The 45,982-nt window shown below is 49.4% G+C and carries 47 protein-coding genes and 2 tRNA genes (1 of these 49 cut by a window edge); 11 read left to right on the top strand and 38 right to left on the bottom strand.

What is annotated here, in order from left to right:
- Nucleotides 1–489: 489 nt before the first annotated feature.
- Genes ACQY33_RS05835 through gatC form a run of 3 tightly spaced genes read right to left on the bottom strand, consistent with a single transcriptional unit; the run spans nt 490 to nt 2,637 of the window.
- Complete coding sequence (locus ACQY33_RS05835; protein ID WP_428074846.1) at nt 490–942, bottom strand: NUDIX hydrolase; 453 nt, start codon at nt 940–942, stop codon at nt 490–492.
- On the bottom strand, nt 939–2,354 hold the full coding sequence (gatA, locus tag ACQY33_RS05830; protein ID WP_428074844.1) for an Asp-tRNA(Asn)/Glu-tRNA(Gln) amidotransferase subunit GatA: 1,416 nt from the start codon (nt 2,352–2,354) through the stop codon (nt 939–941). The genes ACQY33_RS05835 and gatA overlap by 4 nt, the downstream gene beginning before the upstream one ends.
- Before the next feature lies 1 nt (nt 2,355).
- Nucleotides 2,356–2,637 carry an Asp-tRNA(Asn)/Glu-tRNA(Gln) amidotransferase subunit GatC gene (gene gatC / locus ACQY33_RS05825; RefSeq protein WP_428074842.1) on the bottom strand — a complete coding sequence of 94 codons (282 nt, stop codon included), beginning with the start codon at nt 2,635–2,637 and terminating at the stop codon, nt 2,356–2,358.
- A gap of 96 nt (nt 2,638–2,733) precedes the next feature.
- Between gatC and ACQY33_RS05820 the strand changes: the two genes are divergently transcribed.
- A complete protein-coding gene (locus ACQY33_RS05820; RefSeq protein ID WP_428074840.1) occupies nt 2,734–3,099 on the top strand; it encodes a hypothetical protein in 366 nt (121 codons plus the stop codon).
- A 44-nt stretch (nt 3,100–3,143) separates the two neighbouring features.
- On the opposite strand, the gene ACQY33_RS05815 is transcribed toward ACQY33_RS05820, so the two are convergent.
- The 5 genes from ACQY33_RS05815 to ychF form a co-directional block, all read right to left on the bottom strand.
- On the bottom strand, nt 3,144–3,644 hold the full coding sequence (locus ACQY33_RS05815; RefSeq protein ID WP_428074838.1) for a type IV pilin protein: 501 nt from the start codon (nt 3,642–3,644) through the stop codon (nt 3,144–3,146).
- Between the two features lie 151 nt (nt 3,645–3,795).
- On the bottom strand, nt 3,796–6,261 hold the full coding sequence (locus ACQY33_RS05810; RefSeq protein WP_428074836.1) for an ATP-dependent helicase: 2,466 nt from the start codon (nt 6,259–6,261) through the stop codon (nt 3,796–3,798).
- A gap of 4 nt (nt 6,262–6,265) precedes the next feature.
- Entirely contained in the window at nt 6,266–6,769 is a 504-nt protein-coding gene (locus ACQY33_RS05805; protein ID WP_428074834.1) for a GNAT family N-acetyltransferase, read from the bottom strand.
- A gap of 4 nt (nt 6,770–6,773) precedes the next feature.
- Nucleotides 6,774–7,997 (bottom strand): 23S rRNA (uracil(1939)-C(5))-methyltransferase RlmD, encoded by a 1,224-nt coding sequence (gene rlmD, locus ACQY33_RS05800; RefSeq protein WP_428074832.1) that lies wholly within the window; start codon nt 7,995–7,997, stop codon nt 6,774–6,776.
- The gene (gene ychF, locus ACQY33_RS05795; protein WP_428074830.1) at nt 7,990–9,063 is read right to left on the bottom strand and encodes a redox-regulated ATPase YchF; all 1,074 of its coding nucleotides are present in this window, start codon (nt 9,061–9,063) and stop codon (nt 7,990–7,992) included. The genes rlmD and ychF overlap by 8 nt, the downstream gene beginning before the upstream one ends.
- A gap of 123 nt (nt 9,064–9,186) precedes the next feature.
- On the opposite strand from ychF, the gene ACQY33_RS05790 reads away from it, so the two are divergent.
- Nucleotides 9,187–9,831, top strand: a complete 645-nt coding sequence (locus ACQY33_RS05790; protein ID WP_428074828.1) for an ankyrin repeat domain-containing protein — start codon at nt 9,187–9,189, stop codon at nt 9,829–9,831.
- 112 nt (nt 9,832–9,943) lie between these two features.
- Here ACQY33_RS05790 and ACQY33_RS05785 read toward each other — a convergent pair.
- Nucleotides 9,944–10,017, bottom strand: a tRNA-Glu gene (locus tag ACQY33_RS05785).
- Between the two features lie 163 nt (nt 10,018–10,180).
- Here ACQY33_RS05785 and ACQY33_RS05780 point away from each other — a divergent pair.
- The 3 genes from ACQY33_RS05780 to ACQY33_RS05770 all read left to right on the top strand — a co-directional run bounded on the left by ACQY33_RS05780 (nt 10,181) and on the right by ACQY33_RS05770 (nt 14,464).
- A complete protein-coding gene (locus ACQY33_RS05780; protein ID WP_428074826.1) occupies nt 10,181–11,245 on the top strand; it encodes a DUF1646 family protein in 1,065 nt (354 codons plus the stop codon).
- Nucleotides 11,246–11,381: 136 nt separating this feature from the next.
- On the top strand, nt 11,382–13,937 hold the full coding sequence (glgP, locus tag ACQY33_RS05775) for an alpha-glucan family phosphorylase (RefSeq protein WP_428074824.1): 2,556 nt from the start codon (nt 11,382–11,384) through the stop codon (nt 13,935–13,937).
- 65 nt (nt 13,938–14,002) lie between these two features.
- Nucleotides 14,003–14,464, top strand: coding sequence for a tRNA (cytidine(34)-2'-O)-methyltransferase (locus tag ACQY33_RS05770; RefSeq protein ID WP_428074822.1), 462 nt, complete (start codon nt 14,003–14,005; stop codon nt 14,462–14,464).
- 71 nt (nt 14,465–14,535) lie between these two features.
- On the opposite strand, the gene ACQY33_RS05765 is transcribed toward ACQY33_RS05770, so the two are convergent.
- The gene (locus ACQY33_RS05765; RefSeq protein ID WP_428074820.1) at nt 14,536–14,937 is read right to left on the bottom strand and encodes a type IV pilin protein; all 402 of its coding nucleotides are present in this window, start codon (nt 14,935–14,937) and stop codon (nt 14,536–14,538) included.
- Nucleotides 14,938–15,038: 101 nt separating this feature from the next.
- Here ACQY33_RS05765 and ACQY33_RS05760 point away from each other — a divergent pair, with 101 nt between their 5' ends.
- Both ACQY33_RS05760 and ACQY33_RS05755 read left to right on the top strand, forming a co-directional pair.
- The gene (locus ACQY33_RS05760) at nt 15,039–16,295 is read left to right on the top strand and encodes a spinster family MFS transporter (protein WP_428074819.1); all 1,257 of its coding nucleotides are present in this window, start codon (nt 15,039–15,041) and stop codon (nt 16,293–16,295) included.
- A 187-nt stretch (nt 16,296–16,482) separates the two neighbouring features.
- A complete protein-coding gene (locus tag ACQY33_RS05755; protein WP_428074818.1) occupies nt 16,483–16,785 on the top strand; it encodes a TRL-like family protein in 303 nt (100 codons plus the stop codon).
- Nucleotides 16,786–16,863: 78 nt separating this feature from the next.
- On the opposite strand, the gene ACQY33_RS05750 is transcribed toward ACQY33_RS05755, so the two are convergent.
- The 4 genes from ACQY33_RS05750 to ACQY33_RS05735 are packed head-to-tail and all read right to left on the bottom strand — an operon-like array spanning nt 16,864 to nt 19,540.
- A complete protein-coding gene (locus tag ACQY33_RS05750) occupies nt 16,864–17,400 on the bottom strand; it encodes a 2-oxoacid:acceptor oxidoreductase family protein (protein WP_428074816.1) in 537 nt (178 codons plus the stop codon).
- Entirely contained in the window at nt 17,400–18,143 is a 744-nt protein-coding gene (locus tag ACQY33_RS05745) for a thiamine pyrophosphate-dependent enzyme (protein WP_428074814.1), read from the bottom strand. The genes ACQY33_RS05750 and ACQY33_RS05745 overlap by 1 nt, the downstream gene beginning before the upstream one ends.
- 3 nt (nt 18,144–18,146) lie before the next feature.
- Nucleotides 18,147–19,310 (bottom strand): 3-methyl-2-oxobutanoate dehydrogenase subunit VorB, encoded by a 1,164-nt coding sequence (gene vorB, locus ACQY33_RS05740; RefSeq protein ID WP_428074812.1) that lies wholly within the window; start codon nt 19,308–19,310, stop codon nt 18,147–18,149.
- A gap of 26 nt (nt 19,311–19,336) precedes the next feature.
- Nucleotides 19,337–19,540 carry a 4Fe-4S dicluster domain-containing protein gene (locus tag ACQY33_RS05735; RefSeq protein ID WP_428074810.1) on the bottom strand — a complete coding sequence of 68 codons (204 nt, stop codon included), beginning with the start codon at nt 19,538–19,540 and terminating at the stop codon, nt 19,337–19,339.
- 113 nt (nt 19,541–19,653) lie between these two features.
- On the opposite strand from ACQY33_RS05735, the gene ACQY33_RS05730 reads away from it, so the two are divergent.
- Both ACQY33_RS05730 and ACQY33_RS05725 read left to right on the top strand, forming a co-directional pair.
- Nucleotides 19,654–20,115 (top strand): GAF domain-containing protein, encoded by a 462-nt coding sequence (locus ACQY33_RS05730; RefSeq protein ID WP_428074808.1) that lies wholly within the window; start codon nt 19,654–19,656, stop codon nt 20,113–20,115.
- Nucleotides 20,116–20,185: 70 nt separating this feature from the next.
- Nucleotides 20,186–20,257: transfer RNA gene (locus ACQY33_RS05725), tRNA-Phe, on the top strand.
- Nucleotides 20,258–20,359: 102 nt separating this feature from the next.
- On the opposite strand, the gene ACQY33_RS05720 is transcribed toward ACQY33_RS05725, so the two are convergent.
- The 9 genes from ACQY33_RS05720 to gcvT all read right to left on the bottom strand — a co-directional run bounded on the left by ACQY33_RS05720 (nt 20,360) and on the right by gcvT (nt 30,203).
- Entirely contained in the window at nt 20,360–21,532 is a 1,173-nt protein-coding gene (locus tag ACQY33_RS05720) for a class I SAM-dependent rRNA methyltransferase (RefSeq protein WP_428074806.1), read from the bottom strand.
- Nucleotides 21,533–21,563: 31 nt separating this feature from the next.
- On the bottom strand, nt 21,564–22,142 hold the full coding sequence (locus tag ACQY33_RS05715) for a phosphoribosyltransferase family protein (protein ID WP_428074804.1): 579 nt from the start codon (nt 22,140–22,142) through the stop codon (nt 21,564–21,566).
- Nucleotides 22,129–24,420 (bottom strand): AsmA family protein, encoded by a 2,292-nt coding sequence (locus tag ACQY33_RS05710; RefSeq protein WP_428074802.1) that lies wholly within the window; start codon nt 24,418–24,420, stop codon nt 22,129–22,131. The genes ACQY33_RS05715 and ACQY33_RS05710 overlap by 14 nt, the downstream gene beginning before the upstream one ends.
- Before the next feature lie 14 nt (nt 24,421–24,434).
- Nucleotides 24,435–25,121 carry a hypothetical protein gene (locus ACQY33_RS05705; protein ID WP_428074800.1) on the bottom strand — a complete coding sequence of 229 codons (687 nt, stop codon included), beginning with the start codon at nt 25,119–25,121 and terminating at the stop codon, nt 24,435–24,437.
- Nucleotides 25,121–25,810 carry a lipoyl protein ligase domain-containing protein gene (locus ACQY33_RS05700; protein ID WP_428074798.1) on the bottom strand — a complete coding sequence of 230 codons (690 nt, stop codon included), beginning with the start codon at nt 25,808–25,810 and terminating at the stop codon, nt 25,121–25,123. Before ACQY33_RS05700 ends, ACQY33_RS05705 begins: the two co-directional genes overlap by 1 nt.
- A gap of 89 nt (nt 25,811–25,899) precedes the next feature.
- On the bottom strand, nt 25,900–27,351 hold the full coding sequence (gene gcvPB / locus ACQY33_RS05695) for an aminomethyl-transferring glycine dehydrogenase subunit GcvPB (protein WP_428074796.1): 1,452 nt from the start codon (nt 27,349–27,351) through the stop codon (nt 25,900–25,902).
- Between the two features lies 1 nt (nt 27,352).
- Nucleotides 27,353–28,666 (bottom strand): aminomethyl-transferring glycine dehydrogenase subunit GcvPA, encoded by a 1,314-nt coding sequence (gene gcvPA, locus ACQY33_RS05690; protein WP_428074795.1) that lies wholly within the window; start codon nt 28,664–28,666, stop codon nt 27,353–27,355.
- A 59-nt stretch (nt 28,667–28,725) separates the two neighbouring features.
- Complete coding sequence (gene gcvH, locus ACQY33_RS05685; RefSeq protein WP_428074793.1) at nt 28,726–29,106, bottom strand: glycine cleavage system protein GcvH; 381 nt, start codon at nt 29,104–29,106, stop codon at nt 28,726–28,728.
- 20 nt (nt 29,107–29,126) lie between these two features.
- Nucleotides 29,127–30,203, bottom strand: coding sequence for a glycine cleavage system aminomethyltransferase GcvT (gcvT, locus tag ACQY33_RS05680; RefSeq protein ID WP_428074791.1), 1,077 nt, complete (start codon nt 30,201–30,203; stop codon nt 29,127–29,129).
- Nucleotides 30,204–30,266: 63 nt separating this feature from the next.
- On the opposite strand from gcvT, the gene ACQY33_RS05675 reads away from it, so the two are divergent.
- Nucleotides 30,267–31,037, top strand: a complete 771-nt coding sequence (locus ACQY33_RS05675) for a M48 family metallopeptidase (protein WP_428074789.1) — start codon at nt 30,267–30,269, stop codon at nt 31,035–31,037.
- A gap of 198 nt (nt 31,038–31,235) precedes the next feature.
- Here the strand turns inward: ACQY33_RS05675 and ACQY33_RS05670 are convergent, their stop codons facing one another.
- The 3 genes from ACQY33_RS05670 to ACQY33_RS05660 form a co-directional block, all read right to left on the bottom strand.
- On the bottom strand, nt 31,236–32,039 hold the full coding sequence (locus ACQY33_RS05670; RefSeq protein ID WP_428074787.1) for a hypothetical protein: 804 nt from the start codon (nt 32,037–32,039) through the stop codon (nt 31,236–31,238).
- A 120-nt stretch (nt 32,040–32,159) separates the two neighbouring features.
- On the bottom strand, nt 32,160–32,684 hold the full coding sequence (locus ACQY33_RS05665) for a chromate transporter (protein ID WP_428074785.1): 525 nt from the start codon (nt 32,682–32,684) through the stop codon (nt 32,160–32,162).
- Nucleotides 32,681–33,289 (bottom strand): chromate transporter, encoded by a 609-nt coding sequence (locus ACQY33_RS05660; RefSeq protein WP_428074783.1) that lies wholly within the window; start codon nt 33,287–33,289, stop codon nt 32,681–32,683. The genes ACQY33_RS05665 and ACQY33_RS05660 overlap by 4 nt, the downstream gene beginning before the upstream one ends.
- Before the next feature lie 118 nt (nt 33,290–33,407).
- Between ACQY33_RS05660 and ACQY33_RS05655 the strand changes: the two genes are divergently transcribed.
- Nucleotides 33,408–33,890 carry a hypothetical protein gene (locus ACQY33_RS05655; protein ID WP_428074781.1) on the top strand — a complete coding sequence of 161 codons (483 nt, stop codon included), beginning with the start codon at nt 33,408–33,410 and terminating at the stop codon, nt 33,888–33,890.
- A gap of 172 nt (nt 33,891–34,062) precedes the next feature.
- On the opposite strand, the gene ACQY33_RS05650 is transcribed toward ACQY33_RS05655, so the two are convergent.
- The 12 genes from ACQY33_RS05650 to rpsK all read right to left on the bottom strand — a co-directional run.
- A complete protein-coding gene (locus tag ACQY33_RS05650) occupies nt 34,063–35,709 on the bottom strand; it encodes an N-acetylmuramoyl-L-alanine amidase (RefSeq protein WP_428074779.1) in 1,647 nt (548 codons plus the stop codon).
- Nucleotides 35,710–35,753: 44 nt separating this feature from the next.
- Nucleotides 35,754–37,208 (bottom strand): Rne/Rng family ribonuclease, encoded by a 1,455-nt coding sequence (locus ACQY33_RS05645; RefSeq protein ID WP_428074777.1) that lies wholly within the window; start codon nt 37,206–37,208, stop codon nt 35,754–35,756.
- A 28-nt stretch (nt 37,209–37,236) separates the two neighbouring features.
- The gene (locus tag ACQY33_RS05640; protein WP_428074775.1) at nt 37,237–37,929 is read right to left on the bottom strand and encodes a DUF2344 domain-containing protein; all 693 of its coding nucleotides are present in this window, start codon (nt 37,927–37,929) and stop codon (nt 37,237–37,239) included.
- A 7-nt stretch (nt 37,930–37,936) separates the two neighbouring features.
- A complete protein-coding gene (locus ACQY33_RS05635) occupies nt 37,937–39,265 on the bottom strand; it encodes an FtsW/RodA/SpoVE family cell cycle protein (RefSeq protein ID WP_428074773.1) in 1,329 nt (442 codons plus the stop codon).
- A gap of 3 nt (nt 39,266–39,268) precedes the next feature.
- Entirely contained in the window at nt 39,269–41,119 is a 1,851-nt protein-coding gene (gene mrdA / locus ACQY33_RS05630) for a penicillin-binding protein 2 (RefSeq protein ID WP_428074771.1), read from the bottom strand.
- A 23-nt stretch (nt 41,120–41,142) separates the two neighbouring features.
- The gene (gene mreD / locus ACQY33_RS05625; RefSeq protein WP_428074769.1) at nt 41,143–41,637 is read right to left on the bottom strand and encodes a rod shape-determining protein MreD; all 495 of its coding nucleotides are present in this window, start codon (nt 41,635–41,637) and stop codon (nt 41,143–41,145) included.
- Entirely contained in the window at nt 41,637–42,497 is an 861-nt protein-coding gene (gene mreC, locus ACQY33_RS05620) for a rod shape-determining protein MreC (RefSeq protein WP_428074767.1), read from the bottom strand. Before mreC ends, mreD begins: the two co-directional genes overlap by 1 nt.
- Before the next feature lie 192 nt (nt 42,498–42,689).
- Nucleotides 42,690–43,736 carry a rod shape-determining protein gene (locus tag ACQY33_RS05615; protein ID WP_428074765.1) on the bottom strand — a complete coding sequence of 349 codons (1,047 nt, stop codon included), beginning with the start codon at nt 43,734–43,736 and terminating at the stop codon, nt 42,690–42,692.
- Nucleotides 43,737–44,081 (bottom strand): 50S ribosomal protein L17, encoded by a 345-nt coding sequence (gene rplQ / locus ACQY33_RS05610; RefSeq protein WP_428074763.1) that lies wholly within the window; start codon nt 44,079–44,081, stop codon nt 43,737–43,739. It abuts the gene before it with no gap.
- Nucleotides 44,082–44,099: 18 nt separating this feature from the next.
- The gene (locus ACQY33_RS05605; RefSeq protein WP_428074761.1) at nt 44,100–45,098 is read right to left on the bottom strand and encodes a DNA-directed RNA polymerase subunit alpha; all 999 of its coding nucleotides are present in this window, start codon (nt 45,096–45,098) and stop codon (nt 44,100–44,102) included.
- A 14-nt stretch (nt 45,099–45,112) separates the two neighbouring features.
- Nucleotides 45,113–45,742, bottom strand: coding sequence for a 30S ribosomal protein S4 (gene rpsD / locus ACQY33_RS05600; protein WP_428074759.1), 630 nt, complete (start codon nt 45,740–45,742; stop codon nt 45,113–45,115).
- A 5-nt stretch (nt 45,743–45,747) separates the two neighbouring features.
- Nucleotides 45,748–45,982, bottom strand: partial view of a 30S ribosomal protein S11 gene (gene rpsK / locus ACQY33_RS05595; RefSeq protein ID WP_428074757.1) — the 3' portion only. 194 nt of this gene lie beyond the right edge of the window; only the last 235 of its 429 coding nucleotides appear in the window; the start codon falls outside the window, past its right edge; the stop codon is at nt 45,748–45,750.

Raw genomic sequence — 45,982 nt, 5'->3', positions numbered from 1 at the left:
TTGGTCATAGCAATGACCTCCTTTTGTTAAATTGCCTGCGGACACAGGCAATTTATTATACAAAAGGAGTTTTTTTATCTTCCTTACCGGTGAAACCTTTACCGAACCCCCAGCCTAGCTGGGGGTTTTCACAACATACAAGACCCCGCTTATACAAGCGGGGTTTTTTATTATCCTGTCTAGTATACTCCCTTGCTTTGGCCAAGGTCATGGTATATTCCCTGCATAGGAAAAGGCCTATAAAAGCCCAAACAAGCTGTTTTTATTTCAACCCGTACAAAGAATCCCGCGCATATAAAATATAAAAATAAATAAAGGACAAATTTTCATCTACAAACATTTATCTAATTATTTCCCGCCGTTTATTTGACATCCATTGGGCAAAAACGAACACAAACGTTTCTTTGCGGAAAAGGCCCGGTCATAACAAGAGTTTTACAAAAACAAAACCCGCCTTTTGGGCGGGTATAAAAACAAACGAAGCGGGAATTATTCTTCCGCCGGTTCGGTTTCCAAATCCTCCGCCGGCTCTATATGAAAGGAAGCCAATAGCATATCCACCAAGCGTATATCACTGGGGTATTGAACCAGTTCCCTGGCTTTAGCTAAAGATACCCAGCGGATAGAAATAATTTCAGAAGCGTCATGCTTGCCAATGCGGCCCAGCTTTTTCATTAAATACCACTGGACCATCTTTTTGACGTAGTTTCCCTGAAACGTAAACGCATATTTTACCCGAATCATCGGCCGGACGATGACCGCCTTATAACCGGTTTCTTCCAGCACTTCGCGCAGGGCGGCCTGCCGGGGGGTTTCACCCGGCTCAATATGGCCTTTGGGAAAAGTCCAAATCTTTTTCCCTTTCATATTCTTGACTTGGACCAGCAACACTTTCCGCCCGTCCAAAATCACGCCGCCGCACGAAAATTCGGATACGATCATAACCCCTTCTCAAAATTATACGCTACGTTTAAGGCCGCCTCTTCTTTTAAGATGGGAGCATAAAACTGCACGCCTATGGGCAGGCCTTGTTCGTCCTTGCCGCACGGCACGCTGATGCCGCCCAAACCGCCGATATTGCCTTGGCAGGTATATAAGTCCGCTAGATACAGGGCAAGCGGGTTTTCTTCATGCGCGCCCAGTTTAAAAGCCGTGGTGGGAGAAGTAGGCGTTAAAATAACGTCCACTTTCTCAAACGCTTTTTTGAAATCTTCCCGTATCAGTTCCCGCACTTTCATGGCTTTTAAAAAGCATTCTTCGTACCTTTCTGAAGTTAACGCATAGGTACCGATAATGATGCGTTTTTTAACTTCCAGCCCAAACGGCGCGCGGGAAAGCTCGTAATAATCATTTAATCCTTTGGCGTTTTTAGCCGCGTAACCGTAGCGAATGCCGTCATAACGACCCAGGTTGGAGGAAGCCTCCGCGCTGGTGATAATGTAGTAACACGGGGCGGAATATTTGGCGTACGGCACGTCCACCTCCACCAGTTCCGCGCCCTTGGCTTGCAGGATCTTGGCGGCCGCTTCAATTTTTTCTTTGATAACCGGGTTTAAGCCGTCCAAAAAGCCTTTGGGCATACCCACGCGTACGCCTTTTAAACCGTCAGTAAACAATTTTTCATATTCCGGGACGGGCGCGTCTAACGAAGTGGAATCATTAGGGTCTTTGCCGCTAAGCACTTCCAGCACTTTGGCGCAGTCCTCCACGGTGTGGGTAAGCACGCCCACCTGGTCCGCGCTGGAGGCAAAAGCAATTATCCCGTAGCGGGAAATACGCCCGTAGCCGGGCTTCATGCCCACTACGCCGCAAAAACCGGCCGGCTGGCGGACCGAACCGCCCGTATCCGTACCCAAAGCAACCGGCACCATGCCGCTGGCTACCGCCGCCGCACTGCCGCCGGAGCTTCCGCCCGGGACGCGCTCCAAATCCATCGGGTTGCGCACCGGGCCGTAAACGGAAGTTTGGTTGCTGCTGCCCATGGCAAATTCATCCATATTCGCGCGGCCTATAATCACCGCGTCCGCCGCCAACAGTTTTTCCACCACGATAGAGTTATACGGGGCGACGTAATTTTCCAGCATTTTGGAACAGCAGGTGGCTTTATGGCCTTTGTATAAAATGTTGTCTTTAATCGCTACCGGTACACCGGCCAGCGGGCCCAGTTTTTCCCCACGGGCTTTTTTGGCGTCCACCGCTTGGGCTTGCTTTAGGGCGTCATCTTCCCATACTTCCACAAAGGCGTTGATTTGGGGGTTTAACTCTTTAATTTTATCCAAGCAGGCGCGGGTTACGTCTTCAGCCGTGCGCTTGCCGGAAAGAATATCATTTAAAATTTCAGAAACTGTCATCATATTAAAGCACCTTTTTTACTTTGGCACAGTCGTCTTGTTCTTCATTAAAAGCGGAAATAAGCGTGCGGGCCAGGGCCGGGTCCTGCTTAGGCTCATCATGGCGCATATGCGCGCTGTGGGCGGTTTGCGTAAGTTCCACCCCGTCCGTATTTACGGCTTTTAATTCGTCCACCCATTTAAACAGGGCTTCCAGCTGTTCTTTATAAATATCGGCTTCTTGGCCGGTTACCTGCATTTTGGCCAATTTGCCGGAAAGTTCTACGTCTTTTTTGGTTATTTCCATAGTTTTGTGCACTCCTAGAAAGTATATTTTATATAATAATGGGGCCGCTTGGCTAGGTACGCGCGCTGCGCGCGCACACGGCGGCAAGGGGGTATTATGACACAAGAAGAAAATATTTGCCACACCTGCAAGAATGATCCGGCCCAACGGGACGATTGCCGCTGCACGCGCGACGGCAAAAACTGCATCAACACGCATTTTACACTGGCCCTGGTGGCGGTGATTTTTTCCTGCGCCGGGGGATTTTTTTCCATCGCTATTGCGCTGGCGGCTTTAATACTGTCTTTACGCGCGCAGGACTTGATTAAAAACGACTTGTTAGAAGAAGCCAAAAGCATGGCTTTTTGGTCCGCCCTGTTCAGTTGGCTGACCATACTTATCGCCATACTGCCCATTATTGCGGTGTTCTTTTTTGGCGGGGCCATATTAGCCGCTTTAGGAGCCATTTTAGCTGCCGCATAAATTTCAATTAAAAGCCCCGTTTTTAACGGGGCTTAAATTACTCTCTACAAATCCATAGATTTACACAAATAACTGCCCAAATCGCTAAAACTTTCGCATTCCTCTACATTGGGATAGCTTGAGTTTGTAAACCACAAACTGATTTCAGCATCACGTCCGGCAGTAAGATTTCCTCTGGTTCCTCTAGCGTGAAAATAAATTTTTACCCGGTTTGCCCCTGCCACGGCGTTCGGACCTGTAATATTTCTAATATAAGCATAGGGGCACTCGAATTGGTGGGAACTGATATTCAGATCACATACCTGGGTATAATCTATATCCAAATCTTCTACTTGCGTTGTATATTTTCCATTCGCCAAATAGTATAGTTCTTGGGCACGCACCAACCCCTTGCTTAGCTGGTAGTAGTCCATCAACCTCGTCTTTTGTACAGCCCGCTGATACTGAGGCAAAGCCACAGCCACTAAAATGCCTATAATCAACACCACTACCAAAAGCTCAATCAATGTAAAGCCGCTTAATTCCTTTATACTCTTGTTTTTCATTTGTCCCCTCTTTTTTTACTAAATTTTGTTTTCAACAAAATTTATCAAAAAAAAAAAACAAATCAAGCCCATTATAATATAACCCGGCAAACGGGGAACAAGCAAAAAACCGCCCCTGTTAATAGGAGCGGTTTTTTGTTTTAGCAACAAATTACAGTATTTCCAGCGGGGCGAATTTAAGCATAAAAGTGCGCCGCACGCCGTTGCCAAACAAAACGGTAATTTTGGCGCTCTCGCCGGAGCCGGCAATCTGCACGATTTTGCCCTGCCCAAACACCCCGTGTTTCACCAGTCCCCCCACGGCCACGCCGTCCGCATTTTTTTGGGGCGGTTTCTGCTCTGCTGGCGGCTCAAACGCCGGGCGGGAAGAAGCCTGCGGGCGGGAATATAAAGACCCCAGCCCGGAAGACCCGCGGTAAGAGGACGTATAATCCAAATCATCATTATCTTCTATTTCATAGCCGTGGCTGTCATACTTTTTTTGGAAACGGCTGGCGGACGCATACCCTTCAAACCCGTCTGAACGGCCCCCGCCAAAATTATTTTTGCCTTTCCAATAGCCATTGCCATAGTGTCCGCCATTATATCCGCCGGAAGCCGTGCCGCCGTACAAACCGTATTTGCTTTTAAAATCCGTAAAACGGGCTTGGCGGGCTTCGTGCTCTTCGCGCGCGCTTTCGTCCAGCAGGCCGCATTCGTATAAAAAGCGGGAAGGAACGTTTGTATACGTCTGCCCGAATTTGCGGCGGCTTTGCGCGTAAGACATAAACAGCTTTTCCCTCGCGCGCGTCATGGCTACGTAGCAAAGGCGGCGTTCTTCTTCCAGTTCGTCTTCGTCATCTTTGGCTATGGGGAAAAGGCCCTCCTCCAGCCCGGTAACAAACACATTGTTAAATTCCAGCCCTTTGGCCAGGTGCACCGTCATGAGCGTAACGGCGCCGCCTTCCGCGGCGGCGGAGTCGTCCTCACCGGACAAGAGGGAAATCTCCTGCAAAAAGTCAGAAACGGACGGTTCCTTCTCCCCTTTTTCACAGCGTTCTTCGTACTCTTTAACGGCGTTGACCAAAGCGTCCAAGTTCTGCAGGCGGCTTTCGGCTTCGGGGTCTTTTTCCATTTCCGCCCGAACGGCGGCCAAATAGCCGGATTCCTGCATAATTTTATTAAAAATATCGGCCGGGTCCGTCAGCAGCATATCCTGCCGCCAGCCGTTAAACAGTTTGGCTAAATTTAACGCCGCTTTGCACGCGGCGGAGCTAAGCCCTTCCACATACGGGGCTTGGGATAAAGCCTCAAAAAGGGAAATCTGTTTTTCTTCCGCATACGCGCTTAACCGGTCCTGCGCCACTTTGCCCAAGCCGCGGGTGGGCGTATTAATAATGCGAAGCAGACTGACGTTATCGGCCGGATTAATTAAAATACGCGCGTAGCATAAAATATCTTTAATTTCTTTGCGGTCATAAAAGCGCACGGTTCCCACCAAACGGTAGGGGATTTGATACTGGCGGAAGCGGTCTTCAAAGCTGCGGCTTTGGGCGTTGGTGCGGTAAAAGACGGCGATATCTTTTAAACTGGCGCCGTATTCCTCCACCAACTGTTTGATGTGCTGGCTGACCCAGCGGGCTTCTTCCCCTTCGGTAAGCAGTTCCCGCACTTCAATAGGGTCGCCGGAGGTTTTGTCCGTAAACAGGCTTTTTTCTTTGCGCTTTTTGTTTTTGGTGATTAATTGGTTGGACGCGTCCAAAATCACTTTGGTGGAGCGGTAATTCTGCTCCAGCGTGATGGTTTTGGCGTCTTTAAAATCTTTTTCAAACTCCAAAATATTGCGGATATTGGCCCCGCGCCAGGAATAAATGCTTTGGTCCGGGTCCCCCACCACGCACAGCTTGCGGTGTTTGGCCGCCAGCATGCGGGTAATCATGTATTGGGTATGGTTGGTATCCTGGTATTCGTCCACCAATACGTATTGGAAAAGGTCCTGATAATAATTTTTTACGTCTTCGTGGTCTCTTAGCAGTTCCACGGTTTTTACAAGCAGGTCTCCAAAGTCCAGCGCGCCGGCGGATTTGAGGCGCTGCTCGTATTTTTTGTACACTTCCGCCGCGCGGATTTTATAATCTAACCCGGAAGCGGTGGCGGACTGCATCATGGTATCCGGAGAGACCAAGTCATCTTTGGCGCGGGAAATTAAAGACACAATTTGGTTAATTTCTTTTTTAGGGTCTTTAATGCCCATTTGCTCCAAAATCAGGCTGACCACCTTTTTTTGGTCGCTGTCATCATAAATGGCAAAATCCCGCGTAAGGCCCAGTTTCTCCGCATGCTGGCGAAGCATGCGCACGCCCAAAGAGTGAAACGTATGTATCCACACCCGGCTGCCGGCGCCCGGTTCCAGCGCTTCCACGCGCTCGCGCATTTCCTGCGCGGCTTTATTGGTAAACGTAACCGCCAAAATGCGAAACGGATTGTATCCGTCCGCTATAAGCTTGGCTATTTTGGTAGTCAGCGTTTTGGTTTTGCCGGTGCCCGCCCCGGCCACAATTAAGCAGGGGCCGCCGTCATAATTAACGGCTTCCAGCTGCTGCGGGTTTAATGATTTTAAAGCTTCTTGTAAACTCATTTTGTTATCCTAAAAAATCAATTTCCGCCCCGGATAATACGCCGGGAGTAAACTCCAGCCCCAAGGCATAGGCCGCCGGAATTTGCCGGTTGCACGCGGCACCCAAGCTGTCTAACCGCGTAAAACCGAAACGTCCGTAATAGGCAGGGTCCCCCACCAAGCAAACGGCATGATACCCTTGCCGTTTGGCTTTTTGCAAAGCCGCACGCACGATTTGCGCCCCCAACCCGTGCCGGCGGGATTTTTCTTCCACCGCCAGCGGAGCCAGCAAAAGACCATTAACCTTGTGCGGCTTTGCCAGCAGCAAGCGGGTAAGCATGATATAGGCCTCCAGCCGGCCGGAATCTTCCCCCACAAGAGCCAATTCCGGCAAATAACGGGGGCTTTGGCGCAGCGTGTTTACAAACTCCTGCTCCTGCCCGTTGGACACTTTGGCGGTTTCAAACGCGGTTTGGACAAAGGCGTAAACAGCCGGGTAATCGGCCGGGGTTTCCGGGCGGATGAGCATAAAACTATTCCTTAAGCTTCAGCTGTACCAGCGTTTCTATGTGCTGGCTGTGAGGGAAAAAATCAAACGCTTCCACACCCGTGACTTGATACGCCTGCGTGAGGGTTTTTAACTCAGCGGCCAGCGCAACCGGATTGCAGGAAATATACAGAACGTTTTTCACGCCGGACTCCGCCACCGCTTTCACCGCTTTGGGGTGCATGCCGCCGCGGGGCGGGTCCAAAATAATCAGGGCGTCTTTTTTCTCTATGGTATGCTGTTTTACAAAATCTTCCACGCGGGAACAGAAAAACTGCACGTTTTCCACCCCGTTTAATTTGGCGTTTTCCAACCCGTTATAAATGGCGGGGGCCACGCTTTCCACGCAAATGCTTTTTTGGCATAAGTCCGCGCAGGAAAGGCTGAAACTGCCCGCCCCGCCGTATAAGTCATAAATAATTTTGGGCGCAATTTGTTTTACCAGCCCGCGCACGCGGGAGTACATCTTTTGCGCCGTTTTGGTATTGGTTTGAAAAAAAGACTGGGCGGACAGCTTAAACAATACCTCCCGTTCCGTTTGGCCGGAGGCGTTGGAAAGCAAAATCTTTTCCACAAAAAAATCTTTGCCTTTTAATACTTTTAAGCTTTCCGGGGCCGCGGTATCGGCCAGGCCGGTATTGACGGCGGACATAACGCTAAAGGACGGATACACGCTTTCCACCGCGGCAACGAAGGACTTTTCATCAAAATCATTGGTAACAAACAGCACCACAAGGCCTTCCCCCGTGTTTTTGCCCGCACGCACCATTAAATGCCGCAATATGCCGGTGTGTTTGCGTTGGTCATAATACGGCAGATTTTGCGCTTGCGCCCAGGCGCGCACGGCGTTTAACAAAGAAATCAGTTTGTCATCAAACAAAAAACATTCTTCAATGTCTACGGCCCGGTCCCACTTGCCTTTTAATTTAAAGCCAAGGGCTTGCTCAAACACCAGCGGACGGGTTTTGTTGGCGGGATCTTTTTTGTTGTAGTTCGGGTCCCACTTTACCTGATGGCAAAAACCAAGCTCCACTTTATTGCGAAAGTAACGCGGCTCATCCGTCAGCGTAACGGGAATGTCCTGCGGCCAAAAATCCCGCAAGAGAGCAGACAAATGCTCTTTCTTTTTTTGCACTTGCTGGGGATAAGTTAAATCCAACAGGGCGCAGCCGCCGCATTCTTTAAAATGTTTGCAAGAAAAATCAGACATTGAGTTTAAACAGGCAGATGTCGCCGTCCTTTACAATATAATCCTTCCCTTCGGAACGCACCAGGCCGTGTTCTTTTAACGCTTTTTCGCTTTTGTATTGCATGAGATCGTCAAAAGTATACACTTCGGCGCGGATAAAGCCTTTTTCAAAATCACTGTGGATTTTGCCCGCCGCCTGCGGGGCCGTGCAGCCCACCGGAATAAGCCAGCTGCGCACTTCCACTTCGCTCCCGGCGGTAAAATAGGTGCACAAATGAAGCAGCTTCATGCCTTCGCGCACAATTTTTTCAAGCCCGGTGTAATCGCTGCCGGTTTCTTCTAAGAAAGCGTGTTTTTCCTCTTCGGAAAATTCCGCTATTTCCGCTTCAAATTTTACGCAAAGCTCCACAAACCCGGCCCCTGTTTCCCGGGCGTATTTGGCCACTTTTTCGGCATTTTCCACATTGCGTTTTTCGGAATTGTTGCCTACATACAAAACCGGCTTGGAAGTTAAAAACTGGTATTCTTTTAATACCTCCGGCTCCAGCCCTAAAGAAGAAACCGGCTTTCCGTTTTCCAGCGCTTCTTTAATGGTTTTCATGGTTTCATAAGCGGCTACGGCTTCTTTTTTGCCGCTTTTGGCGTTGCTGGCCAGACGGTCACAAATTTTGGTGGCGGTTTCCAAGTCGGCCAGCATAAGTTCAGTATTAATAATTTCAATATCACGCAGAGGATCTACGGAATTCATTACGTGGGTAACGTTTTCATCTTCAAACAAACGCACCACGTGGATAACGGCGTCCACCTCGCGGATATTGGCTAAAAATTTATTTCCCAGCCCTTCCCCTTTGCTCGCGCCTTTCACGATGCCGGCAATGTCTACAAATTTAATAAAGGCGGCGGTTTTCTTGGGAGGCTTGAACAAATCAAACAAAGCGTCCAAACGTTTATCCGGTATCGGCACAATGCCCACATTGGGTTCTATGGTGCAAAAAGGATAGTTGCTCGCTTCCGCGCCGGCCTGCGTAAGCGCGTTAAACAGGGTGGATTTGCCCACATTGGGCAGGCCTACAATGCCAATTTCCATGAAAATCTCCTTCAAAAACAAGTGATAATATGTATATTTTAGCATTTCCCGGGCGCCTTTGGCTTTAAGGAAACACGCCATTTTTGTATACTAATAGAAAATACCCTGCCGGGTGGAGGACACATGAAAAAATATTTCTTTTTATTATTTGCCGCCGCCGTATTGCCACTGGCTTCCGCGTGCGGAGATGACGGGTTTTTAAAACCGCTGAGAGAATTTTCTGATAAATTGGCCCCGGAAGCCGCACAAAAAGCCATTGCCCTCCAACGCGCCATGGCCGGGGTGGATAATGCCAGCTTTTTACAAGCCCTCACCACGCAAACGCCGCAAGACATTATGGCTATGCTTGAAAAAGGGGCCGACCCCAACGCCCGGGACGAAAAAGGCCAAAGCGCCTTGGTGGTTTACTTAACCCAAACCAAATACCCGGCCCCGGAAACAGTTGACGCTTTCCTGCGCGCCGGGGCGGATGTAAACGCAGTTAATGCGCAGGGCATTCCGCTGGTAGCCAGCGCCTGCGCCATCAGCCCTAAAATGACGCAAACCGTTTTAGCCCACGGCGCCAAAGTGGATACCATAGGAGAAAACGGCATGACGCCGCTGATGTTCTGCGCCATATCGGCCAACAGCCCGGAAAGCATACAGCTTCTGCTGCAAGCCGGGGCAGATCCCACCTATCAAGCTCCCAACGGCTGGACCGCCCTCACCGCAGCCCAGCAATACAATAACAACCCGGCGGTGGCGCAAGCGTTGCAGGTTTTGTATTAATTTTATAAATCAGGGAAGATAAAATATTTCTAAAATAAAAAGAACGGACTCTACTAAAGGGTCCGTTCTTTGCTTAAAAATAAAACCCGCCTGTCGGTGGGTAACAAAAATACGTCCCGTACGAGATTCGAACTCGTGATCTCCGCCTTGAGAGGGCGGCGTCCTGGACCACTAGACGAACGGGACAACATATAAATTGTACCATATTTAACTAAACCAAAAAAGAAAAGCCGCTAAAGTAAAATTTCCCCGACAAAACAACGTTTTTTATATAATTTGTATATGGCCGCCTGTTTTGGGCGGCCATTATACCGGGGGGTTCCCCGCAAATGAAGAGGAATGATATTATATGGAATTAGCTCTATGGCAAACGGCATCTTTGTCTTTGCTTATTTTAGTAGTGCTTTTACTGCCGCTTACAGTACATAAAGTGGAAGAAAATTTGGAAGCTTTTTTGTTCTGCTGCGGTATTTTTGCTGTTACGGTATCCAAAAGTTGGAGCGGAAACCTGGTGCTTACCGCGCTGGAAGACCCTATCAAAATTACCTTGGCCGTATTTTTGGCCGGGTTATTGTTTAAATACTGCAACAAACATCTGCAAAAAGCCGCCAAAAAAGCCGTGGGTTTTTTGGGGCTTAGAACCACTTTGTTTTTAATTGTGTTTTTGCTGGGAATGCTGTCCAGCTTTATTACGGCCATTATCGCGGCGCTTATTTTGTCTGAGGTGGTTATGATGCTTCCCATCAACCGGGAAGGCCGCACCCGCACGGTGGTTTTTGCCTGTTACTCTATTGGCATGGGGGCCGTGTTAACCGCTATTGGGGAACCGTTGGGCACGGTGGTATTATCCAAACTCTCCGGGGAACCGCACAACGCGGATTTCTGGTTTTTAATAGAACATTTGGGTTGGTATATCTTAGGAGGCGTTGTTTTTGTTTCCTTATTGGCAAGCGCCATACGCGCCGATACCATTAAAAACGCGCCCGGCGTGAAAGAAGACGCCGCCGCAACCGATGAACACAGCGTAAAAAGCATTGCAGTGCGCGCCGGGAAAGTATATTTGTTTGTTATGGCGTTGGTGTTTTTGGGGGACGGTTTAAAACCGCTGGCCCAGCAAACCATTTCCAAACTTTCCGCCGCCTGGCTGTATTGGATTAATATGCTTTCCGCCGTGTTGGACAACGCCACTATGGCCGCCATAGAAGTTACCCCGGATATTACCACCCGCTCCCTCACTTTCTTGTTAATGAGCTTGATTATATCCGGCGGCATGCTGATACCGGGAAACATTCCCAATATCATTTGCGCCTCCAAACTGGGCATTAAAAGCAAAGAATGGGCTAAACACGCCGTGGGCGTGGGGGCTGTGTTATTAATAGCGTTCTTTGTTATTTTAAGCGCGGTGATGAAATAAAAGCGCCTCTTTAAACCAAAACGCCCAAGCCCAAACAGCTTGGGCGTTTCTATTTTAGCGGGCGGATTTTATTTTTAGGGCCCCGCACGCCGTTTTTTTATATAATTTTAGATATTAATAATAGGGAGAGGGTTTAATGAAAATTCATTCTTTTAACGTACAGCCCAATCTGCCGGAAAACATTAAGTTTCTGGAAGAACTGGCTAATGACATGTGGTTTACCTGGAATTGGCAGGCCATTTTGCTTTTTGTGCAAGTAGACGCAAAATTATGGACGGCCTCCAAACGCAACCCCAAATGGTTTTTGGGCTGCGTTCCGCAAAAACGTTTTGAAGAACTTAGCAACAACCCGGAATTTGTGGCAAACGTAAACCGGGTAAAAGAAGCCTATTATAAATATAAAAAGAATCCCAACACCTGGTATCACCAACACCATCAGGAAAAAGGCAATCTGCTGGCCGCCTACTTTTCCATGGAGTACGGTATAGGAGAAGGACTGCCTATTTATTCCGGCGGATTGGGTATGCTGGCGGGGGACCATATGAAATCCGCCAGTGATTTGGGCATGCCTATTATCGGCGTAGGTCTATTTTATAAACAGGGCTATGTGCGCCAAATTCTAAACCGCGAAGGCTGGCAAAACGAAGATTACCCCGATAACGACTGGGCCCACATGCCGGTGGAACGCGTAACTGACGCCAAAGGCAAAGAAATTACCGTAGACATTGAACTGGGCCAAGAAACCGTAAAAGCCTGCATTTGGCGCGTGCCGGTGGGCAGAACCTCCCTCTACTTATTAGATACCAATTTGCAGGAAAACACCCCCGCCCAACGTTTAATTACCGAAAAGCTTTACGGCGGCGACCGGGAAAACCGCATCCGCCAGGAAATTGTGCTGGGCATCGGCGGCGTGAAAGCGTTGGCCGCCATGGGCATTAAACCCACCGTATATCACATTAACGAAGGGCACAGCGCGTTCCTTCTTTTCCAGCGCATTATTGAAATCATGCAGGCGGAAAAATTAAACTTTGCCCAAGCGCGGGAAATTGTGTGGGCCAGCTCCGTATTCACCACACACACGCCGGTTATTGCGGGTAACGAACATTTTGACCCTATGCTCGTACGCAAATACATGGAAGCCTACGCTAACAAAATGGGTATTTCCTGGGAAGAATTTTTAAACTTGGGGAAAGAAACCCCCTCTTCCACCACCTACTGCATGACAGTAGTGGCCCTGCGTTTAACCGCTTTTGCCAACGGCGTGGCCAAACTGCACGGCGTGGTAAGCCGGGAAATGTGGAAAAACCTCTGGCCCACCCTGCCTATGGACGAAGTGCCGATAACCAGCATCACCAACGGCATTCACAGCTCGTCTTGGATTTCCCACGAACTCAATGAATTATATCGCAAATACTTATTTGATAATGACCAAACCGGCGAGGTGGACCCGTCTGACGCTTCCAAATGGGAAAAAATGGATCAAATTCCCAATGAAGAATTGTGGAAAGTGCACAATATCCGCAAAGAAAAATTGATTGATATGGCGCGCGGACGCCTGCGCCGCCAGCTTACCCGCCAAGGGTTAGACGTAATGACAGTCAACAAGGCGGGCAAAGTGCTTAAAAAAGACGTGTTGACCATTGGTTTTGCGCGCCGCTTTGCCACGTACAAACGCGCCACCTTGCTGTTTAAGGATTTAAACCGCTTGGATAAAATCGTCAACAATCCCAAACAGCCGGTGCAGTTTATTTTCGCGGGCAAAGCTCACCCGGCAGATACCCAGGGCAAAGAATTTATCAAAACCATTATCAATATTTCCCAAAACGACCCGCGCTTTAAAGGCAAAATCGTTTTTGTGGAAGATTACAACATGAACACCGCCCGCTATATGGTGCAGGGGGTGGACGTGTGGCTTAACAACCCCCGCCGCCCCATGGAAGCCAGCGGAACAAGCGGCATGAAGGCCGCGTTAAACGGTGCGATGACGCTGTCTATTTTAGACGGCTGGTGGGATGAAGTAGGCCCGTGCGAATACGGCTGGTCTATCGGCGGGGCGGAAAAATACGCCTCCGAGGCGGAGCAAGACGCGGTGGAAGCGGAATCCCTCTACAATTTAATAGAGCAGGACATCGCCCCCGCTTACTACGCCAAAGGGGAAGACGGCATTTCCTTGCCGTGGCTGACGCTGATGAAAGAATCCGTCAAACACATTGCCCCGGTATTCAACACACACCGCATGGTAAAAGAATATTATGAACGCTTTTACGTACCGGCCAATAATTACTTCGGCATTTTATCCGCGTCCGGCAAAGCGCAGGCCGTTGCCGCCTGGCGCAAGAAAATCGCCGAAAACTGGTACCGTGTAAACGTGGTGGATATTACCCCTAAATTTGAAAGCGCCATTTTAATGGGTGATAAAGTAAAATTTAAAGCCCGCGTGTTTTTAGGAAATTTGGCGCCGGAAGAAATTCAGGTGGAACTCTACCTGGGCCAGCGCGGTTCTTTAGGCGATATGGTAAAAGAAGACGCGGTGGACATGACTTGCACCGGCAAAGAAGGGGACGCTTATATTTATGAAGTGCAGCTCTCCCCCCTCAACAGCGGCCGGCAGGATTACGCCCTGCGCATCTTGCCCGCCAATAATGATATTCCCAACGTATTAAACCCGTTGTACATACGCTGGGAAGATTAACCGGGCGCACCCCTCTGTAAAAGGACGGGGAGACCCGTCCTTTTTATTTGGTTTATGGACTCTATATGTTAAATATTGTACTTGTTAACCCGGAAATCCCGTTTAATACCGGCAATATCGGCCGCTCGTGCGTGGCCACCGGCACCATGCTTCATTTGGTGGGAAAGCTGGGTTTTAAAATAGAATCAAAAGAAATACGCCGCTCCGGCCTGGATTATTGGCCTAACTTAAACTACCGCCGCTACAAGGACTGGGACGAATTTTTAGCGGTTAATCAACCCCCTTTGCAAGACATGTTTTTTATGTCCACCAAAGGCAAAAAAGTTTATTGGGACGCGCAATTTTCCCCCAACAGCTATTTGATATTCGGCGCGGAATCCTGCGGGCTGCCTAAAGACTTTTACGAACGTTATAAAGACCGCCTTTACACTATCCCTATGCCGGGGCCGGTGCGTTCGCTTAATCTGTCGTCATCGGCGGCCATTACTTTGTTTGAGGCGCTGCGCCAAACACGCGCGTTGAAATAAAAATTTGCGTTGTCTTCCATAAAAAACCCCGCCTGTTTTTAAACAGGCGGGGTATTGTTTTTAATCTGTCTTTATTCCCAGCCGATAGCGTCACACAAGCGCGTATCCCCCGTGCAAGTACGGCGTGAAACCTTTCCCCCGCTTAATTGCATGCCTAACGTATACGCCCCCGTTTTGCGCGCGATACTAAGCGTCAGGCTTTCCCCTCCGCCGCTGATACCCACCGTATTAAAATACACCTGTTTGGTTTTATCGGCGCCTTGCCCATAATTGCCGGAAAAACCGGAATAGGTTCCTTCATGAGACATATAAAATCCATTGGCTTGGTCCGCCGCTAAAGTTAAGTTGGTAATGCCTTCCTGCGCGCGGGCCTTTTCCATAGCGGTTTTGTATTTGGGTACGCTTAAAGAAACCAACAGCGCCACAATAATAATAACAATCAACATTTCAATTAAGGTAAAACCTTTATGCATATAAAATCCTCCGTACCGCAATATTATAGCAATTACTTCCATGTTCTTATAGTATAATTCTTTTTGCCCTTAACGCCAGTATTTTTTATAAAATGAGCCTAATGAACGTTAAAAAATTATTTTGGATTTTGTTTCTTCTAAACCTGTTTAATTATATAGACCGGCAGGTGTTGTTTTCCGTTTTTCCTTTACTGCAAACGGATTTGGCTATATCAGACACGCAACTGGGCACGCTGGCCTCTGTATTTATGATTGTATATATGCTCTACGCCCCGCTGGTAGGATACTTTGCGGACCGCACCCAACGCCAAAAATGGATAGGCGCCAGTGCCCTTATTTGGAGCGCGGCCACCTTGGCGTGCGCCTGGGCTAAAAACTACGCGGCTTTATTAATTACCCGGGGGTTTATCGGCATAGGGGAGGCCGGATTTACCACTATCGCCCAGCCCTTTTTGGCGGAAAACTACCCCAAGGAAAAACGAGCCACCGTATTAGCCAGTTTCGCGCTGGCTTTGCCGGCCGGAAGCGCCGTCGGTTATTTGGCGGGCGGATTTGTGGGGCAGCATTGGGGCTGGCGGGCGGCTTTTATGCTGGTGGGCGTTCCCGGCATTTTTTTGGGTCTTTTGGCGCTTACCCAGTTAAAAGACACCTTGCGTTTAACCCAAAACGAACGGGAGCGGGCCCGCACGGTAGATTATTTGGTTTTGCTGCGCAATAAATCTTTTTTGTTTTTATGTCTGGCGCACGCTATGGGAACATTTGCTTTAGGGGGGCTTTCCGCTTGGATGCCCACATACTTCCACCGGTTTTTTGATTTCAGCGTTTCCCACGCCGGGCTGGTGTTTGGCGTGATGGTAGTGGTATGCGGCGCGTTGGGAACGTATTTAGGCGGGCATTTAGCGGATAAATTATTAAAAAGAACCCATCTGGCTTATTTCATTACTATTTTTGGCAGTTTTTTACTAGCCTTTCCATTTGCGGCATTAGGGGTGTATTGTACACAAACCCTATGGGCCGTCGTTTGTTTTTCAGCGGCGGTTGTGTTTATTTTTCTGCCCATGGGGCCCATCAGCGCCGCTATTGTGGCGCTCACCCGCCCGCGGGTGCGATCCATGGCGTTTGCCATTAATATTTTTATTATTCACGCTTTGGGAGACGCCATCTCCCCCGTGCTTTTAGGCCGCGCCTCTGACTTATGGGGTTTAAAAACCGCCGTATTTCTTTGTACGCTGACAGTTGTTCCCGCCTGCATATGTACGGCCCTTTCCGCTACATTTGCAAAAAAGACCGGACATTTAAAAACTTATTATCAACCCGTCAAAGACGTTATCCCCCCTGCAGACACAAACGCTCATTAGTAAAATAAGCGAAATGATTATGCCATATCAACGCATTTCTTAATAGGAGGCGCGAACCATACGCATTTATCAAACCTCTTGCTTATTGAATACCCCCATTTTTTTTGCTATACTTTCCCAGATAATTAGCGGTTATAACCCCAATTATCATCACTACTATTCCTTAATACGAAAAAAGGAGAATTATATGAAGAAATTGTTCTTGATGGCAGGTGCATGCAGTGTTTTGGCGGCCTGCGCTACCCCCAGCACGGAAGTTGGAACGGCTCTTTTCGCCATCACCCAACAACCCATGTTGGTAACAGAATCCGCCGGAACCAAAGTAGGGCGCGCTTGCGCTAAAAATATTTTAGGGTTGTATATTTCTGGCGATATGTCTATAGAAGCCGCTAAAAAGAATGGGAAAATTACCAAAGTATCTTCTGTTGACAAAGACATTAAGAGTTATGCCGTGTATTCTGAAGTGTGCACCGTAGTAAAAGGCTCTTAATTTTGTTCCTTTCATAATCAGGAATTCAGACACAACAAAAAACCGCCCTTACAGGGCGGTTTTTATTGTCTTTAATAATTACTTTACCGCTTCAAAACCGGCGTCTAACGCTTTTTTATTGAGTTCAAGCATTTCCGGCTTGGCGCGCTTGTATACTTTCTTCATGGCGTGAACCACGCTTTCCACGCTTACGGCGCCCGTCAGTTTGCAAAACGCGCCGATAGCCACCAACGTGGCGATGCGGTCCATGCCAATTTTTTCCGCAATTTCATTGCAGGGTACACAGACGGATTTGATATCCGTGCGCGTAGGGCGGGAATTAATCAACGAGCTGTTAACAATCAACAACCCGCCTTTTTTAATAAGCGGCTCAAACTTAGGCAAAGACGGCTCGTTCATAACGATAACCGTATCCGGCGCGGCTACAATGGGGGTATACACTTCCCCGTCAGAAATCACCACGGAACAGTTAGCCGTTCCGCCGCGCATTTCCGGCCCGTAAGAGGGCAGCCAGCTGGCGTTCTTTTTTCCTTCCACGCCCGCCTGGGCCAGCAAAATCCCGGCCGAAACTACACCCTGTCCGCCAAAACCGGCAATTCTAATACCTTGATACATTATTTGGCCCCCTCGTCTTTAAATACGCCCAGCGGGTATTGCGGTATCATTTTGGTACGCACAAATTCCAGCGCCTGCATAGGGGTTGCCCCCCAGTTGGTAGGACATTGGGAAATCACTTCCACCATGGAAAAGCCTACCCCGTTTACCTGGTTTTCAAACGCTTTTTTAATGGCCTGTTTGGCTTTCATTACATTTTGCGCTGAATCTACCGCTACGCGGGCCAAATATTTGGAACCGGTAATCTGGGCCAGCATTTCGCACATATTAATCGGCCAGCCCTGCAGTTTCGGGTCGCGCCCTTTGGGAGCGGTGGTGGCTACCTGGCCCACCAGCGTAGTGGGGGCCATTTGTCCGCCGGTCATACCGTAAATGGCGTTATTAATAAAAATCACGGTGATGTTTTCGCTGCGCACCGCGGCGTGTACAATTTCAGCCATACCAATGGAGGCTAGATCCCCGTCCCCTTGGTAGGAAAAGACAATGGCGCCGGGTTTGGAACGCTTAATCCCCGTGGCAATAGCCGGTCCGCGTCCGTGGGCGCCTTGTACCATATCGCAGGCAAAGTAGCTGTCCGCAAATACGGCGCATCCCACCGGGGCCACGCCGATAATGCGCTGCGCGATATCCAACTCATCAAAAGTTTCCGCCATTAAACGGTGCACAATCCCGTGGCCGCAGCCCGGGCAATAGTGCATGGGTACGTCTAATAAAGATTTGGGTCTTTGGGCAAGAATGGTCATAAATTATTTGCCTCCTTTCCAGTCTCCCTGGATACCCAGGGACGTATCGCGCTTGCATTCATAGCTGAAACCTTCGGCGTGGCGCTGTAAGTCAAATAATCCTTCCGTACCGCCGTTAAGCGCGCTTTTTACGGCGGGCAAAATGGTTCCGCCGTCCGGCTGGCCGCCGGCTGGATAAGCGTTTAAATAAACGGGCTTGGCCCCGTTGAGGGAAAGCTTTACATCCTGCACCAGCTGCCCCAAGCTCTGTTCCACGCACACCACCGCTTTGGCGTTTTTGGCCGCGTCCCGCAACGCTTGAGAAGGGAAAGGCCACAGCGTAATGGGACGGAAAAGCCCCACCTTTAAACCTTCCTCACGGCCTTTTACCACGGCTTCCATGCACGCGCGGGAAGATAAACCATACGCCACTAACAGTACGTCGCAGTCTTCGGTCTGGCGGGATTCAAAACGGGGTTCGGTTTTTTCTATATAACCGTAACGTTTGGCGCGTTCCACCACGTCGGCTATTAAATTATCGCCTTTATAGGAAAAAACATTGTTTTTCTTGCGGCCGTTTTTGTTGATGTCCACCGCCCAGTCAAACTTGCCCAGGGTGTTGGGGTCAACGGGGTCAAAATGAAAAGACATGCTTTCCATCATTTGCCCCAAAATACCATCCGCCAAAATCATGCAGGGCATACGGTATTTTTCGGCCAGTTCAAAAGCCATTTTGGGGAAATTTCCCAACTCTTCCACCGAGTTGGGCGCCAGCACAATAATGTGATAATCCCCATTCCCGCCGCCGCGCGTAGCCTGGAAATAATCCCCCTGCGCTCCGGAAATACTGCCCAAACCCGGGCCGCCGCGCATCACGTTTACAATCAGGCACGGCAAATCCGCGCTGGCTAAATAAGTAATCCCTTCCTGCTTCAGGCTTACCCCCGGAGAGGAAGAAGATGTCATGCTGCGCGTACCGGTAGACGCCGCGCCGTAAACCATATTAATGGCGGCCACTTCGCTTTCCGCCTGTACAAACGCGCCGCCGGCGTCCGCCATGTGGGCGGACATATACTCCGGCACTTCGTTTTGCGGAGTAATGGGATAACCGGCAAAGAAACGGCACCCGGCGCGGATAGCGCCTTCGGCCAAAGCTTCATTGCCTTTTCTTAACGTTTTTTCTGTCATAAAATCCTCTTAAATTGGGTCTTGCGTTATTTGATAACGGTAATGGCCACATCGGGGCAGACCAAGTAGCACATTTTACACCCAATGCAATCTTCGGGTCGTTCTTGCTCGGCCGGGAAATAACCTTTCTTGCTAATTGTTTTGGATTTGCCCAAACATTTTTTGGGACAGGCATTTACGCACAAATAGCATGCTTTGCATTTGTTGGCGTCTACTTCTATTCTTGGCATACAGTCTCCTGTGGGCCCAGGGCTGGCCCGGTTGTTCCCTGATAAATAAAGTATATTTCTTTTATAACTCCATGCGCAATAATACAAAAGGAAGTTTTTGCTAAAATAGTCCTATGAACAAAACACCCGTTTATCAATCTTTATTACAAGCGGTGCGAGCCTTGCTTCAAATGGAACAGGACCCCATTGCCAATGCCGCCAACACGTCCGCATTATTATTTAATACCTTATCCGGTTTAAACTGGGCCGGTTTTTATATTCTGCGGGGCGACACGTTGGTTTTAGGTCCTTTTCAAGGCAAACCCGCCTGTGTGCGCATTCCCCTAGGCAAAGGAGTATGCGGCACCGCCGCGCAAAAACAGCAAACCCTGGTGGTAAAGGACGTGCACGCCTTCCCCGGGCATATTGCCTGCGACGCGGCTTCCAACAGTGAAATTGTCATTCCTATTATTAAAAACGGGAAATTATGGGGCGTGCTGGATATAGACTCTCCCCTCCTGGCCCGCTTTGATGAAACAGACCAACAATTTCTAGAACAACTGGCGCAGCTGTTTGCCCGCAGCAGCGCATTATAAATATTTTTTGTATAGGTAAAACCAAGAAATTTGCCCAACGCAAACAAATTTGGTATTATATGTAGGTAATGCCGAGGTAGCTCAGTGGTAGAGCACTGGTCTGAAAAACCAGGTGTCGACAGTTCGATCCTGTCCCTCGGCATTTCTTTATTCCCGCCCGGCGGGTTTTTTTATGTCTTTTTGCCGCTTTTTTATGAAAAATCCCCGCCGGTAACCCGGCGGGGATTTGAGCAATAAAGATTTTTTAACGCAGCTGCAATAAACCAAAGTGCAAATATTCGGTTTCCGGCATGCCAATTAGCACTGGGTGGTCTTTTGCCTGCCCGCGCAATTCCAACAATACGGCGCGCTTGCCGGATTTGCTGACCCCTTGGCGGATAATATCCACAAAAAGTTCGCGCGAAATATGGTGGGAACAAGTGGAAAAAGCCAAATATCCGCCCGTCTTTAACCCTTCCAGCGCCATTTTTACCAACTTTACGTATAAACCCACCGCCTGCGGAAGGGCCTTGCGGCTTTTTACAAAAGCGGGCGGGTCCAAAAGCACCATATCGGGCTGGTCGGGCAGTTCGCCTTTTTTCATGGCGGAAAGCAGACGTTCGGCATCGTCACGATGGAAAACAGCAACATCTTCCACCCCGTTTAATTTGGCGTTCTTTTGGGCAAACTCCACCGCCACGGCGGAAGAATCGCACCCCCACACTTGGGCGGCGCCCGCCTTGGCCGCGGTAATGCCAAAAGAACCTATATAAGAGTACAAATCCAACACCAATTTATCTTTAAAATAGGGTTTTAAGAATTCACGGTTTTCACGCTGGTCAAAATAAAAACCGGTTTTTTGGCCTACGCGCACAGGCACTTCATACTGAACGCCGTTTTCTTCTATCTGCACCGTTTCCGGCACGTCTCCCACTATATCCGGCGTGCCGCCCAGCCCTTCCAGTGCGCGGAAGGCGCTGTCATTACGAAAGAAAATGCCTTTGGGTTTAAATATTTTTTTGCAGGCGGACACAATTTGCGGTTTTAATTTTTCCATGCCGGCGGTCAATACATCCGCCACCAAGACATCGCCGTAGCGGTCCAGCACCAGGCCGGGCATATTGTCCGCCTCCCCGTAGCACATGCGGCCGTATTTGCGAAGGCCTATTTCCCGCCGGTACGCATAGGCCGTATCCAACGCTTCAAACACAAAATCTTCCGGCAGGTCCCCTTCGCCTTTTTTCAGTAACCGTACGGAAATTAAACTATGCGGATTAAAACAACCTATACCCGCCTGGCGGCCCTCATGGGTCATTACGCGCACCAAAGTACCGGGCTCAATGGAGGTATCCAAACCGTCAATCTCGTTAGAGAAAACCCAATAATGTCCGGCCGCTAACCTTCTTTCTTCTTTTGCTTTGAGTTTAATTTCAATCATACCGTTTCCTTTAAAAATAAATTGCCCGCAATTATTTGTTTAATTTTTCCACATCCGTAAACGGAATTTTGGCGGCGCAGAGGGGGCACTCTTTCGCCGTAAAAGTTTCCATCGGGTACGAGAGCAAGGCCCGCAGCGGAATAGTAAGGGGCAGGTAACCCATGGAGCGGTCCACAATAACGCTGATGCCAAACACATGCGCCCCGGCGGACTGAGCCAGTTCTATCGCCTGGGCCAACTTGCGCCCGCCTACGGTTACATCGTCCACTATTAAAACGCGTTCGCCCGGTTTTAAAACAAAATTATGTTTTAAAACCATTTGGCCTTTTTCATTGCGGGAAGCGAATATGGCGCGCGCTTGGCGCACGCGGGCCACTTCCTGCGCCAAAACAGAGTTGGAAGGCGTAAGCGCCAGTATCACATCAGCCTTTTGGGAAAACTTGTCCGACATGGCCTGCGCAATGCGCTGCGCCAAATGCGGGTGCTGCAACAAAAGGGAGGTTTGTATATACGTTTGGCTGTGGAAGCCGGACGGCATAACAAAATGCCCCTCCATAACGGCACCGTGTTCCTGCAAGAGACATAATACGTCTAAATTATTTCTTGGCATGGAAATCTCCTTTAATAAAATCCCGGTTGGTTTTAAAATCTGTACGCAGGCCGCGCTGCCGGGCGGCCTCTATTTGCGCACCCGTTTGTTTGGCGCGCAGCATCTCCAGCTTGGGTTTAAGCATGGAAGACGACACCTGAAACGCCAGCGCGGGGTTGCCGGATTCGTCCGTCAAGTTTTCCGCCAATGCGCCGGAACGGGAGGTGTTGTTAAACATCGTCCATATAATAATATCAAAATTTTCTTCTACCCAGTTTACCCATCCCTGCACCATGGCGGAAATGGTAGGCCCCTGGGTATAGGCGTTGTTAATGGTCATGTGGCCGCCGGCAAAATCGGCCGATACGGCTAAATCTTCATACGGCACGTCTCTAAGCACTTGGCCCACTTTAAAACTTCCGGCGCGTTCCATGCGGTGCATTAAGATAAACGGGGTAAAGGTGATATTTAGCGCTTTTTGTTCTTCGGCCAATTTTTCCATTTGGTGTATGACCCCGTCCTGCATGCGCGCGTCCAGCGTGCCGTCCAAACGTTTCATGCCGGGCAAAAGGCCTTTAAAATCAAACTCCGCGTAAAAACTGTTGCCGGAAATCACTTCCGATGAAAACGTATCCGCAGACAATGTCCCCGCGAAATTAGGCATAAACTTAGGCAAGCGGTCCCTAAAGTTTTCAAGCCAAGCCAGTTGGCCGGTAACCTTGGGTTTGGCTTTCACGGTTTTGGTGCGGCCGATAACCGTAACAAAATCCTGCACCACTTCAATAAAGGCCATGGGGTCAAAATGTTTTAAATAAATATTGGTGCGTATGCGGCGGTTGGAAGAAGTTAACTTGTTGACCGATAAATTCATTTTTAACGGGATACCGTTAAGCTCCCCGGAAGCGATGTTGGCGTATAAATTGCCCTTGCGGTATGTGCCGGAAAAATCCAATTTATCAAAAACACTCCGGTCCACCGTTACTTTTCCGGAAGTTAAACGGGCATATAAATCCGTAAAGTTTTGGGCGGCGGAAAATTCCCCGCTGGCGCCCTCCACCGGGAAATAATAAAACTCGCCCGATACGTCCTGCAGAGACAAATCCAGCTTGGGAAGGCTCCACTTTCCCTCTTGGCGCAGCAAACGCGCGTCCAGAGAAGTTTTGCCCGTTAATTTATACGGGCTTAACCGGGGATAATTTTTACTCCAGGCGGCCAGGTCCAGCGGATCGGTGGCAAAGGAAATATCCGCCGTCCAAGGGGTTTGGGTAAAATCCGCCTCTGCGGAAGCAGTGATATTTGCATCATCGGCCAATATAAGGGCTTCGCTTAGCTTTAGCAAACGGTAACCGTTAGAGAGAGAACCTTTTAAACGCATGGAAGACTGGGGAAGGTAAAATTCGCCCCAATCATCTTTAAATAAAGACAGGTCTTTTCCTTCAAACGCGGGGATTTGGGCCCGGATGTTAAAATAAGGCGTATATAAATTATCCAAATCCACCGTTAAAGAAACCGGCTTTCTAAAAACAAATACCTGCGCGCGCAAACTGCGCAAGGCAAAATCCTTCCAGTGGAAATTGGCAAAATTAACATGCCCCGTCCCTTTAATATCAATATCGGAAATATTGTCCTGCCACTTGTTGCGCAAGACAAATTCCGCATGGAAACGGGAAAGCTCATTAAAACGCAGGCGTTCAAAATGTAAATTTACACCATAAACGGCATGGCTGGTTTGGTTTTGCAAATCTTTATAGCTAAATACGCCGTCTTTCACCGTCCAGTCTTCCGCGCTGACAGTTAAACTCTCCCCCGAAGAGCTGCGGTACACATGGCTTTGGGCGGAAGATATTTTTACTTCCGGCACGTTATGGCGCCCGTCCTCTCCCCGCACAATGTTAACGCGCGGGCGGTTTAAAGTAACTTCATCAATTACCAATTGGTGGTCCAACAGCGGAAGCAATTTAAAGTGGACAAAAACAGACTCGGCCGATAGCAACGCCTCTCCGTGCGCCACTTCACTGTCTAAGACGGAAAAACCTTTTAATTCCAGCGTATTAAAAAAACGCAAATCCAACGAATTGATAATTACCGGGCGGTTTAGGGCCAATTGCAGCTGGCGGGTGATTTCTTCGCTTAAGTATTGGGCGTTAAAAAATTTAATAAACAATACCCAGCATACCGTCAGCAAACAGAGCAAAAACATAACGGCAAACATGACCGTGCGCAAAGTTAAAACACAACACGCGCCGATAAACCGAAACAGCCAAAATGTTTTTTTTGTTCGTTTCTTTTTTGCCGCCATAGCCCTTCCGCCCGCTATACCGCGTTAGAGATGAGTTCCACTATATAGTTTACTAAAATTCGCCAGGTATTATAGGTTCCGCCCCATACATTTCGCAGGGATTGAAGCAAAGAAACCTGCTCCGGAAACAAAATCTTGCACAAAAGCGCCAAAATAATGATGTTTACCAAGGTAATGGAAATAGCTGAAAAAACTTTTCCCCCCGCCATTTTTAAATCCGGCTGCTGGGCTTCAAATAAAGTTTTAAACGTTTGAATAAAGTGAAAAGCCGTAAAAAAACCCACGCCAAACACAAAAACAAGCCGGTATGGTTCCATATCCCGCCACAAACTAAGCCCGCAATACAACAACCCCAGCAACACCGTATACGCGGGGATAAAATAAGGGGACAGCGCCACAAACGCATTGCATTGGGTTAATTTTACGTATCCGCTGTCTTTGCCTACGTGAATATCCCGTATGCGGCAGCCGCACAGCAGGGCGGCTACGGCGTGGGTCAGTTCATGCCCCAGCACATACATGCGGGAAAAAGTATAAAACCCAAAATGAATGCCGGCATATACCCCTATCCCCAGTAAAAAACACAAAAAAGTTTTAAAATTTCCCAGTCCGGCGTATAATAAGCGCGCGGTTTGCGCCGCCGCAAAAAACAGCGTAGGCAAAAACAAAACGGCCACAACGGTTTTTAAAAAATTATGCATTAGAATTTTTCGTTCCATGCGGGAGTAAGATAACGCTCCCGCTCCAATATAAAAGTTTTTTCCAATAATTCCGCGCCGGCGCCGCGGGCCGCCAGCCGTACGCCAAAACAATTCTCCACCCCGGCGATAACGGCCCTTTTTAAAGCCGGGCTTTGCCGCGCGCCCGGCAACTGCAACGAGCCTTGATATAAAACCGCCCGTTCAAAACGGCGTATGGCACCGCCCAAAATTTTGTGCCCGTCTGCAGACAGCAAATCGTTTTCCACCGGGTTTGCAAAACACACCCCCGCCGCGCCGTTACGGGCTGGCGCATAGGCCAGCGGGTCCGTTTTGCCCCAAGTATGCACAGGCGCTAACGCGCCCAGCGCGTTTTGAATAGCGCCGTGAAGTTTTTCATAAATGGCAGACGGGCGAAGCGCGCTTTCAAACAAACAAGAGAAGGTTAAATCCTCTTCATGAAACACCATGCCCCCGCCTGTCGGGCGGCGCACGCAATCAAAAAACCCTTTGGCGGCCGCCGCCGGTTTTACCAAACCAACGGGCTGGCCGTAGCCAAACGTAACCGCCTTGCCAGGAACCCACCGGTAAAACCGAAGCCACACCCCCCCGCTGTAAAGAGCGGCGCAAACGTCATCAAACGCCATATGCCGGGCCACCGTAAACAAAGGGGTATTTAGCAATACATTCATGTGTATATTTTAGCAGTTATTATGAATAGCAAGCCCATAAAAACGCCGGGCAAATAAAAATTGCCCGGCGCAAAATAACGGCAGAATCCTTATTTCCAGCGCAAGTTGGGCTCGCGCGCGGCAGACACTTCATCAATGCGTTTGACGCATTGGCCGTTCGGGGCCGCTTTGACCGTATCCGGCTGGGCTTGGATTTCTTGATAAATACTTTCCATCGCCCGGATAAACGCGTCCAGCATGTCTTTATTTTCCGTTTCCGTAGGCTCTATCATCAACGCTTCCGGCACAATTAACGGGAAATAAATGGTAGGCGCGTAAAAACCATAATCCAGCAGGCGTTTGGCTACGTCCGTGGTGTGTACGCCGTTCATTTGGGCGGGAACGGTTTGCAAAACGCACTCGTGCATGCAAACGCGGTCAAAAAACGCCGGGAATTTATCTTTCAGGCAAACGCGCACATAGTTGGCGTTTAGTATGGCTTTTTCGGCAATATTTTTTAACGTATTTCCGTCATGCTGGCGCAAATACGCGTACGCGCGCAAACATACGCCGATATTGCCGTAAAACGCTTTCATGCGGCCCAAACTTTTGGGCATTTTGCCCTGCAAGGTGTATTTGCCGTTTTTCTCCGTTACAATGGGCTTGGGAAGAAACGGCGCCACATGCGCGGCCGCTCCCACCGGGCCGGAGCCGGGCCCGCCGCCGCCATGCGGGGCGGCAAACGTTTTGTGCAGGTTAAAATGCAGCAAATCCACGCCGAAATCAGCCGGCTTGGCCAAACCCAAAAGCGCGTTAAAGTTGGCCCCGTCCATATACAAAAGCGCCCCCGCCGCGTGCACCATGCGGGCAATTTCCACAATATCTTTTTCAAACAGGCCCACCGTGTTGGGAACGGTAAGCATCACAACGGCCGTACGTTCGCTTAGGGCGCAAGACAAGGCTTCTTTGTTTACGCAGCCGTCCGGGCCGGACTGTATGTTAATAACCGTAAACCCGCCCATATTGGCGGTGGCGGGGTTGGTGCCGTGGGCCGTATCGGGCACGATGACTTCCGTGCGTTTTTTGTCTTTGCGCGCGGCATGATAGGCTTTGGCCGTCATAATGCCAGTTAATTCCCCATGGGCTCCGGCGGCGGGCTGTAATGTAAAAGCGGACAAGCCGGTAATTTCTTTTAGCATTTCCTGCAAGCCATACATCATTTTCAGCGTACCCTGTACGCCGCTTTCCGGCGTGAAAGGATGCGCTCCGGCAAAGCTTTCCAACGCGGTGAAAGCGTCGTAGGCTTTGGGGTTGTATTTCATGGTGCAAGACCCCAGCGGATAAAAGCGGCTGTCTAAACAATAATTTTTTTCAGACAGGGCGGTAAAATGGCGCACGGCGTCAAATTCGCTCAGTTCCGGCAGTTTGGGCGCGGAAGGGCGAAGCATATCCTGCGGCAAATAAGTCTGGGCGGGTTTTTGCGCTTTTTCCACCCGCACGCCGCGGCGGCCGGGGCGGGATTTTTCTATAGACAGCATATTGGTTTGCCATATTTCCTGCATATTAAATCCCCCTCAGCGCGTCGGCAAAATGTTGCAAGTCTTGCACGGTTTTGGTTTCGGTGGCGCATAAAAGCAGGCAGTCCGCCAAGTCTTTTTGTTCCAGCGCGTATACGCCAAAACCTTTTTTGGCTAATTTTTGTACGGCTTTCTTAGCCGGGAACGGGCACTGCAGCACAAACTCGTTAAAAAACGGGCCGGTGAATTTTAATTTGTATCCGTCTATATTAGAAACCAAATCCGCCAGCTGGTGGGCGCGGTCCACATTCAGCTCCGCCGTTTCTTTTAGCCCCTGCGGCCCCAGCAAAGTTAAATAGATAAGCGCATTCAGCGCGCAAAGCGCCTCGTTGGAACAAATGTTGGAAGCCGCTTTTTCACGCCTAATATGCTGCTCGCGCGCTTGCAGGGTAAGCACAAAAGCGCGTTTGCCGTCTTTGTCTTTTGCCATGCCCACAATGCGCCCCGGCATTTGGCGTTTGTAAGCTTCTTTGCAGGCAAACAAACCCAGCCCCGGCCCGCCAAAATGCATGGCGTTGCCAAAAGGCTGCCCTTCGCCCACGGCAAAGTCCGCCCCGTAGGAACCGGGCGTACGCAACAGGCCCAGGCTCATGGCTTGAAATACATACACAAACAAAGCTCCCTTGGCGTGGGCCAGTTCACCCAGCCGCTGGGCGTCTTCCAACTGACCGTAAAAATTGGGGTTGGCCAGCACCAGGCAGGAAGTTTGCTCATCCAGCAGTGTCTGCGCGGACTGTACGTCCAGCGTGCCGTTTACGCAAGGGACTTCCCGCACGCTTACCTGCGGGAAATGCTGCAAATACGTGTGCAACACTTCTTTATAATGCGGGTGAAGCGCCGCGCTGATTAACACTTTCTGCCGGTTGTTAATGCGCACGCAGGCCAGCACGGCTTCCGCCATGGCGGTGGCGCCGTCATAATGGGAAGCGTTGCTTACGTCCATATCCGTTAACGCACAAACGCAGCTTTGAAACTCATAAATGGTTTGCAGAGTGCCTTGGCTGGCTTCGGCCTGGTAGGGGGTGTAGGCGGTTAAAAATTCCCCGCGGGAACTTAAGGCGTTTACCGCGGCCGGGATAAAATGTTCATAGCACCCGGCGCCGATAAAATTTTTAAGCGGCTTATTGAGCGCCCCTAATTCTTTTATATGGGCGGTAAGCTGCGCCTCAGTCAGGGCTTGGGGCAGGTTAAAATGGGGATAAACCAAATCCTGCGGGATATTAAGCAACTCCCGCACGGACGATGCGCCTATGCGGGCAAGCATTTCTTTTTCTTCGGTTGGAGTATGTGGGATAAACATAAAACCTCTGTTAGTAAAAACCCCCGCTTGCGGCGGGGGAATTTAAAAGGCCGCAACCATTATTTTTGGATAGTGGCTTGGTAAGCGGAAAGGTCCATCAGCGCTTCATAATCGGCCGGGGCCGTCATCTTAATCTTAAACAACCAGCCGCCGGCGTGCGGTTCACGGTTAACCAGGCCCGGGTCATTATTCAGCGCGGTGTTGACTTCAATTACTTCCCCGCTGACAGGGGCGTAAATTTCCGAGGCGGATTTAACGGACTCAATCACACAGCAGTTCTGCCCCGCGGTTACCTGCTGGCCCACTTTAGGCAAATCCACAAAAACAATATCGCTGATTTCTTCCTGCGCGTGGTTGCTGATGCCCACGGTGGCAATGTCCCCTTCCATATGGGCCCATTCATGGGTTTTGGCGTAACGGCTGTTTTCTGCATTATGCATATAAAGGTTCCTCCCTGATACTACACTCTGTTTTTATAAAACGGCGTTTTGGTTACTGCCGCCGGTATACGGCGGGAGTGGATTTCTATTTCCACCTGCGCACCGGGCGTTAAGCCCGCCTGCGCGTAGCCAACGGCAATCCCTTTAAACAACGGGGAAAAGGTGCCGCTGGTTACAAAACCTATTTCTTGTCCTTCATAAAAAATCTTGCACCCGTGGCGGGGCACGCCCGCGCCTTTTAGTTCAAAAGCGGTTAATTTTTGTTTAACGCCTTGGGCTTTTTGCTTTTCCAAGGAAGGCTTGCCGATAAAATCCTCTTTGTTTAATTTTACCACCCAGCCGCAAGCCGCTTCGTACGGGGTGCGTGTTTGGTCCGCGTCCTGGCCGTTAAGCAGGTAGCCGGCTTCCAAGCGAAGTACGTCCCGCGCGCCCAAACCGCACGGCGTTACCCCGGCCGCCAGCAGCGCGTCCCACAGTTTTACAATGGCCGCGGGGCTAAGCATAATTTCGGCCCCGTCCTCGCCCGTGTAACCGGTGCGGGTGACGTAGCCTTCTTCCCCAAACAGCTGCACTTTTTGTATGTGAAACCGCGGCAGCGCGCCAATGCCGGGCAAAAGGGTTTCCAGCTTTTCCAGCGCTTGCGGCCCTTGCAGGGCGATCATGCCGTAGCGGTCGCTCGCGTCCGTAACGGTTACGTGAAAGCGGGCGGATTGTTTTTGCATCCAGTCAAAATCTTCCTGGCGGCAGGCGGCGTTCACCACAATTAAAAATTTTTCCGCATCCAGGCAAAAAGTAATCATGTCATCTATAATGGTTCCCTGCGGGGTAAGCATATGCGTATAGGTACCGGCGGACGGGTCTTTCTTGATATTGTTGCAGGTAATATATTGCACAAAGGGGTAGGCGTCTTTGCCTTCCACCCAAATTTGCCCCATGTGGGACACGTCAAACATGCCGGCGGCTTCCCGCACGGCTTTATGTTCGGCAATAATGCTTTGAAACTGCACCGGCAGCAGCCAGCCGTGGAAATCCACCATGCGCCCGCCCGCTTGGCAGCAGGCGTTATAAAGCGGAGTGGTTTTTAAATCGTTTGTCACAAAAGGGCCTCCAAAGTATATGTTCATTGTATAAAATTTAACCGTTTTTTATACAATATACATATGGCAGATACACAAAGCGTAATCAGCGACGTAAAATTATTTATAGAACGCCTGAAAAAGGAACTTCCGGAAGTGTTTTCAACCCCCTCCGGCCCGGCAGAGGGCAGCGGCCCCGCGCCTGAAAACCGCGTATTGTATAACGGGGATTTGTACCAAGCCCGCATGTACCTGACGCCGGACCAGGAAGAAGGAGTGGCTTTTGACGGGGAAATCTTTCACGTTTATCTGCAAAGCAAAACGGCCGACCCCAGCGCCTTGGTTACCCAGTGGCTGAGGGACAAAGCCGGCGAAACCCTGCGCCAAAAAACCCAGCAATGGGCTGAAAAAATGGGCGTAGAATACAACAACATTACCATTAAGGACCAACGCACGCTGTGGGCCAGCTGCTCCGGTAAGAAAAACATCAATTATTCTTACCGCATTATCAAAATGCCGCTGGCGGTGCAGGATTATTTAATCGTGCATGAACTTTCCCACCTGGTGCATATGAACCACGGGCAGGAATACTGGCAGCTGGTAGCCCAATACTGCCCCGATTACAACCACCACCGCAAATGGCTAAATGAAAACAAAGGCTCCATTTTTGCCGACGTGGAACTGACTTACCGGGAAGAAGAGGAAGATAAACCCGCCGCACAAACGCCCGCACAAGAGGAGCAACCGGCGCAAGGGGCTTCGTCCCCGGAAACGGAACAAACCCCCGCGCAAGAGGCCCCGCAGGCAAACGAGTCCCCAACACAAGGGCAGGCCGCCAAAGAAGAACAAAACTAGCCGTTTTGTCCATTTAATAAACCCCGTCTTGGACGGGGTTTTTATTTAGCGGATAAAAACCCTGCTCCAAACGGGAAAACGCTGATAATAAAACCGCGCTACACCCTGCCCGGTGTAGCGCGAATTTTCTTTTCTGCACACGCTAGGAGACTATGCCGCGTGTTCAACAAAAGCAAGCGCCATGGCAAACGCCCGCTTTTATTTAACCAGTGGGCCGGCCCCATTGGAAAAATGAAAGGCCGTCCAAACGAAGTTATCCCCCCCGTTTTGAATTTTACTCCAAAAATCCTCAGCGCACGCCGCGCTTAACGCCACCAGTTTGCCGCGCCAGAACAAAGGTTCTCCCGGTCTCACCTGGGAAAATAGTTTTTCGGGGCGATTTCTCAAACCGCGGGATAAACGGGAAGATTTATCCATCTTTTGAAGCGCGTGGGAAAATTTTACCCCTCCAAAATTTTCCCCATACACGTCCTGTAACGTCTGCCCGCTGGGAAGTATATGCAATTGCGCCAAACGCACCCCGCTGGTAAAAGAAGACGGCAAAGAAAGAAAGCTAAATTCCCCGCTGTGCCGCACCGCTTGGGCCGGCATGCTTAGCTTTCGCCCGTTTTGAAACGAAAGCGTAACGCCCGTTAAAACAAAGTTTTGTTTTTTAGAAGTGTTCGGCGCCGCAAAACAACTTTTATGGGTAACCGCCTTGCCGCTTGCCAAGGCAACCCCCAGGCAAGAGGTGGTTTTCTTTTCCACTTTTCCTTTTTGCAGGGAAAACTCAATAGGCTTCCCCAAGCGCAGGCGGTTGCGGAAAGAATATTTTTTGGTATAGCGCCCGTCCCACTCCCAATGAAGCGTAAAAGAAAGAACCGGGCTTTTTAAGGCCTCCTCCACCCGGGCTTTTTTAATTTTAGATTCTAAAACACCGCCAATGTCTTTTGCCGGCTGGGCTTGCAGCGTGGCCGCCAAAATACAGATACACACAAAAGTTAAAACGACGACTTTTCTCATTATCCACTCCTAAAATACAATTTAGATATAAAGATTATAACAAAAGTTAGGCTAAACTAACAAGTATTTTTTAGTTTATCCTAACTTTTAATGCAACGCCTAAAAATTAATTTTTAAATTTTAATATAAGATAAGGCCGCACAAACCGCCCAGCAAGATAAGCTTAATGGGGCCCACCCGCTTAAAAAACATAGCGGCAAAGGCACCCGCAAAAAGAAGAACGCTTTTGTAATCCACAAAGTTTTCTTTGTTGCACAGCACCAGCGCGGCGGCGGCAATAAGCCCCACCACTACCGGGCGCAATACGTAAAAGACGGATTTTACAGTTTGTGAATTTTGATGTTTTAAAAAATAACGGCTGGCAAACAGCATTAAAAAGAAGGAAGGCAAACACACCGCCACCGTTGCCAGCGCCGCCCCCCATACGCCGCCGGTGGAAGTATAACCGGTGTAAGTGGCCAAATTAATGCCCACGGGGCCGGGCGTCATTTGGCTGACGGCCACAATATCCGTAAATTCCGCGGTGGACAGCCACGCCTGTTTAAACACCACCTCATGCTGGATAAAAGACACCATGGCGTATCCGCCGCCAAAATTAAACAGGCCTATTTTTAGAAAGGTAATAAACAAACGCCAGCAGATCATTTGCGCCGCTCCTTTATCCGGCCTCCCACCCAGCCGCTAAGGCCCGCCGCCAGCACAATTCCCACCGGGGAAACCCCGCCCAGCCAAATGGCCGCCGCCACAACAAGCGGGATAAGCCATAAAATTTTCTTTTCACACGCCGCGCGGCCCATTTGCAGCACCGGCGCCGCAATTAAGGCCACCGTTACAGGGCGTATACCCATAAAAATACGCTGTATATACGTATTATCTTTAAATTCCTGAAAAAACAGCGCTATCAGCAAAATAGCTACAAAAGAAGGCAGCACCGTGCCCAGTGTAGTAACCAAGCTGCCTTTCACCCCTTTTAATTTATAACCCACAAAAATGGCTATGTTTACCGCGATAATGCCGGGGGCGGACTGAGCGATAGCCAGCAGGTCTAAAAACTCCCGGCGGTCTATCCATTGGCGTTTATCCACTATTTCCCGCTGGATAAGCGGGAACATGGCGTATCCTCCCCCCAAGGTAAAAGCCCCTATTTTTAAAAAGATAAGAAATAAACTCAAATACCCGCAACCCGGTGTGCAGGCGCGGATTTTTAAAGAAACAGAAGAAATAAACCGACAAATAAAATGATTCCTCATGCTGTTTATATTTTATCAATTTAACAAAAAAGCCAAAATTATTTCTCTTTCTACTAATCTTTTTGCCCGCATTGACAAATTGGTTCTTTTTCTCTATCCTATGCCTGAAGGAGAAAAAATGAAAAATATTATTACCTCATCAACAGCCATCCTTCTTTTGTTGGCGGCCCCCGCTCTTTTTGCACAACCGTTTGACTCACTCAAAGTGCTGGATACCACTTTCTATTACTCCCCCCAGCAAACCAGTGAAGGGGAGACCTCGTACGTTTATTATCCGCGCGGAGAAAATGAAGATAACTATTCAAGCAAGTTGGAAATCATGCACATGCCGGCAGATAACCCCATACAGCAAGCTTTGGACGAAGAAGGCCAAGACGATCTTGGCGTTCAAAAAGCCTATGCCTGCCCGGACGGGAACTCCGCCGTCGTCGCCTGGATTTCCGTCTTACAGAACGCGGAGGGAGAAAGCCAACCCCAATTATATATGCTCAGCAAAATAGACTCCACCTATACGTTAATTCTTAGCGGGGAATTTGATTTAGCGGGGTCAGACTTTTCCCCTTTGGTGGACAATCTATGTGCTTTTGAACTGCCTCAATAACTTGCCCTACATTTTCAGCCAAACACACAAAACGCCCCGGAGTCAACTCCGGGGCGTTTTCTACAACGAAATTTTATTAATATTTCATTTCTTTGCAGTATTGCAAAGCGAGGCAAAAACCGTTTTCCAACATGTTGCGCTTAGCGGGCACGGCTTAAGGTAAAAACTCTATTTACTTTAGCCAACCCTCTTTTTTGGCGTAATCGTAAATACCGTTATAAATACCCTGCGCCATGCGTTTTTGCACCGCTTTTTGAGACAGGCGGGCACGGTCTTTACTGCTGCTGATGTACCCCATTTCTATCAAAATAGCCGGACTGTTCACCCCTTTTAATACGTAGAAGTTAGCCTGGCGTACGCTGCTGTTGCGGTTAACGGCAATGCCAATACCCGGCTGTTTATATACCGCGTTGCGTACATAACCGGCCAGTTTGGAGCTTTCGTTAATATATTCATTTTTAGCTAAAGACTGCAAAAGCGCATCCACAAAATTATAGTGTACTTCTTCATATTGCAAGGCTTCGTTTTCCAGGGCGGCTACTTCCGCGGCTTCTTTGTCGGTAGCTTTTTCGGAGCGGAAATACACCTGAAACCCGTTGGCGCGAGAATTTTTAGACGCGTTTGTATGTACGGACACAAACAAATCCGCCTTAAAATTATTGGACATTTTGGAACGTTCAGACAAAGCGATAAATTTATCCGTATCGCGCGTCATGCGCACTTCAAACCCGGCCTTTTTAAGCAAGGCGGTTAATTCTTTGGCTACGGCCAGGTTCCAGGTTTTCTCTCTGTAACCGCGGCGTATGGCGCCCGGGTCTTTACCGCCGTGGCCGGGGTCTACCATAATGCGCATCTTCTTGCGGGCCACTGCCGGGGCAGGTTGTATAATAGCCGGTTTTAATTCTTTGTTATCACTGGCGGGAGCCGCCGACGGCTTTTCCTGAACAGGGGTATCTTCATCGGCTTCCCCTATTACACTGGGGGCCGGAAGCAACAGCGCCGGTTTTGGCTGCGCAGAAGGGGCCGAAGATATTTGCGGGCCGTCCTCCGCCGCGGAAGGTTCGTCCGCCCGGGGCTGCATATCCTGCGCGTTTTGGGCTACACGCAGCACCCATTTTCCGCCGGATTCTTCCATAGACCAGTTTTTTGCTTTGCGCCCCAAAATAACGCGAAGGACCGCCTTGTCCTCTTCTTGGCGCATATTGATGGTTTGGATAAAATCGTCACGCAGGCGGGTGGTAAACTCTCTTTTAACTACGGCTTTGGGGAAAGTAATTTCCAGGGTGTGTTTATTAACGGAATGCAAAACATATTGCACCGCGCCGCTATGGTAAAAAAACAATTGGTCGCCTTGTTCGGTTTGCAATTTATCTTCATAAGCCAAATTAAAGTTTTTTTCCACCCACAGTGTATTGTCTTTAAACTCTATTTGCCGGTCCAGCGCCTGTTGCCAAGACGGGAGTGTAAAAAACGCCACCGGGGCCATAATGTCCCCTTTATAGGCAATCACGCTTTCCCCCAACGGCACGTTGGAGCCGTTTACCACAACAGTGCTTTCCCCCGCCGTTAAAATGGCGGAAAAGCCTTTCAAGGTAACCTTGGCTTGCTTGGCGGCGGCGTACAATTCCACATTAGCGCCTAATTTCTTGGCGGTTTTTTGTACGTCCAAATACGTTACGCCGTTGGACTGGATGGAAGAAACAGAACCTTTGTCTCTGCCAATAATTTTGATTTCGGTTTTCCCTTGCGCCCAAACGCAGGAAACCCCTCCCAGCCAAAACAAAGCGGCCAGACTGATAACAAGAAATTTTTTCATCATAGCAAACGCCCGCGCCCAAAACGGCGCGGACCCCATATGTCGGTTTATTCCAAAACGATTTTGTAATCTTCCCAAGCAATTTGCGGATCCGCCTGGATTTTAAGCGTGCGGTGAATGTTTTCTTCAATATCCGCCTGTTTTTGCTTAATGGCTTCCGCCAACAGCGGGTGAAGCACAACCCTCAACGTACCGCCGGGACGGCCGTTGGTTAAATCGTAAATTTCACGCTGTATTTTAATGCGCATGCTCTCGGCCGACAATACGCGCCCGGAACCGTGGCACTGAGGGCATTCCTCGCTGATAAAGCTGCCGGTGCTTTCGCGCTTGCGTTCGCGCGTCATTTCCACCAACCCCAAGCGGGTAATGGGCAAAATGCGTATTTTGGCGCGGTCTCCCCGTACGGCTTTGGACAATGCCTCCACCACACGGTGGCGGCTGGAAGCTTTGCGCATATCAATAAAGTCAATAACAATAATCCCGCCGATATTGCGCAAGCGGAGCTGGTGGGCGATTTCGTTAGCGGCTTCAATATTGGTTTGGGTAACGGTTTCTTCCTGCGATTTGTTGCCCGTAAATTTGCCGGTGTTTACGTCTATGGCGCAGAGGGACTCCGCCTCCTGGATGATAATACTGCCCCCGTTGGGCAAAGGCAATTTAATTTTGCGCAGATTATCAATTTCCGGCTCAATGTCATAGGCTTCAAAAATGGGGGTTTTGCCTTTATAAAGCTGTACGCGGTCAGCCAGTTCGGGCGAGTTCTTTTTTACAAAGTCTAATACGCGCTCATAATCTTTTTGGTTATCCAGCAGATACACGCTGGCGTTTTCAGAAAGCACGTCCCGCGCCACCTGTAAAACGGCGTCCATATCTTCATGCAAAAGCTGCGGGGATTGCACACTGTCAAACTTCTTTAAAATGGACTGCCATTGGCGGTAGAGATATTTTACTTCCCGTTCCAATTCGTCCTTGCTGGCTTCTTCGGCTTCCGTACGCACAATACAACCCATGCCGTTTAAATGTTTGTCTGCCAGTTCCTGCATGACTTCGTTTAATTTGTGGCGGGCTTCGCTGTCTTCAATGTTTTTGGATACGCCCACAAAGCTTTGGTTAGGCGTTAACACCAAATAACGGCCGGGGAGGGTAACGTCCATGGTTACCTTCATGCCTTTGGTGCCAATAGCGTCTTTCACCACCTGCACCATGACTTCCTGCCCTTTTTTAAGCACTTTATCAATATTCTTTTTATCCCCGCCCAAAATATCGGAAATATACAAATAGGCGTTCTTTTCATAGCCGATGTTTAAAAACGCGCTGGATATGCCGGGAAGCACATTTTCCACCGTGGCTTTATAAATATTTCCCACAATGTTTAACGCGCCGCGGCGCTCCCAAATCAATTCATTGATGCGCCCGTCTTCCATAATGGCTATGCGGGTTTCCTCAAAAGACGTATTTACAATTACCTCCACCTTGGGGGTGGTTTCCAAATTCTTACTCATACAAATTCCTCTCTTAGGCCTAGGCCTGTTAAATGCGGTGCAACCCGCCCTGCGAGTCACGCCAGAATAAACCTTCTCTAATAAACCGTACACCCGGAATGGTAAGCTCTTCCCCTTGCACAATAGGCATCCCCAGCCAGGCGGCAAGCGCATATTGCGGCTTGAGGGTTTTGTCATTTACTGTTTGCAAGGTAAGAAAATATTTATTTTCTTCCGGCTGTTCACACTTTACTACATACGGGCTAAGAGGCACTTCCTGCGTCATAGCGGCGTTGGGGGCCGTTAATACGGCCGTTGCCTGGCGCCCGTTTAAAAAATCAGTCAGGCTCTGCTTTGGAGCCCAAGGGGAAAAATCCCCCTCTATTATATACCGCGCCGCCTGCGCCAAATTGGCTACGGACGGCAACGCATAAGGCACCCGCTCCACCCGTTTAATGGCAATCAGCGGGCCCGCCGCGCGGGAAAGCGCTTGATGCACCTCTTGCGGGGAAACAGCCTGCAGCAAATAAATATCTGCAAATTCCCCTAAACTTTCCAACCCGTACCCCAATACCGGGCCATATGCCAGGCGGGGCCAATTTTTATTTACCTTAGCGGGCTCAAACGCCAAACCGCTTTTCAAAACGGCATTGCGAAGCGCCCCAAAAATGCGTTTATTATCCGCCGCGGCGGACACGGTAAACTCTATACGCATTTTATAAATTTTTGGAGCGTTTATCATACCCTTCTTACGCGCGTAAACGCCGCGCATGTACGGACTGGGCCACCCCCAGCGCAAACAAGCTGGACACCAGGTTAGACCCTCCGTACGAAATAAACGGAAGCGGTATCCCCGCCACCGGCACAATGCCAATTAACATGCCAAAGTTAATTAACATATAGGTGAAAAACATGCCAAACATGCCCCCGCATACCAGGTAGCCATATCGGTCCCCGGCGCTGTAACCAATCATTACCAGCCGCCATAAAATAACCAAATACAACCCCAGCACAAGCAAGGTACCCCACAGGCCCAGTTCTTCCCCCACTACGGCTAAAATAAAATCCGTGTGTTTTTCGGGCACGAAACCCAAGCGGGACTGCGTACCAGAAAACAACCCTTTGCCAAACACGCCGCCGGATCCCATGGCAATTTGCGCCTGCAAAACATTATACCCCGCGCCTTGCGGGTCAGACTTGGGGGCCAAAAAAGCTTCCACGCGCTTGCGCTGATAGGTTTTCATTTGGTGGTCCACAAACACACTGGCAAAAAACCCGCCTAATATGACTACCGTGGCCAACACAAAATAAAACGAAGGCAAAAAGATGCGCAGCTGCCTAAAAAACCACCAAGCCCCATAGCCAAGCAACGCCACCCCGGCGCACACGCCGCCCATATACAGCACGTTGGAACTGGTCTGCTGGAACATTTTAATCAGGGTATATTGGGTTAAATCCGGGTGGAGATAAATATACGTCCATCCAATGGTGCATATCCCCGCCACGGCCCCAAACAACACCAAAAGCCACAAATAAAACATATTCACCCCGGTACAATACAATAGTATCACCAAGGCCGGGAAAGATATCACAATAGAAGAAAAGTCCGGCTGCATCATAATCAACCCAAAGATGGGAATAAGCAATAGCCCCAACCCAATAAGCGAACTGGTATCGCGGATACGCGGGCCGCGCCGGTCCAAAAAAGCCGCCGCTACCAACAGCGTAAGCACGCGGCAAATTTCAGAAGGCTGCATGGAAAAAAACGGCAGCACAAACCAAGACCGCGAACCCCGCTGATACGACCCAAACAATAACACCCCAACAAGCAGTATTAATATAAATGTATACAGGGCTTTCCATTGTTCGTCATAAATTTGATAATTAAAACTCCACCCCGCAACAAAAGCGGCTCCGCCCACGCATAAGGCCAGCATATGCGTACGCACCACGCTGTTGGAAAGGGAAATGCTGTTCATGGCGGACATAATGCACAAAGCGCCTATCAGCACCAGCCCCGCCATGGCGCCAAATAAAATCCAGTCTAATTTACTGCGTCCGGCTGCTTCTTTCAACATACCTTATTCTCCTGCGGGCCCGTCCAACAGTTCTTCATAATTTTCATGATTTAATAAAGATTTTCGCTGCAGAACCGGGTTACCCAAGTCATCCACGCCAAAGTACGCTTTAAGCATTTCCCGCGCAATAGGCCCGGCCGCGCTGGAACCATGCAACCCGTACTCCACAAACACCACCACCACAATGGAAGGTTCCTCCCCCGGTTTGCCGGCAAAAGCTAAAAACCAGGCGTGATCGTCCCCGTGGGGGTTTTGGGCCGTCCCGGTTTTGGCGTATACATCCAGCCCGGGTATTTTGGCCCAGCGGGCGGTGCCCGTATCGGTGGTGTATTTCATGGAAGTCCAAATCAAATCATAGGTAGAGGAGGGATAATCCGCCTTATTTAAAATTTCCGTTTTCCCCACCTGGGTTTCTTTGCCCGTGCGGTTACTGACCAATTTATCAATATAATACGGGCGGTAGACATTGCCTTTGCTGGCCAAGGCCGCCCCAAACTGAGCCAATTTAAGCGGGGTAACCAATAATTCCCCCTGCCCAATAGACAAATTAAGCGTATCCCCTATAAACCAGTAAGACTTATTGCGCGCCCGCTTGGTAGGGCCGTACATATTGCCGGCCTTTTCCCCAGGCAAATCAATCCCCGTGGGGCGCCCAAACATAAAGGCCCGCTGTACTTTTTCTATGGCGGAAGCGCCCACCCGGGCCGCCACGTCATAAAAATAGACGTCGCAGGAGTTGGCCAGCCCGTCCAATAAATTCATAAGTCCGTGCCCGGTGTGTTTCCAGCATTTAAATATGCGGGAGCCGGCATCATAGTGGCCGGGGCAGTTTACATGCGCGGAAGGGTCAAAATCCGGGTCTGTCAATGCGGCAATAGCAGTAATAATTTTAAAGGTAGAGGCGGGAGGATAAGTACCTTGCACGGCCAAATTGTATTCGCTGATATTTTTAGAAACATTGGATAAATCGGTATCGTTATACGGAACAAAAATATTAGGGTCATAGGCAGGCGCGCTGGCTAAAGCAAGCACAGCGCCGGTGCGTGTATCCAGCGCCACTGCCGCGCCGCGCCCGGTAGAGGTGCTTTTTAAACCGTCTTCCGCCGCACGCTGGACATTAAAATTAAGCGTTAAATGCACGTCGCTGCCGGGCTGCCAGCGGCGGTCTTCAATCACGCGGCGCACACGCCCGCGGTAATCTACTTCCAAATAAGCGCCGCCGTCTTCCCCTTTTAATTGCGCCTCGTATTTTTTTTCTATTCCGTTTTTGCCTATTTTAGAGTTTAAGCGGTAATTCATGGCAGTATCCCTCTTCCGCCATTCTGACTCCGTCATACTGCCCAAATAGCCAATTAAATGGCTGGCAAAACTGCCGTACGGATAATCCCGTTTGGTTTCTTCCACCAAATAAACGCCTGGATAATAAATCTGAAGTTCCTGCAAAGCAATGGTGGTTTTAGGAGAAAGGTTTTCCGCTAAAGGGACTGCCTTGCCGCTTTTGAGACCTTCGGTCAGTTTTTCAGTAAGGGCTTCTTCACTCATGCCCAATTTGGGGGCAAAATCCTGTGCCAGCTGCTGTAAATAAGGGATGTCTTTACGACCGGCGGCCAAATAGTAAAAGCTAAACGACGGGGAATTGCTGGCCACTACCACGCCGTCCGAAGTGAACACGCGCCCGCGCGGCGCCGTTTGGTACAGCACTTGCGTTCGGTTCCGTTCCGCCATTTCCAAATAAGCGCTATGGCGCAGAACTTGTATATCCACCAACCGCAAAGCAATAATACCGCACGCCGCACACGCAATAAAAAACAATAATTTTAAACGCGTGTTAAAAAAAATCTTGGTAGCGGGCATACACCCTCTCCTTAGGCCGTTGTTTAAGCCTCTTTACTGACAAACCCTTTAGAAAGCAGCATCCTCAATACAAAAAACACCAGCGGAGCCATAAGTGCGTTTATCACGCTGCCGGCAAACAGGCTCCAAAACCCCTGCCAAAACGCAGACGCAGAAAACAACATTAGTAACAGCGCATTAAACAATATGGCAAACACGCTTAAACAAAACACGCTTACCATTTGAGGAAGAATACTTTCAAAATCAAAACGTTCACTAAGCATATACACAAAAGTGGCCAGCAAACAAAAAGTAAAGGCGTTATTTCCAAATAATTTCGTGCCGAAAAAATCCAAAAACAAACCGCACAAGAACGCCATGGGGTAACCATACGCCGGTTTTAACAAAGTACAGCAAGCCACCACAAAAACCAACATCACGCTAACCTGTATGCCGATATTGGCAAACGCCGTGGCAAACGCCCAATGAAAAACCGTGGCCCCTACAAAAGCGATAAAAAGTTTAAAAAATCCCCACATTATTTTCTGTCCTTTTCATCCGAGATAACAAACACTTCTTTCAGCGCGCTGGAACTAATGGCCGGAGTAACCTCCACCGTTAACGCCGTTTGAAAAGCATTTCCTTTTTTAACGGAAGAAACTTCCCCTATTAAAATACCCGCCGGGAAAATACTGCTGGCGGCCGAAGTGTAAACCCGGTCCCCCTCTTTAACGGAAGACAAAAGCGGAACATACTTCATTTTTACCGCGCCGGTGCCGCCGCCCGCCAACAGGCCCTCATCCCGGCTGGGGCTTAAATACACGGCAGCGGAAAAATCTTCATCACGCACGAGCAATACTTTAGCCGTACTTTCCGAAACCTCCACCACTTCGCCGGCCAACCCCTCTACACCGTTCTCTACGGAAATTACCGCGCTGCGCGGTTGGATTCCGTCCCGAGAGCCTTTATCCAAAATAACCGTATTCCACTGGCTGGGTTCCCGGTAGGCAATTTGGGCCCAAGTACCCTGCCACGGGCGGGAAGGCTGCAACTTTAAAATAGAGGTTAAACGTTCGTTTTCTTCAAACACCATTTCCGCCTGGGCACCTAAAATTTTGGCGGCTTCTATTTCTTGGCGAAGCTGGCGGTTTTCATGATGGGTGTCTAAGAGTTCACGTATAGTGGAGGAAACACCGTCCGCATATTTTACCGCGGAGTGGGACATCCTAATCTGCGGAATAAAAATATAGCCGAGCAGCGCTTTCACGGAGCTGACAAACCCGTCCAGAGGCAAAATCATAAGTAAAAAAGAAAGCGTTAAATAAAAAAGAGGCAACAGCGCCTTGCGGGAAAAACCGGAAGGAGCAGCACTTCTTTTTTTCTTTTTAGCATGTAACATAAATAAAATTTAAAAAGGATTTGCGCCTGCAAAAAGGCTTTCCCCGGCTGATACAACCGGAGAGATTCCCCGCCAATACAAAAGGCAGGAAACTAAACACACACAAATAACTCTATAAAGAAAGAAAAGCGGGCACCGTCCGTTCTGTAAGAACCGTGCCCGCCCAAATATTATCCGGCACAATGGGGTAACTTAGTAAGAGGATTTCCCATGAGAACCAAAAAACCGACTTCCTTTCTCATTGAGCTGTTCCAAGAATTTACCGGTACCCAAAGCCACACAGCTGAGCGGGTCCGCCGCGCGGTGAACAGGAATATCGGTTTCTTTGCGAATCAATTCCGTAATGCCTCTTAACAAGCTGCCGCCGCCGGCAACCACTAAGCCGCGGTCCACCAAGTCCGCCGCCAATTCCGGTGGGGTTTCTTCCAGCGTGCTCTTAATCACGTCAATAATTAAGCGCACCGGCTCCATTAAAGCCTGGCGGATTTCTTCCGAAGTAACCGTTAAAGTGCGGGGCAAACCTTGTGTTTGGTCACGCCCTTTTACTTCCATGGTTTTTTCTTCTTTCAGCGGATAGACGGATCCTAAATTAATTTTTACTTCTTCAGCGGTGGTTTCACCCACGATTAAGTTGTATTTCTTGCGGAAATACTGCACAATGCATTCCGTTAATTCATCACCGGCCACATCAATGGATTTAGCCACTACCATGCCGCCCAGAGAAATGACGGCCACTTCCGTAGTGCCTCCGCCAATGTCTACAATCATGCTGGCATGCGGTTCCGCGATGGGCAAATCTGCCCCCATGGCGGAAGCCATAGGCTCTTCAATCAAATATACTTCGCGGGCGCCGGCCTGGCGGGCGGCATCGTCCACCGCGCGGCGTTCCACACCGGTAATGTCAGAAGGAATACCAATTACAATCCGGGGGCGCAACAAGCTGCTGCGGCTATGCACTTTGCGGATAAAGTAACGAATCATTTCCTGGGTGACTTCAAAATCCGCAATCACACCGTTCTTCATCGGGCGAACGGCAATAATGTTAGCCGGGGTGCGGCCCAGCATCTGCTTGGCCTTGGAGCCGACCGCCTTCACCTCGCCGGTTTCCCGGTCTACGGCGACGACGGACGGTTCGCGTAAAACGATGCCTTTGTCCTTCACATAGATAAGGCTGTTGGCTGTGCCAAGATCCATACCTAAATCAGAAGAGAAAAGGCCCCCCAAGTAATCGATTACCATTTATTCCACCAATTTAATAATTGCTACTTGCGCATTATCGCCCTGGCGTACGCCGGCGCGGTAAATGCGGCAGAAGCCGCCGGGACGGTTCGCATATCTGGCGACCAACACATCAAAGAGTTTTTTGAAAGCGGCTTTGTCTTTCAAGGTGTCTTTAACGGTCAAATGGTCGTTGGCTTTGGCGGAGGTGATTAAACCTTCCACCACGCGGCGAACTTCCTTCGCTTTGGGCAAAGTAGTCTTCACTTCTTCGTGAAGGATAATGCTGGTGGCCATATTTTTAAGCATAGCTTTGCGGTGAGAGGCCGTTTTGCCCAGCTTTCTGTATCCTGTATTTTTAATCATACGTTCAAAATCCTATCCTTAAATTTTCATGCCGAGCGTTAATTTCATTTCGGCAAGTCTTTCTTTGATTTCATCCATAGATTTGGCACCGAAGTTTTTAATCATTTTCAGATCATCTTCGCTCATCTTTACCAAATCGCGGACGGTGTTCACATTCTCAGATTTTAAGCAGTTAATGGAACGGGAAGAAAGCTCAATAAACTCAATGGATTGGTTGAGAAGCTCATCCAATTTGGAGTTTACGCTGGCACCTGCTACGCTGCCGGTGGAAGAAACGGGTTCTTCTACGGCTTCATCGCTGGTGGTGGCCACGCAGTCTTCTTCACCTTCAATCGTGAAAATATGCAAAGAGTTGGAAAGCAACACGGCGGCGCGGTGCAACGCGCGGGCAGGTTCCAGGGTGCCGTCCGTCGTAATCTCAAGGATTAAGCGGTCATAGTCGGTCTTCTGGCCTACGCGGGCGGGTTCCACGTCGTAATGAACTTTCACAATAGGAGAGAACAAGGCATCCACCGGAATAAAACCGGCAGGGCGCTGGATTTTGGCCAAGTCTTCAGCCGGTACATAGCCCTTGCCCCGGGAAATTTCAATTTCCATCTCCAGGCTGCCGCCGGCCTCAATATTGGCAATTTGGAGGTCTTTATTGATGATGGACAAACCGTCCACCTCTTCAATATCAGCCGCGGTAACCGTGCCGGGTTTTTCGGCATGCAGAGTTACGTATTCGCGTTCTTTGCCTTCCATTTTAATGCGCAAACGTTTGAGGTTCAGCAGAATATTGATAACGTCTTCCCGCACGTTGGGAATGGTGCTGAATTCATGCACCGCGCCCGTAATTCTAACGGCGGTAACAGCGGCCCCTTCCATGCCGGAAAGCAAAATCCGGCGCAGGGAATTCCCTACCGTGTGGCCGTAGCCGCTTTCGTAAGGTTCCGCAATAAATTTGCCGTAAAAGTCAGAAGAGGTTTTTTCTTCTAATTGAATTTTTTCGGGAAGAACCAATTTATTCAAAGCCATGTAAAGCCTCCAAACTATTTAGAATAGTATTCGACGATGAGCTGCTCGTTGACAGGATAGGACATTTCCGCTCTGTCGGGCCATCTTAAAAGTTTTCCGGTCATTTTCTCCGCGTCGTATTCCAAGAAGCTGGGGCGCTGGTTGCGTTTTTCAGTTTCGGTTAAACCTTGTTTTACGCCGGTGTTCTCGGCCAATTTGGCGTCCAGGGTTACTTTATCCCCAATGCGTAATTGGTAAGAAGGCACGTTTACGGCTTTCCCGTTCACTTTTACAAAACCATGCAACACCAACTGGCGGGCGGATTTCAAAGAAACCGCAAAACCTAAGCGGCGTACGACGTTATCCAAGCGGGTTTCCAATTTACGCAAAAAGTTTTCACCGGTTTGGCCTTCAGCCTTGGCGGCGGCGTCAAACAAATTGCGGAAAGGAATTTCGGACATGCCGGACTGTAATCTGGCTTTCTGCTTTTCCTGCAAGCGGATACCGTATTCGGACACTTTGGCCTTTCTTACTTTACCGCCGCGTTTCACGGTGGCGGCCAATTTGTCCACTACGCAGTTAGTGTAGCATTTGGTACCTTTCAAGAAAAGTTTGCAATCTAATTTTCTGCATTTTTTGCAGCTGGCTCCTGTATATCTAGACATAAATCTTATACTCTCCTGGCTTTAGGCGGTCTGCATCCGTTGTGCGGAATAGGGGTGACATCTTTAATAGAAGACACCGTAAGTCCGGCTTGTTGTACGGCTCTGACGGCAGTTTCTCTGCCCTGGCCGGGGCCGCATACTTTTACGGCCACTTCGCGCATACCCAACGAAACGGCTTTTTCAGCGGCTTTGTTGCAGGTAATCTGCGCGGCAAACGGAGTGCCTTTTTTGGTGCCCTTA

The organism is Candidatus Avelusimicrobium aviculae (assembly GCF_949292495.1).
GTDB classification, from domain to species: Bacteria; Elusimicrobiota; Elusimicrobia; order Elusimicrobiales; family Elusimicrobiaceae; genus Avelusimicrobium; species Avelusimicrobium aviculae.
Note: the sequence above shows the minus strand (reverse complement) of the source record. Positions and strands in the feature narration are given on the sequence as shown.

Excerpts from the sequence above, each read along its gene's own strand:
- ACQY33_RS05635 (WP_428074773.1), bottom strand. The coding sequence starts at position 39,265 with ATGTTGAAAGAAGCAGCCGGACGCAGTAAATTAGACTGGATTTTATTT.
- ACQY33_RS05760 (WP_428074819.1), top strand. The coding sequence starts at position 15,039 with ATGAACGTTAAAAAATTATTTTGGATTTTGTTTCTTCTAAACCTGTTT.
- ACQY33_RS05755 (WP_428074818.1), top strand. The coding sequence starts at position 16,483 with ATGAAGAAATTGTTCTTGATGGCAGGTGCATGCAGTGTTTTGGCGGCC.
- ACQY33_RS05715 (WP_428074804.1), bottom strand. The coding sequence starts at position 22,142 with ATGCCAAGAAATAATTTAGACGTATTATGTCTCTTGCAGGAACACGGT.
- rpsD (WP_428074759.1), bottom strand. The coding sequence starts at position 45,742 with ATGTCTAGATATACAGGAGCCAGCTGCAAAAAATGCAGAAAATTAGAT.
- ACQY33_RS05700 (WP_428074798.1), bottom strand. The coding sequence starts at position 25,810 with ATGAATGTATTGCTAAATACCCCTTTGTTTACGGTGGCCCGGCATATG.
- ychF (WP_428074830.1), bottom strand. The coding sequence starts at position 9,063 with ATGGAAATTGGCATTGTAGGCCTGCCCAATGTGGGCAAATCCACCCTG.
- ACQY33_RS05710 (WP_428074802.1), bottom strand. The coding sequence starts at position 24,420 with ATGGCGGCAAAAAAGAAACGAACAAAAAAAACATTTTGGCTGTTTCGG.
- ACQY33_RS05810 (WP_428074836.1), bottom strand. The coding sequence starts at position 6,261 with ATGAGTTTACAAGAAGCTTTAAAATCATTAAACCCGCAGCAGCTGGAA.
- ACQY33_RS05720 (WP_428074806.1), bottom strand. The coding sequence starts at position 21,532 with ATGATTGAAATTAAACTCAAAGCAAAAGAAGAAAGAAGGTTAGCGGCC.
- ACQY33_RS05670 (WP_428074787.1), bottom strand. The coding sequence starts at position 32,039 with ATGAGAAAAGTCGTCGTTTTAACTTTTGTGTGTATCTGTATTTTGGCG.
- ACQY33_RS05730 (WP_428074808.1), top strand. The coding sequence starts at position 19,654 with ATGAACAAAACACCCGTTTATCAATCTTTATTACAAGCGGTGCGAGCC.
- ACQY33_RS05655 (WP_428074781.1), top strand. The coding sequence starts at position 33,408 with ATGAAAAATATTATTACCTCATCAACAGCCATCCTTCTTTTGTTGGCG.
- ACQY33_RS05835 (WP_428074846.1), bottom strand. The coding sequence starts at position 942 with ATGATCGTATCCGAATTTTCGTGCGGCGGCGTGATTTTGGACGGGCGG.
- ACQY33_RS05805 (WP_428074834.1), bottom strand. The coding sequence starts at position 6,769 with ATGCTCATCCGCCCGGAAACCCCGGCCGATTACCCGGCTGTTTACGCC.
- gatC (WP_428074842.1), bottom strand. The coding sequence starts at position 2,637 with ATGGAAATAACCAAAAAAGACGTAGAACTTTCCGGCAAATTGGCCAAA.
- rplQ (WP_428074763.1), bottom strand. The coding sequence starts at position 44,081 with ATGATTAAAAATACAGGATACAGAAAGCTGGGCAAAACGGCCTCTCAC.
- gcvPB (WP_428074796.1), bottom strand. The coding sequence starts at position 27,351 with ATGCAGGAAATATGGCAAACCAATATGCTGTCTATAGAAAAATCCCGC.
- rlmD (WP_428074832.1), bottom strand. The coding sequence starts at position 7,997 with ATGTCTGATTTTTCTTGCAAACATTTTAAAGAATGCGGCGGCTGCGCC.
- ACQY33_RS05660 (WP_428074783.1), bottom strand. The coding sequence starts at position 33,289 with ATGAGGAATCATTTTATTTGTCGGTTTATTTCTTCTGTTTCTTTAAAA.
- gcvH (WP_428074793.1), bottom strand. The coding sequence starts at position 29,106 with ATGCATAATGCAGAAAACAGCCGTTACGCCAAAACCCATGAATGGGCC.
- ACQY33_RS05705 (WP_428074800.1), bottom strand. The coding sequence starts at position 25,121 with ATGCATAATTTTTTAAAAACCGTTGTGGCCGTTTTGTTTTTGCCTACG.
- ACQY33_RS05790 (WP_428074828.1), top strand. The coding sequence starts at position 9,187 with ATGAAAAAATATTTCTTTTTATTATTTGCCGCCGCCGTATTGCCACTG.
- ACQY33_RS05750 (WP_428074816.1), bottom strand. The coding sequence starts at position 17,400 with ATGTATCAAGGTATTAGAATTGCCGGTTTTGGCGGACAGGGTGTAGTT.
- mreC (WP_428074767.1), bottom strand. The coding sequence starts at position 42,497 with ATGTTACATGCTAAAAAGAAAAAAAGAAGTGCTGCTCCTTCCGGTTTT.
- gcvPA (WP_428074795.1), bottom strand. The coding sequence starts at position 28,666 with ATGTTTATCCCACATACTCCAACCGAAGAAAAAGAAATGCTTGCCCGC.
- ACQY33_RS05745 (WP_428074814.1), bottom strand. The coding sequence starts at position 18,143 with ATGACCATTCTTGCCCAAAGACCCAAATCTTTATTAGACGTACCCATG.
- ACQY33_RS05735 (WP_428074810.1), bottom strand. The coding sequence starts at position 19,540 with ATGCCAAGAATAGAAGTAGACGCCAACAAATGCAAAGCATGCTATTTG.
- ACQY33_RS05675 (WP_428074789.1), top strand. The coding sequence starts at position 30,267 with ATGGCAGATACACAAAGCGTAATCAGCGACGTAAAATTATTTATAGAA.
- glgP (WP_428074824.1), top strand. The coding sequence starts at position 11,382 with ATGAAAATTCATTCTTTTAACGTACAGCCCAATCTGCCGGAAAACATT.
- ACQY33_RS05820 (WP_428074840.1), top strand. The coding sequence starts at position 2,734 with ATGACACAAGAAGAAAATATTTGCCACACCTGCAAGAATGATCCGGCC.
- ACQY33_RS05615 (WP_428074765.1), bottom strand. The coding sequence starts at position 43,736 with ATGGTAATCGATTACTTGGGGGGCCTTTTCTCTTCTGATTTAGGTATG.
- ACQY33_RS05645 (WP_428074777.1), bottom strand. The coding sequence starts at position 37,208 with ATGAGTAAGAATTTGGAAACCACCCCCAAGGTGGAGGTAATTGTAAAT.
- ACQY33_RS05665 (WP_428074785.1), bottom strand. The coding sequence starts at position 32,684 with ATGATCTGCTGGCGTTTGTTTATTACCTTTCTAAAAATAGGCCTGTTT.
- vorB (WP_428074812.1), bottom strand. The coding sequence starts at position 19,310 with ATGACAGAAAAAACGTTAAGAAAAGGCAATGAAGCTTTGGCCGAAGGC.
- gatA (WP_428074844.1), bottom strand. The coding sequence starts at position 2,354 with ATGATGACAGTTTCTGAAATTTTAAATGATATTCTTTCCGGCAAGCGC.
- ACQY33_RS05780 (WP_428074826.1), top strand. The coding sequence starts at position 10,181 with ATGGAATTAGCTCTATGGCAAACGGCATCTTTGTCTTTGCTTATTTTA.
- ACQY33_RS05765 (WP_428074820.1), bottom strand. The coding sequence starts at position 14,937 with ATGCATAAAGGTTTTACCTTAATTGAAATGTTGATTGTTATTATTATT.
- ACQY33_RS05605 (WP_428074761.1), bottom strand. The coding sequence starts at position 45,098 with ATGGCTTTGAATAAATTGGTTCTTCCCGAAAAAATTCAATTAGAAGAA.
- ACQY33_RS05770 (WP_428074822.1), top strand. The coding sequence starts at position 14,003 with ATGTTAAATATTGTACTTGTTAACCCGGAAATCCCGTTTAATACCGGC.
- mrdA (WP_428074771.1), bottom strand. The coding sequence starts at position 41,119 with ATGCCCGCTACCAAGATTTTTTTTAACACGCGTTTAAAATTATTGTTT.
- ACQY33_RS05640 (WP_428074775.1), bottom strand. The coding sequence starts at position 37,929 with ATGATAAACGCTCCAAAAATTTATAAAATGCGTATAGAGTTTACCGTG.
- mreD (WP_428074769.1), bottom strand. The coding sequence starts at position 41,637 with ATGTGGGGATTTTTTAAACTTTTTATCGCTTTTGTAGGGGCCACGGTT.
- ACQY33_RS05815 (WP_428074838.1), bottom strand. The coding sequence starts at position 3,644 with ATGAAAAACAAGAGTATAAAGGAATTAAGCGGCTTTACATTGATTGAG.
- ACQY33_RS05650 (WP_428074779.1), bottom strand. The coding sequence starts at position 35,709 with ATGATGAAAAAATTTCTTGTTATCAGTCTGGCCGCTTTGTTTTGGCTG.